Origin of the sequence: Paraburkholderia sejongensis (genome assembly GCF_020880815.1) — a bacterium.
Lineage (GTDB): Bacteria > Pseudomonadota > Gammaproteobacteria > Burkholderiales > Burkholderiaceae > Paraburkholderia > Paraburkholderia sejongensis.
This window is the reverse complement of the sequence record NZ_JAJITD010000006.1, coordinates 342,831-400,373: the sequence shown is the minus strand read 5'-3', so window position 1 is coordinate 400,373 and position 57,543 is coordinate 342,831. Positions and strand designations below refer to the sequence as shown.

The window sequence follows — 57,543 nt, the reverse complement described above, 5'->3', positions numbered from 1 at the left end:
TCGCGGCGCTCGTCACCGGCTTGGTCATCGACGCGATCCGGAACAGCGTGTCGCGCTCCATCGGCAATTGCGCGGCTTCGTCGCGCAGACCCAGCGGTTCGAAATAACCGATCTCGCCGCGCCGCCATACCAGCGACACCACGCCCGCCACTTCGCCGCGCTCCACATAGCCTTGCATTGCATTGGTCAATGCGGCCAGCCGGCTCGCGGCAAATCCTGCAATCTGCATATCGGTCCCATGTCAATGAAAGGAAAAGCGCAAACCCGGTGAGCATCCGCTTCAGATGTCATTAAGCAGAATTCACCCATCGGCAGAGTACACGACGATATTCCCCATTGGCTGAACCGCAATGCCGGTATTCAGGTTTTCTGGCGTTTTTCCAATGCGCACAGCGCGGCATCCAGACGTTTGATCCGGGTTGCCTGCGCCGGCACGATAACCGCATCGGAAACCAGCTCGATACGGTTGCGCCAGTAAGACAGCGGAATTCGGTCCTGCGCCGAAATATGGGAAATGACCTGCTCCAGATGACGGATGTCTCTTTCTAGTTGCTGATGATTCATTGCTTTCCCCGGATTCTATTGAATTAATTGCAAAGCAAAAATCGAAAAGCATGAGCCGGCGCGGCGGCCTTCATGGGCCATCTCGGCACCGCTCGTGGAAGCGGAAAAAGCTTCCTGGTGGTCTCCTGCGCTAAAAGCAAACCGGCAAAATCTGCGTGCCGGGGTTAAATCGCCAACGGTTTAAAAAGAATACCGCCGCCAAACCCGGCGTTCCGTTAGCTGGCGCACCGACTTCGCTCAATGCTAAAAACCGACCAGGAGTATTCGTCCGCGGGTCCGTAGACGGAATACGGTTCGCCCGAACCGGCACGGGACCGGATTAATCAATCCGCATGTTAAGCGGATCGGCGGACCGACATTACACGCATAAGTTTATGACAGCCATGTGCGGATCCGGATAGCACGAGCGTGCCAATTGAACGAATGGAGCGCGGATTGCGCGTTTTGGCTGCCAATATGAGTCGAATCAGAAACATTGGAACTCGAATTGCGGCGAAAAAAAGGGCGGCTTTTTTAATTCGCGGCAATAAAAAAGCGCCGGCATCGCACCGGCGCTGCTATGAAGCCATAGCTTATCTCCGCGTTACCTCGCGGCCGCGCGGCATGCGTAGATCAGGCTCAGCGTGCCGCCGTCGGTGGACTGGCGCACGACGTCGTACGCGCCGTTGCAGTTCGCGCTGGCCTGCTCCGAACACGAGCTCGAACCGGCTGGGCATTGCACCAGCACGGTCGGTCGGCCGTCCGACAGGAACAGCGGCGCGCTGCTGCTGCAAGCGCCGAGCGCGAGCACCGCGCCGGCGGACAGCAGCAGGCTCGAGCGGCGCGCGAAGAAGGAAAGACTGCGTTTCATGGAAAGCCCCGGTCACGTCTTGTTGTTCGATTGCGCGATTGTGCCACGCGGCCCCGGCGCTGCGTCAGCCGGCCGAGGCAGCCGTGACGCCCCGATGCTCAAACGTCGATACCGTGCGCGGCGATCTTCTTATAGAGCGTCGCGCGGCCCATGCCGATCTGTTTCGCAGTGTCAATTACGCGGCCGCCGTTCGCGCGCAACGCGTCGCTGAGGAAGCGCTTTTCGAAAGCGGCCATCGCGGCGTTCCATGTGACGGGGCCGGCGGGGTCGGCGCAAGTGGCGGCGGCCGTGCCGGTTACAGCCGAGCCCTGCGCGAGTGCCCCGGCTTGCGGCGAACCCCGCGCGCCGCCGCGCGCGTCATGCGCGTCATGTGACGCGGCACCGCCGGACTGCCCCGAACCGATAAACGGCGCGAGCATCCGCGCATCGATGTACTCGCTGTCCGACAGCATCACCGCCCGCTCCAGCGTGTTGCGCAGCTCGCGCACATTGCCCGGCCAGTGGTACGCGCATAGTAGCCGCAACGCGTCGTCGTGCAATTCGAAGTGCGCGCCGCCGCGGGACTGCGCGGCGAGATCCTCGAGCATCGCGTAGGCGAGCGCCTCGATGTCGGACGCGCGCTCGCGCAGCGCCGGTGCGTGGATCGTCAGCACGTTGAGCCGGTAGAACAGATCCGGCCGGAAGCGCCCGGCCGCGACCCGCGCCGGCAGATCGGCCGACGTCGCCGCGATGATCCGCACGTCCGCGCGCACGATCCGGTTCGAGCCGAGCGGCTCGAACTCCTTGTCCTGCAGCACGCGCAGCAGCTTGCCCTGCAACGCCAGCGGCATGTCGCCGATTTCGTCGAGAAACAGCGTGCCGCCGTTCGCCAGCTCGAACTTGCCGACCCGGCCTTTGCGATCCGCGCCGGTGTACGCGCCGGGCGCGGCGCCGAAGAACTCGACTTCGAGCAGCGTGTCGGGGATCGCGGCGACGTTCACGCTCACCAGCGGCTGATGCGCGCGCGCCGAGCCGCCGTGGATCGCGTGCGCGAGCAGCTCCTTGCCGGTGCCGGTTTCGCCGAGCAGCAGCACCGGCGCTTCGAGCTGCGCCGCGCGCCGCGCCTGGCGCTTTACTTCGAGACTCGCGGCGCTGGTGCCGACGAAACTGCCGAATGTGTAGCGCGCGCGCCGCGCCTGCGCGAGCGACTGGCGTGTCGCGATCAACTCCTGCTGCAGTCGCGAGTACTGCGAAAAGAGCGGCGTCAGTGCTTTCAGTTCGTCGTAGAGCGCGAAGCCGACCGCGCCGACCGTCACGCCGGCATCGTCCTTCAGCGGCAGACGCGTGACGACCAGCGGCTCGCGATCCGTCTCCATGATGTCGAGCAGAATCGGCTTGCCGGTTCGGACCACCTCGCGCATCAGGCTGTTCGGGATTACCGCCTCGCAGTCGCGGCCAATCGCCTGCTGCGGATCCGCGAAGCCGAAACGCGCCGCGTAGCGCTTGTTGATCCAGACCACGCGCGCATCGGCATCGACGATGAAGGTGCCTTCGCTGAAGTTCTCGAAGGTGCGAAACAGCGAATCCATCGCGCGGCGCAATACGTCGTCATAGTTGGCGGGCAGGCCCGCCCAGTCGGTCATCATTCTGTCGCTGTCTCCGCCTATCGTTCTGAATGCCTGAGTCTCCATCGGTGGACGAATTTATCTCTAAATTGAGACAGGCAATAGGCCTTAGTGATCAAGACTTACCCTGGGTTTTGGCTTATCTTCAGCGTAATCAAGTCCCGCGTTGGAGACGTTTGGGTACAATCGGCCGCGCTGTTTTCAGGCACCGGCTGCGCTCCACGCTTACGCCATCGTGCTGTGCAAGCACAGCGCCCGGCGTGGCATGGAACCTGCATTCTGTCCGCGCCGCGCCGTCGCAGCACCAGGACGGCACATATATGTAGAACAACCAGGTTTTGGAGACTCAATGTCCTTTCTCATCGTCGTCGCCGCTCTGGCGTTTCTGATGTTCGCCGCGTATCGCGGCTACAGCGTGATCCTGTTCGCGCCGATCGCGGCGCTCGCCGCCGTCCTGCTCACCGAACCCGCCGCGGTCGCGCCGGTGTTCACGAGCATCTTCATGGACAAGATGGTCGGCTTCGTGAAGCTGTACTTCCCGGTGTTTCTGCTCGGCGCGGTGTTCGGTAAGGTGATCGAACTATCGGGCTTCTCGGAGTCGATCGTCGCGGCCGCGATCCGCTATATCGGCCGCTCGCGCGCGAATGCGGTGATCGTCGCGGTGTGCGCGCTGCTCACCTACGGCGGCGTGTCGCTGTTCGTGGTGGTGTTCGCGGTCTATCCGTTCGCGGCCGAGCTGTATCGCCAGAGCAATATTCCGAAGCGGCTGATGCCCGGCGCCATTGCGCTCGGCGCGTTCTCGTTCACGATGGACTCGCTGCCCGGCACCCCGCAGATCCAGAACATCATTCCGACCACCTTCTTCAAGACGACTTCGTGGGCCGCGCCGACGCTCGGCGTGATCGGCTCGCTGTTCATCATCGTGGTCGGCCTGTCGTATCTGGAATGGCGCCGCCGCGCGGCGATGGCGAGCGGCGAAGGCTACGGCACCGACCTCGTCAACGAACCGGAACGCGTCGAAGCGAAGGAGCTGCCGCATCCGCTGCTGGCGGTCGCGCCGCTGATCGTGGTCGGCGTCGCGAACTTCCTGCTGACGCGCTGGATTCCCACCTGGTACGGTCCGACTTTCACTATTACGCCGGATCTGCTGCCGGGGCTGCATGCGCCGATCGAAACCACCGTGAAGACCGTGGTCGCGATCTGGGCGGTGCAAGGCGCGCTGCTGCTCGGCATCGTGATGGTCGTCGTCACCGCATTCCGGCGCGTGAGCCAGCGCTTCGCGGTCGGCACCAAGGCGGCGGTCGCGGGCGCGCTGCTCGCATCGCTCAATACCGCATCGGAATACGGCTTCGGCGGCGTGATCGCGGCATTGCCGGGCTTTCTGGTCGTCAGCAACGCGCTGAAGAGCATTCCGAATCCGCTCGTCAACGCGGCCGTGTCGGTCAGCACGCTCGCGGGCATTACCGGCTCGGCGTCGGGCGGCATGAGCATCGCGCTCGCGGCGATGTCGGATCTGTTCATCAAGGGCGCGCAAGCCGCGGAGATTCCGCTCGAAGTGCTGCACCGGGTCGTCGCGATGGCGAGCGGCGGGATGGATACGCTGCCGCACAACGGCGCGGTCATCACGCTGCTGGCGGTGACGGGGCTCACGCACCGGCAGTCGTATCGCGACATCTTCGCGGTGACCGTGATCAAGACGTTGGCGGTGTTCTTCGTGATCGCGGTGTACTACGCGACGGGGCTGGTTTAATGACGCCGACGCGCCCATTTCACTCGCTTTGATCTGATAGATCGGCATTAGTCCCACCTCGACAACGCGCGCGCCGCGCACGAGGATAGGAACTGTCAGCGCCCAATCGTTGCAGGGCCGGCTGACCCGAGTAACAACGGCGTTTAATGGCCCGCCCCCTGGACGGGCCATTTTTTTGGTTCGCCGGTGGTGCGTTTGTGCCTCAAAACCGCGCGCGTAAGCGTGCGCGGACCGAACGCGTCTACCCCGGCTAGAGGTCAACAGCGTGACAGACGGCCGTCGGCAACAGGTGATCGGGGGCACGAAAAATGCATCCGAAACCGCGGGCAGTCGCGTTACACTGAGCATTAGCGCCGCATGAACCGCGCGGGGAGGGCAGCCGCAACAGACAGCCCGCCGCACTATCCGTACAATTGGTCGGTCAACCACGTAACAAGGACAACTTCGATGCGCATTACCGGGTCCTCCGGGTCAATGGCCCTGCTCTCCGAATACGACGACGCAACGGCGCGCGAACTGCGCACGCTGCGCCTCGAATCGACCGAAGACGGCAAAGGCATCCTGCTGATCGAGGTCGATGAGCGCAAGCCGGGCATCCATCGCGAAGTACGTTACGAAATCACGCCCGCCGAACTGATCGCCGCGATCCGCGCGCACGGCGCGGAGTTGCCCGGCGAGCAGCACAATCATCGCCAGTGAAATCGAACTCGCGGCGCCACGCGAAAGCGTGAGCGCCGCGCGCATGACCGGCCAGTCCCGATTCTTCCCTGCTGCCGCGCCGCCGACGCGCGGCATTGTTCGTTCTGGCCGCGTCGGCGCATAGCGCTTGCCGGTTGTTTGTTCCGTCTGCGTCGCCAATCCGCGCTTTTTTCGCGGGATTCGGTACGCGCTGACTTGCCGGCTAAAAGGCCGCGCGGTGCTACGCAACGGGCCGCTTTTCGAGCCGTTTTGCACGTCTCGAAAATGCGTCCATAATCCTTGCATTCCCCTTTGCACTCCTTACCGCACCGTGCCCGCAAGGGCCGCGGATGTAAACCGATGCTACATGACCTCGTCGAGCAATATGGACCGGCGCTCGTCTTCGTCAACGTACTGGCTGCCGCGCTCGGGCTGCCGGTGCCGGCCATGCCGTCGCTCGTGCTGTTCGGCGCGATGGCCGCGATGCACCCCGGCTCAGTCGGCACCCAGTTGATGCCGGTGCTGGTGCTGGCGATCTTCGCGACCCTGCTCGGCGACAGCGCGTGGTATCTCGCCGGCCGCATCTACGGCGGTAATACGCTGAAAACGATCTGCCGGCTGTCGCTGTCGCGCGACACCTGCGTGAAGAAAACCGAACGCTTTTTCGGCCGCTGGGGCGTGCGCGTGCTGGCGGTCGCGAAGTTCGTGCCGGGGCTGTCGATCGTGTCGATCCCGATGGCCGGCGCGATGGGCACCCGCTACCGCACCTTCCTCACCTACGACGGCCTGGGCGCCGCGCTGTGGTCCGGCACCGGGCTGATCGTCGGCGCGCTGTTCGCGCGGCAGATCGACATGCTGTTCGCGATCGCCGGCCGGCTCGGCCGGACCGCGGCGGTGGTGGTGGTCGGATTGCTGTTGCTGTACGCGGTGTACCGGTGGATCCGGCGCCGTCAGTTGATCGCGAAGCTCGCGTCCGCGCGTATCGAAATCGACGAACTCGCGACGCTTTATAAAGCCGGCCAGCCGCCGATCGTGTTCGACATCCGTTCGGAGGAAAAGCGCAAGCTCGATCCGTTCGTGATTCCGGGCGCGCAATTCGCCGACGAACGGCAGCTCGAAGGCATCGTTGCCGCCTATCCGCCCGATCAGAAGCTGGTGATCTACTGCTCGTGCCCGAACGAGATTTCGGCCGCGTGGATGGCCAAGCAGTTGAGCGAGGCCGGCTTCTCCGACGTGTTGCCGCTGCGCGGCGGCATGGAGGCGTGGCGCGATTCCGGCAAGCCGGTCGACGCGCTGCCGGATCAGCCGGCGCCGGAAGTCGCGGTCGAGCACGTTGCGCCGAAGGCGGTTTAGCGCGGCAGCGGCAGCGGCGCGGGCCGTGGTGGCTCGGGCGGCTTCGGCGCAGCTTGAGCGGCTTCGGCCTGCTCGAGCAGTTGCGGCGGCTTGGGCGGCCTGGCCTCCGGGCGCCCGACGGCAAACAAAGCAATTCAAAGCACGCGGTGTCGCTCCCCTAACAGCGCCCGCGCGCCGTATCGCCTCCCGTTCAATCGTGCAATGAACATCGAAGGAGCGGTTCAATGCTTTCGACTCAGGACGTTTCGACTCAAGAAGTGGAAGGACAGCAGGGAGTCGTCGCCGACGCGCCGTTTTCGTCGCTATCGACGCGCATGCATCAGATGTTTCCCGCGCTCACCTGCGCGGAAATCGACCGGCTGCGCCGCTTCGGCGAGATCGGGCACTGGCGCTCCGGCGAGCTGCTGTTCGAGACCGGCCACACCGGGCCCGGCATGTTCGTGCTGCTCGAAGGCCGCGTGAAGGTCTATCAGCGCGACGGCATCGGCCGCGAGGTGTTGATCGGCGAACACGGCGCCGGCCATTTTCTGGCCGAAGTCGGGCAGTTGTCCGGACGCCCGGCGCTCGTCAACGGGATGGCGATCGGCGCGGTCCAGGCGCTGCTGATTCCGCCCGACCGGCTGCGCGCGCTGATCGTCGCCGAAGCCGAACTCGGCGAGCGCATCATGCGCGCGCTGATTCTGCGGCGCGTGTCGCTGATCGAAAAAGGCGCGGGCGGCCCGATCCTGATCGGCAACAGCTTCGACGCGCGGCTCGTGATGCTGCAAGGCTTCCTGTCGCGCAACGGCCATCCGCATTCGGTGATCGACGAACGCGACGCCGACGCGCTGCGGCTGATCCAGCAATTCGGCGCGCAGCCCGAGGACATGCCGCTCGTCGTCTGCCCGGACGGCTCGGTGCTGCGTCATCCGAGCATGCCGGAACTCGCGACCAGCCTCGGCCTGCTGCCCGATCTCGACGACGCCTATGTGTACGACGTCGCGATCGTCGGCGCGGGACCGGCCGGCCTCGCCGCCGCGGTGTATGCGGCGTCCGAAGGTCTATCGGTGATCGTGCTCGACAGCCGCGCGCCCGGCGGCCAGGCGGGCGCCAGCTCGCGGATCGAAAACTACCTCGGCTTTCCGACCGGCATCTCCGGCCAGGCGCTGGCCGGCCGCGCGTTCGTGCAGGCGCAGAAATTCGGCGCGCACGTCGCGATTCCGGTCCACGTGAAGTCGCTGCAATGCGCGCAGTCGCCGTACCGGCTCGAACTGAAATGCGGCGGCCATATCTCCGCGCGCGCGATCGTGATCGCGAGCGGCGCGGTGTACCGGCGCCCGGCGCTCGACGGGCTCGAGCGCTTCGATGGCCGCGGCGTCTACTACTGGGCATCGCCGGTCGAAGCGAAGCTGTGCAAACGCCAGGATGTCGTGCTGGTGGGCGGCGGCAATTCGGCCGGCCAGGCGATCGTCTATCTGGCGACGCACGCGGCCAAGGTCCACGTTCTGATCCGCCGCAGCGGTTTCGAGGCGACGATGTCGCGTTATCTGATCGACCGCATCCGCTCGCTGCCTAACGTGTTCGTGCATCCGCATTCGGAGATCGGCCGGCTCGATGCCGACGCGGATGGCCTCGCGTCGGTCGCGTTGAAACAGCCGCTGCCCGATGGCGTCGATCACTTCGACACGCGCCACCTGTTCTTGTTTACCGGCGCGGATCCGAACACCGAATGGCTGCGCACCTGCGGCGTGCAGCTCGACCCGAAGGGCTTCGTGCTGACCGGCATCGGCGCGGTCGGCTCGGCGACGGCCTGCGATCTGGCGACCACCGTCGAAGGCGTATACGCGATCGGCGATGCACGCGCCGGCTCGACCAAGCGGGTCGCCGCGGCGGTGGGGGAAGGCGCGGCCGTGGTCGCACAGATTCATCAGTTGCTGGCGGCAACGAATGGGGAGGCGGTCGCGCTGGGCGCGTGATTTTCAGTGCAACGCCGCCCACGCGAGCGACAGCGAAAACACTCCCAGCACGATCGACGCACCGCGTTGCACCTTCGACGGCTCCAGCCAGCCGAGCCGGCCGCTGCCGAGCGCCGCGCCGAACGCGATCCACCCGAACGCGATCGGCGCCGCGAGAGCCACGAAAATCAGCATCGAGAACAGATACGCGGGCCACTCCATGAACGCGACGGCCGGGAAAATCGTGCCGCCGAACAGCAGCGCTTTCGGATTGAGCAGCGTTGCGACGAACAGCGTGCGCAGATTGCCGGCGCGCTGGGTCGAACCGGGCAGCGCAACCGCCGCGCGCCACATCTGGACCGCGAGCCACGCGATATACAACGCCGCCGCGATCCGCAGCAGCGACGGCAACCACGGCCACGCATCGGCGACCCGCGCGAAGAAACGTCCCCACGCGGAAATCGCGATCAGGTAGCCGGTCAGTTCGGCGCCGATCAGCGGCAGCGCGCGCCGCAAACCGTAGCGCAAACCGGCCGACGCGAGCAGCGTGTTGGTCGGGCCGGGTGTCACCAGCACGACGCCGACGCCGGCGGCCAGCAACGCAATCTGAGTCGCGGAGAGCATGAAAAAAAGCGCACAGTGAGTTACACAGTGCGCTTTTGTATCACAAGCGGCGCGAGGAGCGCGCCGCCGCGGACCCGCGTATCAGTGGTCCAGTTTCGCGCGCAACTCGCGCGCGGCCTCCAGCAGTCCTTCGTAACCCGAGCGCGCGTGTTCCGGCAGATCGGGATCGCCGACCAGCGCGCCGAGTGTTTCGATCAGGCTGTACACAATGCCCTTCGCAGCGCCCGATGCAATCCCGCCCGACGACACCTGTTGATTGACGTGACTGAGCGCTGCGTCGAGTTGTTCGATTTCCGGGCGATCGCCGGAGGGCGGCTTGGGGGAAACGTCTTGCGTCATAGCGAACATCGCTCCTGTGAATGCATCGGTGCAACCACCGTGTCACGTTGTTATATACCGATCGCGCGCCGCCGTCCAATCGCCCCGGCGCGCATTCGAGACGCCTTCGATGCTCATCGATCACGGGGTCCAGCGATACATCAGGATCTTCGCGCGCGCGTCGTCCTCGACCAGCACCACGTACTCGCCGTTATCGCGCTGCACCGCGCTGATGCCGAGATACACGTCGACCCAGCCGCTGGTGCCGCCGACGCTCGCGCCCGGCGTCATGTAGCCGACCGCACTGCCGTTGCGCGCGTCGTAGACGTCGATTTTGTTGGTGTACAGCTCGGCGACGAAGATGTAGTTGCCCGCGACCGCGACGCCGACGGTCGTGGTTTGCGGATCGCTTTGCGTATTCCACGGCAGCGCGATCGCGTACCCCTGGGTCGGTGTGCCGGTGCTCCAGTTGTCGTAGCGCGCGAGCACCGGACCCGCCTCCTTCCAGTGCGTCGCGTCCCATGGAATCGCGCTGGTGAAGCCGGACAGGTACATGGTGTCGGTCGCCGCCACGTAGACCAGTCGCGCGAGCCGTGTGAACGGCGCCGGCATCGCGAACATCTTCGAACTCGCGTACGTATAGATCGGATTGCCAACTGAATCGAGGCCCTGCAACGGCATCTCGCGGATGCCGCTCAACGGCGTCGCGAGCCATACGTTGCCCGGTTCGTCGACCCACCAGAAACCGTTGCCGACGGTTGCTCCGGTCGACGGATTGCTGCTGATCTCGCTCGCATCGACCGTGCCGTTGCTATTGCTGGCGCGCCACAGCCATTCGCCGTAGGTCGGCTGCGCTGCCGGCCATGCGCCCGGCAGCGGATTTTGCGCGAGTAGCCCGGACGGAATCGCGATCTCGCCTTGCGCGCTGTCGAAGCGATAGACGTTCAGGTAGTGCGCGCCCGGATCGAGCGTGTACAGAAAGCGCTGGCCGTTGAAGCGGCGCACCATCGGTTCGCCGCGTACGCCGCGCGGCTGGTGAAACGTGGGGTCGTCCGGATAGTTGAAGCGGTCTAGCGTGAACGCCGCATACGACCATTCGTGGCCGGCCGGCTGGTTGTAGTCGAGCGTGAAGCGTTTCGAGCCGGTATAGACGGAGGCCGGCGAGGCCGGATCGAACGCGGCGCTATCGACGAACGTGAGGCCGTACAGCCGCCAGTTGAGCACGCGCGTGCCGTACACGTAGCTCTCCAGCACCGCGCCCTGCCCGACCGATGCCGAACCGATCCCGCGCGGCCCTTCGCCGTTCTGCGCGACGTACAGATTGCCGGCCTGATCGACGCCGATGCCGGTGATGCCGTTAAAGCGCACGTCGCCCGTCACGCCGCGCACCGCGTGGAACAGGCCGTTGCGCGTGCCGAGCGAAGTGCCGGCCTGCAACTGGCCATTCGCATTCCTGTTGAACACCAGAATCTGCTGCGATACGCCGTTATCGGCGACCAGCAGTTGTCCGGACGGCGTCACCGCGAGGTCGGCCGGTACCGTGCCCGCGGGCAGCGTGAGCGGTCCGGCGAGCGCGCTGCCGTCGGCCGCGTAGTGCAGGATGCCGAGGTTGCCGGACGCGACGCCGCTGATGATCCACAGCGTTGCATCCGTATCGATCGCGATGCGGCCCGGCGAATTCACGCTCCACGAACGCAGCGGCGTCATCGACTGCGCGTCGTAGACGACGATGCGATTACCGTAGGTGTCCGCCACGTAGAGTTCGGTGTCGGTGGCGGCCAGGCCGCGAATGCCCGCGTCGGTGCCGGCCGCCACGGTCTGCACCGCGACGAAGCTGTTCTTCGTCGCGTTCGCGCTGTTGCCGATGCCGCCGCTGAACGGCGCGCCGTTCGCCGGATTGGCCAGCGTGCGGCGCGTGATGCCGTACCAGGTCTGGTTGGCCGGCGGATAGTCGGCGCCGCTCAGCGCGTTGTTCTCGTTGCCGATCGACATCGCCGCATACAGGTAGCTGCGATTGACCGCGACCGCGTCGCCGCCGGCCGCGCCCCAGCCGTGCGTCGAGCCGGCCACCGCGAGTTTGTCGCCGGCCCGGTACGCGGCGATTTCGCTGCCGCTTTCGTCCCACGGCGCATTGGTATAAACGGTGCCGTCGGCGCCGACGCTAATGGCCTGAATATCCTGCTGCATCCATTTGCCGTCGCCAAATCCGAAACTATTACCGATCCACGACGTCGTGTAATTCAATTGGGATTGGGCGGCTGCATTCGGCGCAATCAGACTGTGAATTAGCAGCACGGTCATGCCCAGGCGGGAGAATAGCTTCACGGCGGTCGTTCCTTGCATGCAGGCGCGGCGTCGGCACGCATGCCGCCACTCGGCGTACATCGAAGTTGGCGTTTTATCCTCTCATATAAAAATAATAAATTTATCGATAAAAAATCGTATTGAAGCCGCTTTGGCTAAATTAATCCCGCTCGCATAGCATTACGTTTCTCGCCAGAACTTGGCGATTATGGTCGCCGGTAAAATCGGCTCCCGGAAAATCTCACCGCTGGTAAATCCGGTTGCTATTTCCGCTCCTGTAAATACTCACCATTGAGCGATTCGCGCGAGCCACGCGTGCCGCTCCAGAACGCGGCACGCAACGGCGCTGGTCACTGCAACGCCATCGCCAGCACGCGCGCCACATGGATCGCGTCGACGCCCGCTCCGTCGTGGATCTGGTGCCGGCAACTGGTGCCGTCGGCGACCATCAACGTACCGGCGTCGAGCTTGCGCACCGCGGGCAGCAGGGACAACTCGGCCATCGCCTGCGAAGTCGCGTAGTGCTCGGCTTCGTAGCCGAAGCTGCCGGCCATCCCGCAACACGACGATTCGACCGTCGCTACGTTCAACTGAGGAATCCACTTCAGCACGGTCTGCACCGGCGTAAATGCGTCGAACGCTTTCTGATGGCAATGTCCGTGCACGAGCGCTTGCTGCATCGGCAGCGGTTTCAACGCCAGTTGCAAGCGTCCGGCCTGTTGCTCACGCACCAGAAACTCCTCGAACAGAAACGCGTGCTGAGAAAGCCGGCGCGCTTCGTCGCCGAAACCGTATTGCAGAAATTCATCGCGCAACGACAGCAGACACGACGGTTCGAGTCCGACCACCGGCACCCCGCGTTCGACATACGGTTTGAACAGATCGAGCAGGCGTCGCGCTTCCTGCTTCGCGTGATCGACCATGCCGGCCGCGAGAAACGTGCGGCCGCAACACACCGGCCGTTCGCCGCCGCGTGCGTTGAAATGCACGGTGTAGCCGGCGGCTTCGAGCACCTGCTGCGCGGCGCGCGCGTTGTCGGGTTCGAAGTGGTTGTTGAAGGTGTCGACGAACAGCAGCACTTCCTTGAGTGCGGTAGTTTGCGTGTCGGGTGGCACCGTGCTTCGTTCTGTCTTCGCGGCGGCCAACGCATCGGCCAGAAACGCTTTCCTGAAGCGCGGCAAACTACGCTGCTGCGCGAATCCCATCGACCGCTTGAACCACGCCGATAACACCGGCACGTTGTCCGCCAGCGCGAACAGCGCCGGCATCCGGCTCGCCGCGCCCGCATAGCGCGGCATGAACGCGACCAGCCTGTCGCGCAAGCGCACTCCATGCGTTTTGACGCGCGCCGCCCGCGCCTCGATCTTGAACTTCGCCATATCAACGCCGGTCGGGCAATCGCGCTTGCAGCCCTTGCACGATACGCACAGATCGAGCGTGTCCTTCACGTCGTCGCTCGCCAGAGCGCCCGCGCCAAGCTGCCCCGAAATCGCGAGCCGCAGCGTATTCGCACGGCCGCGCGTCAGATGCTGCTCGTCCTTCGTCACCCGATAGCTCGGGCACATCGTGCCCGCGTCGAACTTGCGGCAATGGCCGTTGTTGTTGCACATCTCGACTGCTTTCGCGAGGCCGCCGCTCAGATCGCCGCCGGTGCCCGGCGCGCTTTCCGCGCCGCTCAACGGATCGCGTTCGACGTTCCACGCGGACCAGTCGAGCGCGGTGTCGATGCGCTGCTCGCGATAGCCGGGCGGAAAGCGGAAGTTGCGCGCGTCGTCCATCTTCGGCGGCCGCACGATCTTGTCGGGATTGAAGCGATTGTCCGGATCGAACAACGCCTTGATTTCGCCGAACGCCTCGTTCAGCCGCGGCCCGTATTGCCACGCGACCCATTCGCCGCGGCACAGACCGTCGCCATGCTCGCCCGAATACGCGCCCTTGTACTCGCGCACCAGCTCCGCCGCTTCTTCGGCGATGGCGCGCATCTTCATCGCGCCGTCGCGGCGCATGTCGAGAATCGGCCGCACGTGCAGCGTGCCGACGCTCGCATGCGCGTACCACGTGCCCTCGGTGCCGTGGCGATGAAACACCTCGGTCAGCCGGTTCGTATATTCGTCCAGATGTTCGAGCGGCACCGCGCAATCTTCGATGAACGACACCGGCTTGCCGTCGCCCTTCATGCTCATCATGATGTTGAGCCCGGCTTTGCGCACTTCCCACAGCGCTTTTTGCGCGCTCGCGTCGGGCATCTCGACCACCGAATCCGGCAACCCGAGTTCACCCATCAGTTCGGTCAGCCGTTTGAGCGACACCAGTTGCGCGTCGCGATCCTCGCCCGCGAACTCGAGCAGCAGGATTGCTTGCGGTTTGCCGACCAGCGCCTTTTCGATCACCGGCCGGAACGCCGGATTGCTCAGCGCGAGATCGATCATCGTGCGATCGACCAGTTCGACCGCGACCGGCTTCAGTTCGACGATGTGCCGCGTGAGCGCCATCGCTTGCCGGAAGGTCGGGAAGTTGACCACGCCGAGTGTCTTGTGCGCGGGCAGCGGCGCGAGCTTCAGCGTGATCTGCCGGCTGAACGCAAGCGTGCCTTCGGAGCCGACCAGCAGATGCGCGAGGTTCGCGCTGCCGTCGTCGGTGTAGGCGCGCGGATTCTGGCAGTCGAACAGATCGAGGTTGTAGCCGGCGACGCGGCGCAGCACCTTCGGCACCTGTCTGACGATCTCGTCGCGCTCGCGCTGCGCGATTCGCGTGACGCCCGCAACGATCTGCTTCAGGCGCTCGCCTTGCGGCGGCTCGCGCAGCGACGCGAAGCGCGCCTCGCTGCCGTCGGCGAGAATCGCGTCGATCGCGTCGACGTTGTGGACCATGTTGCCGTACTCGATCGAGCGCGAGCCGCACGAGTTGTTGCCAGCCATCCCGCCGATCGTGCATTGCGCGGCCGTCGATACGTCGACCGGAAACCACAGTCCATGCGGCTTCAACCATGCGTTCAGATGATCGAGCACGACGCCGGGCTCAACCGTGACCGTGCGCGCATCGGCATCGAACGCGACGATGTTGTTCAGCCATTTGCTGGTGTCGATCACCAGCGCTTCGCCGACCGTCTGCCCGCATTGACTGGTGCCCGCGCCGCGCGCGAGCAGCGGCACTTTCTCGCTGCGGGCGACTTCCAGCGCGCTGCGCAGATCGTCCTGATCGCGCGGCACCACGACACCGATCGGCGTGATCTGGTAGATCGACGCATCGGTCGCGTACCGGCCACGGCTCGCGAGATCGAACAGCACGTCGCCGCGCAGCGCTTTGCGCAGTTGCTGCGCGAGCGGGCTCGTCATGCGCGCGGCGGACGGCACCAGATGGATCGGCTTGACGAGCAAACCGGAGGTGGGATTCGTCATATCGTCGGCCTGTCGGAAGCCGCCGGCACTGCGCGGCTCGGGGTGGCTCAGGGTGGTTAGTACAACGTCACACTGACCGGCGCGAGCCCTTCGATCTGCCCGCTGGCCGTGCCCGCGTCGCGCGGGAAAAACATTCCGGTGTACGAACCGGCGGTCACGACCATTTCCGGCGTCACGGCAATACCGCGCGAGGTGGCGTGATTGACCAGCCACGGCAGCAGCCTGCGCGGATCGCCGGCAGGATTCGCGGGCGCCGTTTCGACGACGTCTTGTCCATCAAAGCTGAAACGCAACGACGGCGCGACGAACGGAAAGTCGTCGCGATACGGCGTGAATTCGCCGACGATCAGCGCGCCATGATTCTGCAGATCCGCGAGTTGCGCGAGTTTGTCGACGTCGGGCCACGCCGCGTAGCGGCTCGCGACAATCTCGATGGTCGCGCCGATCGAACCGATCGCCGCGAGCACTTCGTCGTCGCTGTACGGCGTACTCGCCGCTTCGAAGCGCCGGGCGAAACGGAACGCGACTTCGAGTTCGAGGCCAAGCGGCTTGAAGCCGTCACGCGCGATTCGCGCGCCGCCCGGATGCAGATCGCTCGCGGGCAACGGCGCGCCCTGAATCGGGCCGCTCGCGGACTTCGCGCCGATCTTCCAGCCGCCGATGCGGGCGTTACACGCGTCGTTGCACGCGCGCAGAATCTCGTGCTGGATCGCGTAGGCCGCGTCGGCATCGGCCGGAATCTGCGCGGGCGGCAACGTATCGAGCGTCGCGCGGCTAGCGCGGGCCTCGGCCAGACGCTGGCCCAGCGATGACGTGATCGACGCATTCATTTCGACACCTCCAGCGGGGCCGACACGTGCGCGTTGCCCTTGTCCTTATCCGACGCAGTCAGTTCAAAGCGGCTTTCCGGCTGCATCCGGAACGCGAGCACCACGCCGATCCCCATCAACAGCATGCTGCCGACGAACGGCAAATCCCAGTTGCCCGAATAGTCGATCAGGAAACCGCCGACCACCGGCGAGATGATCGCGGCCAGCGCCGAGCCGGTGTTCATCATTCCGCTCGCGGTGCCGGAGAAATCCGGCGCGATGTCCATCGGGATCGCCCACATCGGGCCAATCGTCATTTCAGCGAAGAAGAAGCCCCCCGCGAGACATGCGATCGACAGATACAGGTTGTGCGTGAACATCAACGGAATCAGCGACAGCAGACAGAACAGCATGCACACCGACACCATCCAGCTGCGCGCGCGCTTCAGGCTGCCGGTGCGTTTGAAAATCGCATCGGTGACGAGGCCGCCGAGCGTGTCGCCGAGCACGCCGGCGAAGAACACGACCGACGCGAAGATCGCCGACTTCTGCAATTGCAGATGATGATTGTGCAGGAAGTACAGCGGAATCCAGCTCAGAAACAGCCACAACGTCCAGCCGTAGCAGAAGTAGACGATCGTGACCGGCGCCATCCGGCGAAACAGCTTGCCCCATGGCAGGCCGGTCAGCTTCGGCTTCGGCGCGGGCAGCATCGCGAGTTCTTCGGCGGTGATGCGCGGATGATCTTTCGGATGCTCGGTGAAGGTGAACGCCCACACGACGACCCACAACAGACTCAGCGCGCCGCAGATAAAGAACGATTCGCGCCAGCCCCAGTTCGCCATCACCAGCACGATCAACGCGGGCGCGACCGCATTGCCGACTCGCGACGCCGCGTGCGTGATGCCCTGCGCGAAGCCGCGCTTTTCTTTCGCGACCCAGCGCGACATCGCCGAGGTCGCGGCCGGGAACGTCGCGCCTTCACCGAAACCGAGCACGAGACGCGCGACGAGCAGCGAAACGAGACCGCCGGCGAGACCGGTGAAGATCGTCGCGAGACCCCAGATCGCGCCGCACAACAGCAGCGTGCGCTTCGCGCCGAAGCGGTCGCTGACCCAACCGCCGATCACCTGAAACAGCAGATACGGATACGCGAAGGCCGAGAACACGAGGCCGACCTGCGTGTGCGTGAGATTGAATTCCTTGCCGAAACCGGCGGCCGCGGTGCTGACGTTGACGCGGTCGAGATAGGTGATGAAGTACATGATGCAGAGCATCACTAGAACGATACTGGTCGCACTGGTTAATCGAAACCGCTTCATCGTCTCTCTCCATGGCGTGTGTCGACGGCACGGCTGAAGTGACGCGCCTCGTCGTCGCCCGGCGCCGGCGACGGCCGGCGCGGACGCATTGCATGTTGTTTAGGACCACGTTCTATGCGCGGTTCGATGAGGGAAGCGTTCCCTGGTGCTGCGGGCTGCTGCGAGATATTGAAGTGCTGTGCTGAATGAACTAGCGACGCCCGGCGCGTTTCTTTGCGCGCTCAGGCCGCCGCCTTCAATCCCGGCATCGCGGGTGCCTGGCTCAACCACTCCATGGCGGCCGACATGCCGCTGTCTTTCAGCGCCACGCCGGCCAGCCGCAGACCCATCTCGCAGCCGGCGAGCGTCGCGAGCAGCATCAGGTCGTTGCAGTCGCCGAGATGGCCGATGCGGAACATGCGGCCTTTCATCTTGCCGAGGCCCGTGCCGAGCGACATGTCGAAGCGCTCGTAGATCAGCTTGCGCACCGCGTCGGCATCGACGCCGTCGGGCATCATCACGCCGGTCAGCACCGGGCTATAGACCGCGGGATCGGCGCATTGAATGTCGAGGCCCCACGCGCGCACCGCGCGACGCGTCGCTTCGGCGAGCCGCTCGTGACGCGCGAACACGTTGTCGAGCCCTTCGCCGAGGATCATCTCGATCGCCTCGTGCAGCCCGTACAGCAGATTCGTGTTCGGCGTGTACGGCCAGTAGCCGGTTTTGTTCATCTCGACGATTTCCGCCCAGTCCCAGAAACTGCGCGGTAGCTTCGCATGTTGGCTGGCAGCCAGCGCTTTCGGCGAGATCGCGTTGAAGCTGATGCCGGGCGGCAGCATCAAACCCTTTTGCGAACCCGACACGGTCACGTCGACGCCCCATTCGTCGTGACGGTAATCGGCGCACGCGAGGCCCGAGATCGTGTCGACCAGCAGCAGCGCCGGGTGGCCAGCGGCATCGATCGCGCGGCGCACCGCGGCGATATCGGACGTGACGCCGGTGGAGGTTTCGTTGTGCACGACGCAGACCGCCTTGATCGCATGCTGCGTGTCGGCGCGCAGGCGCTCCTCGATCATTTGCGGCTGCACACCGCGCCGCCAGCCTTCGATACCTGGCAGCCCCAGGAATTCCGCTTTCAGACCGAGCTTGTCGGCCATCTTTTTCCACAGCGTCGCGAAGTGGCCGGTCTCGAACATCAGCACATGGTCGCCGGGGCTCAACGTGTTCGACAGCGCTGCTTCCCATGCGCCGGTGCCGGACGCCGGATAGATCACGACCGGCTGTTGAGTCTTGAAGATCTTCTTGATGCCGTCGAGCACGGTGAGGCCGAGTTCGCCGAACTCGGGGCCACGGTGGTCGATGGTCGGATAGCTCATCGCGCGGAGGATGCGATCGGGCACCGGACTCGGGCCGGGGATCTGCAGGAAGTGACGGCCGGCGGGATGGAAATCGAGCTTCAGCATTGAACTCCTCCGATTGAATTTTGCATTCAAAAAACTATATCAGACGAAGTTCGGCGCTCCCAAGTTGAAATTCGGCCGCGCGGACCGGTGTTTACCCGCGTATTCCCGCTGATTAACTAATGGTGGTGGTTCCGCTAAAATCCCACATCATGTGTGGTCGAGGATTTTTGTATGCAAAATTCGGATATCGAAGCGGGTCTTACCGCGGCTCCGCTGATGCCGAAGGTCGAGCGTCAGCGTCTGCATGACACGGTGGTGGAGCACATTCGGCGCTTTATCGTCGAAGGAGTGCTGGAGCCCGGCAAGAAGCTGAACGAGCGTGAGCTGTGCGAAACGTTGGGCATTTCGCGCACGCCGTTGCGCGAAGCGCTGAAGGTGCTGGCCGCCGAAGGGCTGATAGAGATTTCGCCGAACCGTGGCGCGTCGGTGTCGAAGATGACCGAAGCCGAACTGCGCGAGACCTTCGAATTGATGAGCGGGCTCGAAGCGTTTTCCGGCGAGCTGGCCGCCGAGCGGATGACGGCCGCGGAACTCGCGGAGATCAAGGCACTGCATTACGCGATGCTCGCGTGCCGTGCGCAAAATGATTTGCCCGGGTACTACAGCCGCAATCAGGCGATACACGACAAGATCAATGAAGCGGCGAGAAATTCAGCACTCCGGCAGACTTATGTGTCGGTGAATCGGAGATTGCAGGCGCTGCGGTTTCGGTCGAATTATCAGACGCCAAAGTGGGATCGGGCGATTCACGATCACGATGAGATGCTGAAGGCGCTCGAGGCTCGGGATGGCAAGAAGCTCAGCGCGATCTTGCGGCAGCATCTGCTTGATAAGCGGGATGCGGTTTTGCAGGTGCAGTCGCAGGAGGCTGTCGTTGGCGCGGGGGAGTTGAAGGCGTGAGTGCAGTGGGGAAGTTGTCCACGGAAAATGTTCGTAAGGGTGTGGACAACTTTCGCACAGGGTGCCTAAGTAATTGATGTGGGGGAGGTTTTGGGGGGTGGGTGAGTGGTAGGCAAGGTGGGGCATTGGGACGTCGGGAGGGGTGTGAGCGGGGGTGGCCGGTCCACTCGCAATATCGGACCATTACTCCACGCCCCGCGTCGATGCCGCCGATTTCCTCGGAATCTCACTGTGCCCAAGCTAAGTTGTGCAGCATCTCCCTGATCACAGTTACCGCGTGAGACTGCCTACAAACTGCTTGATCTCGTCCAGAACGGTTTGCTGATCGCCCGCGAAGGGCCAGTGATCGGCGCCGTCGAGTTCGACGAATCGCGCCTGCGTAATGTGGCTGGCGAGATGCCGGGCGGCGCCGATGCGAACGGCGCGGTCGTGGTGGCGATGCAGCACCAAGGTCGGCACCGAAATTCGGCCCAAGAGATGCCGCACATCCATGTCGCGCAACGCCTCGAGGACTCCCTTGATCGCTCCCGGGCTCGACGCGGCGCGAAGCAGGCCTGCCCACCACGCTCTCGCCTGAGGGTCGCCGGACAGGCTCGGCGCGAATGTCTCGATGCCTGCAGGGCCGCCCCAGTCCGCGACGAGCTGCTGCAGCCACACATCATACTGACTCGCTTGAAGTGCGTGAGGATAGTCGCGCGTTGCGGTTCCCTTCGCCAACGAGGCGAACAGAATGAGTCCGGCAACTCGGTTGGGCTGATCAACGGCAAACTTGATGCATGCAGGCCCACCCTCCGACGCGCCGAACAACACGACCCTTTCGCTGCCCGCGGCGTCCAGCACGGTGCCGATGTCCTGCGCAGTCGCGTCGACGTTGGGATTGAACCCTACCCGGTCGGAAAGCCCGACGCCACGACGATCGAGCAGGATGAGACGGCCCATCCCGGCGAGAGAAGACAGGAACGCCCGGCACCGGGGCTGCTCCCAGACCCGTTCGACGTGAGACACGAAACCGGGCAGCACCAGAACATCAATGCGGCCGGCGCCGTAAGTCTGAAATGCGAGATGGACGCCGCCACTGCTGACGTAGCGCGTCGACGGCGGGTCTTCGATGGGCAACGTTGCACCGGCAGCAAGCAGCGCGCGGGTCTCGGATTCGGGGACCGCATTCAGCTCGTCACGGAGGCGCTGCGTCAGAGCCTCAAGGTGCCGCTGGGCCGTGGCCCGGTCTCCCGCGAGCAGAAGGTTGCGGATGAGGTGCCGGCCGTACACTTCACTGAACGGATCGAGCTCAACAAGACGGCCGGCGTGCGCGGCCGCGGCCGCGTAGTCGCCCGCCGCATTCTTGTCGTGCACCACTCGTTCGAGTGCTTGAATCACGCGGCCTCGCAAGGCCTCCCGGCGAAAAAAAGCCCACTCGTCAAACAGCGGGCAGTCGCCCGGCGAAAAACCCTCGAGAAAGTCGCCGGGATAATGACGGCAAGCCCGCTCGAACTCGCCGCAGTCGCAGGCTTGCTCAAACACTTCGGAATCCACCTGCAGCGTGATCGCTGCCGACCATCTAACGGTGCTCCTATCTATGTCAAGAGCGTCGTCGCCGAGCGCGTGCTGGAGGCGATGCAGCAGACGCCGTAGCCGCGCCCGTACAACCTCTTCATCGCCTTCCGGCCACAACATGGTGGCAAGGACGTCGCGCCCGACAGAGCCCTCCGCTTCGGCCAGGTAGACCAACAGAGCAAGGCCCTTGCGCAAGGGCAGCCGGCACAGCCGGTGATCCCGACGAATCTCCGGAAATCCAAGCGTCCGTACGCTGAACAGAGCCATGGCGAGTGACCCTCAATGATGGCGTCCAAGGGACGCTCAGGGGACGCACCGATCCTACCATTCGCTACCAATGAGGGTCGCGGGACTTACTGCGACGGATCAAACTGGAGGATTGCCATGAAGAAACCTGGTGAACATGCGATCGTGATCGGCGCCAGCATGAGCGGGCTGCTGGCTGCCCGCGTACTGTCGGATTTCTATACCATCGTCACCGTGCTCGAACGCGACACGTTTCCAGACGCAGACGCGCCGCGCAAGGGTGTGCCACAAGGCCGTCATACCCACGGGCTCCTTGCGCGCGGCAGCGTGATCCTCGAGGAATTTTTCCCCGGATATAGCAGCGAGGTCGTTGCGCAAAGCGGCGGCTTGGCCGGTGATGTCGCCAACGATGTGATCTGGATAGGCCACAACGTCCGGCTTGCTAACGGCGCGAGCGATCTGATCGGTCTGCTTGCAAGCCGTCCCGTGCTCGAAGGTCATCTACGCCGACGGCTCATGAGTTTGCCGAACGTGCGCGTCATCGAAAATTGCGCGGTGCGGGGTCTTGCGACCGATCCCGCTCACAGGAGCGTGACCGGTGTGCGGACGTATGCCCAGGGCAAGATAGAAGAGACCCTCAACGCGGAACTTGTCGTCGATGCGACTGGCCGTGGCTCGTCCAGTGCGGCGTGGCTGGAAGAGTTGGGCTACCAACCTCCCGCCAGGGAAAAGGTCGAGATCGATATCAGCTACATGACTCGTACTTATCGACGTCGATCTACTGATCTCCACGGCAAGCACGGTATCGTTGTCGCCGGTAGTGCGCCGAACTGGCGCAACGGCGTCATGCTCGCGCAGGAAAGCGACAGCTGGATCGTCAGTGCCGGCGGTTATCTTGGCGACGATGCGCCTGACAACGACGAAGGCTTTCTCGCGTATCTTGCGACGTTGCCGACCATGGAGATTCACGACGTTGTCGCAAGGGCGGAGCCGCTAACCGATTACAGGCGCTACCGCTACGTCTCCAACCTGCGTCTGCGGTATGAGAAGCTCGCGCGTTTCCCCGAAAATTACCTGGTTTTCGGTGATGCCATCTGCAGCTTCAATCCTGTCTATGGGCAAGGCATGACGGTCGCGGCAGAGGAAGCGCTCGCGCTACAGCGGTGCCTGCGCACGGGTTCGAACGATCTTGCGCGTCGATTCTTCGGAGCAGCCGCGAAGATCGTCGATATTCCATGGGACATCGCGGTTGGCAACGACCTGCGCCATCCACGAGTCAAGGGCGCCCGCCCGCTAATGCTGCGTTTCATCAACTGGTACATCGGCAAGCTTCACCTTGCCGCGAAACGCGACAGCACGCTGGCGACAGCGTTTCTGGAGGTCGTGAACCTCATGATGCCGCCGTCGTCGCTGCTCAGCCCCGCAGTCGCCTGGCGCGTCTGGCAGGGCAACCGAAGGCCTGTGCTACCGGTTCCCTCGCCTGCAATCGAAGCAGCGAGGCGGAACAGCGCATCATCATGACCAGGCGTCACCGTGTTGACCGGCGCAGGCTACCTGCGCTCGCCACCATGACGTTCACGAAATTTGCCGCTTTCGAAACCGACTGTCGTGAACGCGGATGCAAGCGGCAGCCGAAGCACCTGTTGCAGCCGCATGCCGAATCACCGGGCGAACGGCCCGGTACGGATCGATGAGCCCAAGACAGCAACGGACACCAAGCGACAGTCCAGTTCGCAGCGAATCGCCAGTGCCTGCGGTTCGCTGACCCAGTATTGCTGCCGCGCCGCGTCGTACTGAACGTAGCGGCGCGAGACCTGTCCCCCCAACCACTCGAGCACTGCGATCCGATCGGTCCCGGTCCTCTTCGCGAGTTGTTGCGCGGACAGCGGAGTGTTAGCCAGTGCTTCATACAGCCGGAACGCGTCCACTTCGGCCGATGTTGTTGCCAATCTCGATGCCTCGCATCGATGCACCAGTGCCCCGATGTATCCAAAGATCTTGCCCTGATAGTGAGTCACGTTAGCCTCCATTGATTCCTGGTGACAGTGCATTCCGTTCTGGTAGTAATCTGCGCATAAGCGGCGATCCGAGGATTGCCGTTTGACGGAATCAGCGTGCTTCCGGAAGGTTGTATTGAGCGTTGGAGAGATCGTGGGAAACGTCGAGATTACTGACGCTTCGTGCGGACCACTGAGCATTCGCCTCCTTGGCGAACTCGAACTGACGCGTGGTGGCGCGCGGGTTCCGTTGCCCGCTTCGCGCCGCACGCGCGCGTTGCTGGGCTATCTCGTGCTGACCGGCGCCCCGGTATCGAGATCGGCCTTGTGCGACATGCTGTGGGAGGGTCCCGACGATCCTCGCGCCGCCCTTCGCTGGAGTCTGTCCAAGTTGCGCCCTCTGCTCGACGACGCATGGCACGAGCGCATCGTGGCGAGCCGCACGCACGTCGCGTTCGAAGCCGCCGGCGCGTTTATCGATGCAATCAGGCTTGAGGCGCTGCTCCGGCGCGGAGCGGAGCGGACACCTGTTGCCGAGCTGCAGGAAGCAGCGCAATTGCTGCGTGGAGACCTTCTTGCCGGGCTCGAGCTTCCCGGTTGCTACCGCTTCTACAACTGGTGTGTTGGCCAGCGCGAACGATTCGGCCGGATTCGCGGCACGGTCCTGAGAGCTTTGATCCGGGCGCTGGCGCCAGACGTGTCGCGTGCGTTGCAGTACGGGCATGAGCTGGTCGACGCGAATCCGCTCGATGAGTCGGGCCACGCAGCGTTAGTCGCACTGCTGGAAGCCGCGGACCGTCATGCGGATGCGCAGGAGCATCATCACTATGCGCGCGAGCTGCTCCAACGCGAGGTCGGGGCACGCGCCTGTGCGAGCCTCGACGAAGCGGTTCGGCGCATGCGAGACGATACACGCCGAAGTCGCGCGGATCACACCGGCGATCGTGTGCAGCGCGATGTAAGCCGCATGCCTGAAGAAGGTCTCCGGACGGCCGTGCAAAGCTGGCCTGCGAGCACGGGCGAGGATCAGGTCTTACCTCTGCCCCTGGTCGGGCGCGAAGCGGAACGCGCACGGCTCAGAGATCTGTTGGCGCCGTCGTCAGACGCCGGAACGCTGACGCTGTTGACGGGCGAGCCGGGCATTGGCAAGACGCGCCTGCTCGAGTATTTCAGCCAATGCGCGTCGAGCGCGGCGTGTCGCGTGCTTCGCGCTCGATGCTATGAAGCCGAGGCGATCCGTCCATACGGCATCTGGATAGATGCATTGCGCGACCTCGCGAGCGACGCAGTGCCGCCTGTCGACGAAGCCCTCGCGCCGCTCGTGCATGCGACTGGCAACAGCACCTCCGACCTTCAGCGCGACGAAGGTGGCCGCGAGCGGCTTTTCGAAGCGGTTCTCGCGCTGCTCGGCCGTCTGTCGGCCGAACAGCGACTGGCTTTTGTCCTCGACGACCTGCAGTGGCTCGACGAAGCATCGGCAGCGCTGCTGCACTTCGTACTGCGACACCTCGCACCGGACTTGCCGGTTGTCTTCGTCGCGGCCGCGCGTCCCGCCGAAATGGAAGACAACCGGTATGCAGCAACGTTGCTGCAGTCGCTCGCGCGCGAGTCAAAGGTGACGCACGTCGGGTTGGGACCGCTTTCGGCTGACGATGTGGCAGCACTTCTCGGCGCAGCCAGATGCGATCTGCCACTCGCGCAGGCGACCAAAGGCAGCGGCGGCAATCCACTCTATGTGCTCGAACTAGCGCGCGCAAACCGCGCGCATCCGCAAGCATCGACGCTCACTGTCGAGGCCCTGATTGCGGATCGGCTGACACCGATCAATGCGCGTACGCGCGATCTTTTGTCGTTCGCCGCTTCTATCGGACGCGGCTTTGCGCCCGAGCGGTTGGCGCAACTGCTCGACCGGCCGCTCGCTGAAGTGCTATCGAGCCTGGCCGACCTGCAACGTCGAGGCCTCATGACCGCAGCCTCGCAAACCGAGTTCGATTTCACCCATGATCTGGTGCGAGAGACCGTCTACCGGATGCTGTCGCAGCCGCACCGGCGCGCGATTCACCGTCAGATCGCGCAGCAACTGTTGGCCTCGAGCACGCGCGACCCGCGACTGCACGGTGAAGTTGTTCATCACGCCACATTGGCGGGCGACTCGCGCATGACGGCACTGGCGTGCGTGGAGGCCAGCCACCACTGTCTGACAGTCTTCGCGCCCAGCGAAGCTCGCGCTGTCGCGGATCGCGGTCTGGTCCATGCCCGTTCACTGCCGCGGGGGCGCGAGCGGATTCGACTCGAGATCCAGCTGCTCACTGCACGTCTCGTCTCGTCGGCGAGTTCCGGCGACGCATGTCCAGCGTCGATGGAACATGAATTCGAGGACGCCATTCAGGAAGCCGAAGCGCTGTCGCTTCATGCCGACGTCGTGCAAGGCCTCCATAGCCTGTCGTGGCTCACACAACAGGCGAACGACGTCGAACGTACGCGTGACGTCACGATCCGCGCGGCAACTGCGGCGCGCAAAGCCGATGCGACGACCCGCTGCAAGCAACTCGCCAATACGGGCCGGTGTCTACTCGAACTGGAGCGCGACCTTCCGCGGGCACGCAGCGTTTTGCAGGAAGCGCAGAAGCTGGCGGAACTGCTGGACCTGCGCGTCGTGGAACTGATGTGGGGCGCAGCGCTGCTTGCGCGAGCCGACGGAGCACTGGACGCCGGATCCGCGCAGTTGAACGACGCGGTGCGGCAGGCGCGGGCGATCGGGGACCATTGGCGTGAGTATCAGTGTCTCGTCTGGCTCGCGACCGTCGATTTCGAGCGCGGCGCTTACTTGCAAGTCACTCAGTTGGCCGGCGCGATCGTCGTGGCCGCGCGACGCATGGGATACTCGGGCGCGCCTTATGCGGAAGTTCTCAGCGCGATTGCGTCGTTCCGTCTGACGGGAAGCGACGTGCGCGACGCTGGGTTCGAAGGGCTCGGCGCATTGCGCGAGGCGGACGACAAGCGGCATCTCTGTTATGTCCTCAGCGAGCTGGCGCTGACTTGTCTGGACCGTCAAGCAAGCGAGCGTGCAATTGTTCACGCGCGGGAAGCGCTCGAGGCAGCGGAAATCCTGAACTCACCGACCGGGAGAATCGTTGCGACATCAGTACTGGTCGAGGCAGCGCTCGTGGGAAGCGAGTTGGAATCCGCCGAGTCCCTTCTCGCCTCATTGCGTGAGTTGCTAGCCGGCGAGCCGATCTCGCCCAGGAGCCAGGCAGCATTACAACGGCTCCATAAGCGCTACCCCGCGACTACAACGATCGTTCAAACGCAAGCGGATTGAATTGCGGCCGATACGGTTTCTCTCGCCGAACGGAGCCTTGCCATGTCGCACGTCGTCGTTGAAAGGAGCTTTCCGACTCCACAGTCGGATGCGGATCTGTCCGTGGTGGAAGACCGCCTCGCACCGTGCAGCGAAATGTACGGCGTCGTCTGGAAGCGCAGTGTGGTTTCCGTCGATCGCAGACATATGATCTGCGAATACGATGCCCCGGACGCGGAAACCGTCCGCAAGGTGCAGCGGGAAGCCGGCGCTGCGTTCGATCACATCTGGTCGGGCGAGGTCATAGAACGTTGAAGCGGCATGCCTGCTTGCAATGACTGTGGCAAGAGCGGACGGACGCGGTCAGGCGTCAAAGCCCCCGCTTTGCAGAAGGCACGCCGGTATTTGTCTCCGCTAGTAGTTGGCTGTTTTCGCTATCCACGACACCTTGCCTCTGCTCGAAGTACTCCCCCGAATTGCGAAGAAGCCGTCTTTTTGCAAAGCGCTTTTATGGCGGGATGCATCCTTCTGTTTCGCAGCGTGCCGCTTCGTGGGTTTCCATTTCAAGCGGGGCAAACCTGGCGAGACGCGTAGGCGCCCGGCTCAAGGGCGCCACAACCCGCCGCATCAGCAGCCTCGCGTCCCGGGCGCGCAGCGCGACAAGTTCGGGTGTTAAACGTAATTGGCGACTCGAAATCGTTTAAGCAGGGCGTGGGGCATGAGGAAATACTTGGGACGCCAGCGCGAAAAAGATATAGGAATTTCAACTGCAGGTTTATCTGCGCGCTGCTATAGTTGCGCCCCGTTGCGCCTGGTGCGGGAAAAAGAAGATGGAAATAGTCTATTGCGACTTATGTAATTATCGCGCGCCGCGAACGATTCACGGGGACACCGAATGAATCGGGCTAATTCGATGTTCACGACGATGCGCGCGTGAAACTCGCAAGAATGCAGACTATCGAGGAGTTGATGTGAAAAAACAATTGGGCTCTATCGCTCTGCTCGTTGCCAGTTCGGCCGCATCGGCACAGTCGAGCGTCGTGCTGTATGGCCGCGTCGACGGCGGTATCGAATACCTGAATCACATTGCGAATGGTAACGGCGGCAGTTCGAGCCTCTGGAGTGCCGAGGGCGGCAACTGGGGCACGAGCATGTTCGGCCTCAAGGGTAGCGAGGATCTCGGTGGGGGCACAGCCGCGATATTCAATCTCGAAACCGGGCTACAGATCATGAACGGCACGTCAGGCGGCGGCCGGATGTTCTCGCGCCGCGCCTATGCCGGTATCAAGAATGAAACGTGGGGCCAATTGCAGGCCGGTCGCAATCTTTTCATCGATAGCGACGGCATCTGGGAATTCGATCCGTTCGTGCAGCAGGCCGTGTCGTCGGCTTCGCTCGTGCGCGGGCGCAGCTGGCAACAGACGAGCAACAACGTCGAATATCACAGCCCGGTGTGGAACGGCTTCGATCTGCAAGGGCAGTATGCGTTCGGCAACCAGGCGAGCGGCTTTAACAACGGCGCCGCCGGCGAGTTCGGGCGCTCGAACGGCATCATGCTCACGTATCACTCGCCGCTTTTCGACGTGCGCGGCATCTACGACGAACTGCGTGATTCGAACGGACGCCTCTCGAATATCTTCCAGGCTTCGCGCGAATACTTCGTAGGCGGCAACCTGCGCGTACAGAAGTTCAAGTTCCAGGCCGCGTACACGCATTACTTCGCGCCCGATACACCCGCCGGGCTCGCGGATCGCGCCGACCACTACTGGCTCGGCGCGACGTACCAGGCCACGCCGAAATGGGCCGTGACGGCTGCGGGTTTCTATATCCACGTAGGCGACGGCGCGGGGGACGTGGCGCACGATCCGGGCAGCCACGCGATGCTCTATGCGCTCGGTACTACCTACAACCTGAGCCAGCGCACGTTCCTCTACGGCACGGTCGCGTACGTGAACAACAGCAAGAACGGCACGTTCTCGGTGTTCGCCACGCCGCGCGATTCGAGCTCGCCGACGAGCCCGCTTGCGGGCCAATCGCAGACCGGCGCCTATGTCGGAATGATGCACATGTTCTAAAAGCCGCTGACTCGCGCGACTCACACCGGCTGCGCGAGTTGACGGCGATTCTGTTTTTCCAGTGAAGGAGTTTGCCCTATGGGGACCACTGCACCCGTGCCGAAGTCGCGCACGGCTTTGCGCATTTCTGCTGCGCTATTCATTCTGATCGGGCTTTTCACCGCGATTGGCGGTATCAAGCTCGTCAGCCTCGGCGGATCGCCTTATTACCTGATTGCGGGCGTCGTCGTTATCGTGACGGGCGCTTTGATGCTCGCCGCGCGACGTTCGGCGCTTTTCCTGTTCGCGGTGTTTCTGCTGGCGAGCACCGTCTGGGCGCTCGTCGAAGTCAAGCTCGACTGGTGGCAATTGCTGCCGCGCCTCGATGTCTGGTTCATCATGGGCTTGTGGCTGTTGCTGCCGTTCGTGCGTAATCGTCTCGGCGCACCCGACGATGAGAAGCGCAACGGCGGCGTCGCTCTCGGCGGAGCACTCATCGTCTCCGCGGCGGTCGGCGTGGTCAGCCTGTTCACCAATCCGCACGGCGTGACGGGCCAGCTCGAACGCACGGGCACCAGCGTGGCCACCGCCGCACCGAAGCAGGCTGACGGCGATTGGCAGGCATTCGGCCGCTCGCCGTCCGGCCAGCGCTATTCCCCGCTAACGCAAATCACGCCGGCAAACGCGGGCAAACTGGAACTCGCCTGGAGCTTCCGTACGGGTGACGTAGCCGGTCCGAACGATCCGAGCGAAACGACGTATGAGAATACGCCGCTCAAGATCGATAACACGCTTTACGTCTGCACGCCGCACAGCCGCGTGATCGCGCTCGACGCGACAACCGGCAAGCAGCTGTGGGATTTCGATCCGCAGATCCAGAGCCCGACGGGCACCTTCAAGAACTGGGAGCACATGACGTGCCGCGGCGTGTCCTACTACGACGCCGCAGCTTATGCGCAGAGCGCGGCAGCCGTGAGCGCCCCGGGTGGTAATGCCGCCGTGAAGGCGAGCACGACCGACCAACAGTGTCCGCGCCGAATTTATCTGCCGACCGCCGATGCGCGCCTCATCGCCATCAACGCCGATACCGGCAAGGTTTGCGAAGGCTTCGGCGATAAGGGCACGGTCAACCTGCTGACGAAGAACCTCGACGGTACAGTGATGCCGGGCGGCTACTATTCGACTTCGCCGCCTGCGATCACGCGAAACCTCGTGATCATCGGAGGCCATGTTACGGATAACTACTCAACGACGGAACCGTCGGGCGTCGTGCGCGCATTCGACGTGAGCGACGGTCATCTCGTATGGAACTGGGATTCCGGCAATCCTGACGCAACCGAACCATTGAAGCCGGGCCAGCACTACGTGCGCAACTCGCCGAACATGTGGTCGGTGATGAGTGTCGACGAAAAGAACGGCCTCGTTTATCTGCCGCTCGGCAACCAGATGCCCGATCAGTGGGGTGGCAACCGCACGCCGGCTTCGGAGAAATTCAGCGCCGGCGTCGTGGCATTGCACGTCGAAAACGGCAAGGTCGCATGGAATTATCAGTTCACGCACCATGACCTGTGGGACATGGACGTCGGTGGTCAACCGACGCTCATGGACATCAAGACGGCGGACGGTGTGAAACCCGCGTTGCTTGCGAGTACGAAGCAAGGCTCGATTTATGTGCTCAACCGTTTGACGGGCGAGCCGCTCGTGCCGATCGCGGAAGTACCGCGTCCGGCGACGACGATTCCGGACGACCATACTTCGCCGACCCAGCCGCTTTCGGCGATCAATTTCATGCCGGAACCGTTGACCGAAGCGTCGATGTGGGGCACGACGCCGTTCGACATGCTCTGGTGCCGCATCAAGTTCAAGTCGCTGCGCTACGAGGGGCCGTTTACGCCTCCTTCGGAGCAAGGTTCGATCGTCTATCCGGGCAATTTCGGCGTGTTCGACTGGGGCGGCATTTCCGTCGATCCGGTGCGCCAGATCGCACTGGTGAATCCTGACGCGATGGCCTTTTACGACACGTTGATCCCACGCGAAAAGGTCGGCAGCGGCAACGAGTCGACGAGCGAAACCGCGGGCATCCATCCGAATACGGGTGCGCCTTATGCCGTGGCGATGTCGCCGCTGCTCGCGCCGTGGGGCATTCCGTGCCAGGCGCCGCCGTGGGGCTACGTGGCGGCGGTCGACCTGACGACCAATCAGGTCATCTGGAAGCACAAGAACGGCACCGTTCGCGACAGCGCGCCGCTGCCGATTCCGTTGCCGCTTGGCGTGCCGTCGCTCGGCGGGATGGTCTCGACAGCCGGTGGCGTGACGTTCCTCGGCGGCACGCTCGACTACTACCTGCGCGCCTATGACGTGAGCAACGGAAAGCAGTTGTGGGAAGGCCGCCTGCCGGCCGGCGGCCAGGCCAATCCGATGACCTATATGGGCGCGGACGGTCGCCAATATGTGCTGATCGTCGCGGGCGGCCACGGTTCGCTTGGCACGAAGCAGGGCGACTACGTGATGTCTTACGCGTTGCCGAAGCAATAATCTGCCGATCGGCGATGACGTGCCTCTGGCACGTCACGCCTGCAAGCCGGTATGCGTCCTCGCGTGCCGGCTTTTTTTTCGCGCGTGTTGCGCCGGGCACCTGGTCAGCGAGCGACGTTTTTCCCTGCGTCTTGCACAAACTGTGTCGGCGGCAGAGAGTCCAACGCTAGAACTTTCCGACCAGGAAATTGTTAAGAGACGTCAACACCTCATTCGGCGCATCCTCGGGAAGCAGATGGCCGCCGGGCAACCCCTTTCCCGTCACGTTCGTTGCCCATCGGGACCAAGCGTCGATGGGCAATCCGCTTCTCGCCTGCTGTTCCCTCTCACTCCACAGTACCAAGACCGGACAGGTGAGTTTTCGGCCCGCCGCAAGATCGCTCGCATCGTGCTCCTGGTCCTCGAAAGCAGCGGCGCGATAGTCTTCGCACATGGCGTGGCGCACGTGCGGATCCCTGAACGCCGTTCGATAGGCGTCGAGGGCCAAGGGATCGATCCGCTCGAGACCGCCCGCCATCTTCGCCAGGGCAGTGTCGAGATAAGCGTCGGGATCAGCCGCAAGCATCCGCTCCGGCAGATCGCCCGGCTGCGCCAGAAAGAACCAGTGCCAGGCGTTCAGCGCAAAGGACTTGTCGACGCTAGCGAACGCATCCAGCGTGGGTATGACGGTCAGCGAAGCATACGCGCAGACGCGTTGCGGATGATCCAGCGCAAGCCGGTATCCCGCGCGAGCACCGCGGTCGTGCCCGACCACGGCAAATCGCTCGTGCCCGAGCCGATTCATCAACGCCACGAGCGCAGCGGCTACGCGACGTTTGGTCCATCTCGGCTGATCGTGGTGGGTCCGGCTGTCCCCGTATCCCGGCAGATCCGGCGCGATGACGGTATGCGACCTCGCGAGCGTTGGCGAAATCAATCGCCACGCAACATGAGTCTGCGGGTAGCCGTGCAGCAGCAGAACCGGCGGTCCGCTCCCGCCGATCCTGCCGCGAAACCAGACGTCACCCGCTTCGACGTCGAGCCTCGCGAAACCTGGAAAGAAGTCCTGCTCGACTTCATACGCCATGATTATCTCCTCGTAACACGTGACTTCATTGCTGAGAAGCCGACCTGACGAACTCAGCCAGATCGTGATTGAAACGCGCGGCTTCCTCGATGAACGGTGCGTGACCCGAGTCCGCGTACACCTTGCTCATGATGCGCGGATTCAGCTCAGCCGCTCGAGCCAGCGTCGTTCGCGTGTCGACTAGCGCGTCGTGACCACCGTAGATGAAGAGCAACGGAACGTGCGCCTTGCCGAGCCCTTCCGCGGCGAAGACCGTCATCGTCGGCACTTCCTTTTGCATGTCCCACGATGCCATGGCTGCGTTTGCGAGCAGCCGGTCGAACGTGTCGGCGTCAGGCCGATGGTTGAAACATAGGCCGACGAAGGTGCGCTCACCGTCGAGATGCGTCTTCAGGTCGGGTGAATTCATGTCCCGGTAAACCTCGGGATGATCGACGATCTGACCCGGCGCAAGCTCCACCACGCCGTCGACATACACAGCGCCCGCGATTGCACGATCGCCAAACTTCGCAAGGTAGTTCGATATCACCACACCGCCGAGCGACCAGCCGACCACGACGGGCTTGCGCGCGTGCGAGCCCGCGATCACCGCGGCGAGATCGTCCCCCCAACGGTTTCCGTCGTGATATGGCTCCGGGCCGGATGGCTTATCCGACAGTCCGTGGCCGCGCAGATCGTAAGTAATGATTCTGTATTGGCGTAATTCGGGACTCTGTACCTGCGGCTCCCAGTTAAGGCGGCTGCCGAGCAGCCCATGCACCAGAATAATCGGCGGGCCGTTGGGGCTACCGCTTTCCTGAACCGCCAGCTTCACTCCATTTGTCGATGTGACCGTATAGCTGGTCGGCGCTGCGATCGCGTCAGGTGTGCACGCGAACAGCGTCGCCGCAGAGAATGCGGAAATGAAAAACCGAGGGTACGTTCGTAAGCTCATTGCTTTTCCTGAGAGGGTCGGTGCACCTAGTCTCAACCCTGACACTGATGAGAGAGTCAAGCGAATTGTGATAGCCTGCTTTTCATGAAAGACACGCCTTCACAGGAACTGCTGACGATTGGACAGCTCTCGCGACTCACCGGCGCGAGCGTGCGATCGATCCGGCATTACGACGAACACGGCCTGCTCGCCTCGGAGCGCGCGAGCAATGGCTATCGCATGTTCCCCGATAAGGCAGTCACGCAGGTCAAGCAAATTCAGCGCATGATCGCGACCGGTTTCACTATCGACGATATTCGCGCCTTTCCGGACTGCATGCTTCTGATCGAAGGCGCACGCTCTTGCGATCAGATCACCGACGTCCAGCGCGTAAGGCTCGAAGCTATCGATCGTCAAATCGCGGACCTCGAAAAGCGTCGCGCGCGGCTCATCAAGACCTTGCATGAAGGTGCGGTGCCGCCCGTCGAATGATGCGGACCGCCGGAACCGAGATCGCCCTCAAACGGAAACATTGGACGCGGCTTTCTTGCTGCGAAAATCGGCACGCAGGCTGTCGTATTCCTCCTGACTGATCGGCGCTGCATCTCGCTGCCCGAGCGCGTTGACGGGCAGCCGGTAGGTTTCGCGCGCCGTCCATGCGCCTAGCGCCCCGATGCCGAAGACGGTCAGCGTGATCGTCCGCACGATCAACGCAATGCGCTGCGTGCCGGGCGGCACGGCGGCTGCGATGAACGCCGGCAAGATCGCGGTGATGGCCGTGCCGATGTTCTGGCCGATCGCCATGGCGGTAACCCAAATGCTCGACGGCGGCCTGCTGACCGTCGCGGAGCCTATCCTTGCAACTCAGGGCCGCAATAGTATTGAGCCGCTTGTTTCGCCGGTTTCCAGCCGGCGCTGTGCAACAGCCGCCTGTGTCAGAGGAAGTACTGCTCCAACCTTCGCTCTCAAGCCGCTGCGCAAGCGCTGGAACGTGGCCATTGCCCCTTCCCGGTAGCGCGCCGGATCGGCCACGAAGCGAAATACGCTGGGACGAGATATCGCAATCGAGCGAGCCGGACCAAGCAGAGACAGGTCGATCGGCTGGAGATCTCCACTGACCTGTCCAATGCTGGCGACCATTCCGAAGGGACGCACAGTACCGAGCGTCTCAATGAGCGTCTTGCCTCCGATACCGTCAATGGCGTAGTCGACTCCATGACCTTTTGTCAGTGCCTTTATCTCCGTGACCAGGTCTTGTTCGCGATAAAGAATCGCTTCGTCCAGGCCATGCTCTCTCGCCAGTTCCGCCTTGGCGGCCGAACCAACCGTGCCGATAACGCGAGCGCCTAGCGCTTTCGCCCATTGCGTCACGACGAGGCCAAGGCCGCCGGCAGCCGCATGGACCAATATCGTGTCGCCGGCTTTGACGGGATAGACATAAGAGCAAAGCATATGGGCCGTGATCCCGCGTAGCAGCAGGCTGGCCGCTGTGTCGTCGGCGATGTCGTCGGGAAGAGGAAGGACGCGGTGGGCCGCAATATTACGGACGCTGGCGTAACTGCCGACAGGTGGGCCAGCGTAGGCGACGCGCTGGCCTCGGTGCAGTGATTCGACGCCGGCGCCGACCGCGTCAATTACGCCGGCGGCCTCGACGCCCAGGACCGCGGGCACCTCCTGCAGGTGATAGACACCGGTACGGTGATAGATATCGACAAAATTCACGCCGATAGCCGTGTGGCGAATCCGAACCTCCCCGGCCGCCGGAGCGGGTAGCGTAACCTCGCGCAGTCTCAACGTCGAAGCATCGCCGTATTGCTCGATTGCGATCTGGGCCGCTTGAAGCGACGACGCATCGGACGCGGAACTGAAACTCATGCTGTTCTCCTGGTGATTGATCTGGCAAGCTCATGTTGCACTGGGCAATTTCACCGAACAATTCCAGATAAATCGTCAATGAGTGTGCAAAAAAACACAGCGAAGGTGCCGTTCGAAAGCCAGCGTCTGCAATGGGACGACATCCGGTATTTCCTCGAACTGGCGCGGGTCGGAAGCCTTTCCGGGGCGGCACGCAACCTGTCTGTCGAGCATTCCACTGTCGCCCGGCGGGTCGAAGCGCTGGAGCAGACACTGGAGGTCAAACTGTTTGACCGCTTGCCGAAGGGCTGGTCGCTCACGCTGGAAGGAGAAACATTGGCGCAGCAGGCGAGCCGTCTCGATGACGAAGCGCAGGCCTTCTCCCGAGCGGCCGTGGGCGTATCGTCCCTGAACGGTACCGTTCGCGTCTCTGCTCCGCCCGTGCTTGCCAGTCATCTGCTGGTGCCTCGTCTGGCTGGAATTCGATCCCAGTGGATGAACATCGACCTTGAAGTGATTGGGGAATCGCGTGACGCAAATCTGAGTCGGGGAGAGGCCGATCTGGCGATACGCATGTCAAGGCCAACCGCGCGAGGCCTGGTCGCCCGACGCATAGGCGAGATGGGGTATGGCCTCTATGCCGCCAACGGGTATGCCGATCGACCTCGGCCCGAATGGGAATTTCTGGGCTATGACGAGAATCTCAGTCAGGTGGCTCAGCAGCGTTGGCTCAATCAGATTGCGGGCGACCGTCGCTTCGTTTTCCGAAGCAACGATCTGGCCGCATTGCTCCATGCCGCCCGGGCAGGACTGGGGATCGCTGCACTTCCCCGCTTTCTTGCCGCGCATGATCCGGCTCTACGCCTGCTACCGGATCACCCTTGCTCGACGGTTCGGCAGTTGTGGCTCGTGATGCATCCGGACGTCAAACGCTCGCCCCGCGTGCGGCTGGTTGCCGATCTGCTTGTCAAGCTGGTCGGCACAACCCCGGAGTTATCGCTGAGAGAAATTTAACCGTGATCGCACGAGCGACAATTGCCGCTGGCATGGTTTCCGTCCACGGAAGAGATCGAGCGCCGCATCGTGTGACAGTCTGCTTTCGAGCGGTCGAAGGAGGCCGGTATTGTCTCCTCATGGGCCTCACACGGAAATCCGCGGACCGGCCTCATTAAAGGCTGCCTACGCAGTCCGACCGAGGCATTTTGCAAGCGCAGCCTCGACGCTCCAGGGCCGTGATCGACCCATGCGCCCCCTAAGAGACAACGACCTATGCCCAAAGCGGCCGCACAGCGTCGAAAACGCCGCCGTTATCAAGCATTTGAACCAGCCCTTCTGGATAGATCGTCTCCTTGGTGCTGCACAATTCGTCCCGACTCCACCATCGATGATCCGCCATCACGGCCCTTTCGTCGGCGGTCCAGCCGGCGCGCGAAATGGATTCCGTGTCGATGCCGACGACGAAATATTGCTCGATCGCGAGCACGTGCTCGCCGTCCGGCAATTGCAGGAGCACTTCGCGTTGTGCGACGGACTGTGATACCTGCGCCGTGCAAATCCCCGTTTCTTCACGAAGCTCGCGTATCGCTGCGTCCGCGAACGTCTCACCATGTTCGACACCGCCGCCCGGCGTTGCCCAATAGGCTTGCCCAGCGAGCGCGCCAGTCTTATGGACGAAACGGAATAACAACACGCGCCGCTTTGGAGTGGTGATCAGAAGCCTGGCCGAGGGCCGCTTTCGCATCGGATGCGCCGATTTCTCGTACAGCGACCATACATAGCCGCCGGCTTTGGAATCGGTGTACTGCCCAACGCGGATGAATCCGAGCGACTCATAATAGGCGCAGAGCCTGACGTTATGGACGGCGCAATCGAGTCGGATGAAACGCCGGTCCAGGGCGCTGAGTTTGTCGCCACACCAATCCAGCATGAAGTTGCCGAGTCCGCGTCCGTTGAAGCCTTTCCGCACGCAAAGCCCATGCACATACCCGCCTACCGGTTCTTGAGGACCCCAGTGCTTTTCATCATCGAGATCGAGCACAAAAGTACCGACCGGATCACCATCTAACTCGACGACGTACACCGTTCTTTGAAAGACATTGTTTCTCACCCACCGCTCGGAAAATCCGTCTCCTTCTTTTCCCCAGGCGTAGTCACGGTGAGTCAGCTTTGTCTCATGCGCATCGTTACGAATGCGTGTGAGTATCGGTACGTCGTTCGCCGATGCACGGCGGATTCTTAGGGAGGCCATCGCCCATATTCCTGCCGAAATGACTTAAAGAGAACCCGCGCCCAGGTGTTCAACTCGAACCGGTAACTGCAAAGCGTTCAAAGTCTGCAGCGAACGCCGACAGTGGTTCCCCTCGTTTTGATCACGTGAGATTCAAACCGCCGTCCGAGAGCAGAATTTCTCCTGTTAGATAGTCCGATGCGACCAACATGGCAACAGCCTGAGCAATATCCTCTGGACTTGCGGCCCGCCGCATCGGTGAACGCTCTTTCCAAAGTTGCTGAGCTTGCGTCCACTCTGCGGTGAGAGGTGTATCGACCAATCCAGGCGCAACAGCATTAACGCGGATATCAGGAGCAAGTGAAAGTGCAAGCAGGCGCGTCACATGGTTTAGCGCCGCCTTGGTTGCCGCGTAAGGGATGGATGCACCTTTAGGTCTTACTCCGGCATGCGAACTAACGTTGACGACGCACCCCGGCTTTCCACGCGCGGCAGCTTCACGCAGCGCCGATTGCGCTTCGGTCACGAGACGAAACGGTGCGACAACATTGACTTCATGCAACTCCTGCCAGACGTCCGGCGTGGCCGCCGCCAGATCGTTATGGGGGATCACTCGACTGATGCCGGCGTTATTGACGAGAACGTCGAGCCGGCCCCACACACCGATTGCCTCGCGGATCAGATTCACTCTCTGTGCGTCATCGGTCAGATCGGCTTGCACGTACGCGGCAGAGCCGAGATCTTGGGCTAACGCGAGCCCCGCAGCGACGGATGTGCGGGAATGGAGAACAACAGAGAATCCATCGTTTGAAAGCCGTCGCGCGATTGCAGCACCAATCCCGGAAGTCGAGCCGGTTATCAGAGCGACAGGCGCTGAAGTCTTCACAGGGACCATGCCGTCCTCTAAAGGCCATTTGTCGATTGGCGATTGTCGGCGATTCAGGGACCTGTGTCGAATATCTCAAAGTGACCGGTAAGTCGTCGATTGGAGAAACGTTACTCAAAGGCCGTATCGAGATCTGCCCAGTGAAAACGCCGGCGCCACGGCAGCTATTTGCGCGGACACGGCTACGAATGGCCCGCGGGTGGCTGGGTTGGCACGTACACGACGCCGCCGTTTCCATACCCCTCCGTGTACCAGGTCGCCCCACATTTGTAGTAAGGCACGCCGCTCACCAGGATTGGATCAACCTGGCAAGGCGGCATTGCCGCCGGCGGCGGGGGAGCCGGCATCGGCGCCGCCGTACTCACGGGCGGTGGCGTTGCCGCCGTCGCCACGGCCGCCGCGGTGCCGACCACCATCGCGCCCGCGACAAATCCGGCGGCCGCGTCGTTGTCCCAACTGGATCCGCCGCAGTTGTAGCAGTCGTTGACGGCTGCCTGTCGTTGCGACTGATTCTGGCTGGCGGCGGCCTGTCGTTGCGACTGGTTCTGACTGGCGGCGGCTTGCCGTTGCGACTGGTTTTGACTGGCGGCGGCTTGCCGTTGAGCCTGATTGGCGCTGGAGGTCTGCTGCGCCTCACTTCGCGACGCCTGTCGCTGCGCCTGGTTGGCGCCTGAGGTTTGTTGCGCCTGATTCATCGCGGACTGTCGCTGCGCCTGATTTTCGCCGGCCGCCTGCCTGCGCTGACCCGACGCGGCCTGCCCCGCGCCGGCGCCGTATGCACCGGCATTCGCGCCGCCGGCACGGCCCGACGAGAACGATCCGCCTGCCGCGGCTCCGCCGCGTGAAAAACCGCCGTCGCCGCCGCCGCGCTCACCGCCACCCCGGCCACGATCGCCTCGACCCGCCGCCCCGGCATCGAGCATGCTTGCGGCAAGAACGAGACTAGCCAGCATTACCGTACCAACGCGACTCCATGTAAGGGCTTTCATTTCGTGCCTCCTGTAGCCGGTGTCGACCTGCGTGAGTTGGAAGGCAGCGTGGGGACATCGGCGGCGAACGCGATTTTCTGCGCGCCGTCGGGGATCTTCACGACGAACGTGTCGTCGGCGAGCTTCGGCGCAAAGTTCCAGTTCGACAACTGCGCCCAGAACTGGGGCTGACCGGGTGCATTCTTGTACGTCAGGACGACGCGCACCGGGTAGGGCTCGTTGCCGTCCGCGATCCACACCTGAAAGTCCACCGTATCGGTGCGAGCAGCGATGTGATGCGTGGGCACGCCCTCGATATTCGTCTTTTCCACATAATCGACCTGCCGCACGCGTTCCTCGAATTCCGCGGGCAGCCGGCTCGTCAAAAGCATTGCCAACGGAAAGCGCAAACCGAGATCGCGAACGAAATGGACCAGCGTGACATCAACGTTACCTGGCTGCTGTTTGCTCGCGTATACGTTATTGGCGGCATCGACCACGGTGATGTCTTTGCCGTCGAAGACTGCAACGGTCCTGGTGCCGTCGCTACGTTCGCTTTCAACCCGCAGGCGGTCGGGCCGGCTTACCGTGATATTTCGCAGTTCACCGAATTCGATCTTCTGCCCGGAAGGTTGAACGGCGTCATAGCCGCTGCGCAAACTGACGCTGAACGCCTTCGCGTTAGCCAGGAACTCCGCCATTCGCATCAGGATCGCGTGAGCCTGCGTTTGAGACGCGGTTTGCTGCTGCGATGTTGAAGGCTGTTGCGGATAAGCCGGTTGAGCGCTCACCGAGAAGAGCGCGGCGATGAGTAAAGCAGACTTGAAGCGCCGCTGCATGCGAAGTTTTGTACTCATGAGCTACCCCTTTCGGCCGTTGTGCCTCACGGATATCCTCGCTTCGGGACTTGAATATAGTACTGCCCGGCCGGGAAAATTCCGTCACCCTTTAGGCCTATGGCGCTGCCGATTCGCGAGCGTTGCGTATATCACCGGCTAGCGCAACGTACAGCCGGCTGATCTTGTAGATTCATGCTGCATATGCTGGCCTGTCAACGTCGGTCCGGACCCGTTTACCACCATCTCCTCCATTAAAGATTTACGAATTCGGACCGTAATTAAATACGCAAGCAACAGAGATAGTTCGAACCGCCAATCGAACAGGAAGTCGGGGAGGAGGGGCGTGAAGTTCAAAGCGGCATGGCGCGCTAAAAAATGCAATTCAGCTCAAATTCGGGTGGATGTCGATGCCGATATCGAACCCGGCGTCTGCCCGCCCGCTCGTAACCAACTGTTCCTGACCTTTTTCCTGTCACGCTATGGCCGCGTCAAGACGGTTGCGCTCTCAGACCTCCTGATTGCGGCAGCGGCCGGGATCGGCACCGGCGCCCTCGCATATTGCGCGGCCCTCGAAGCAGCAAGCGCAGTCCGCCTCGCCCTCTCCATCACATCCGGCATCGCAACATTCGCGGCCGTCGCCCGCAAACTCGCCTCCGACCACGCCCGCCAACACGCGACGCTCACGCTCGCCCGCGGCCTCCTGAACGCGAATCGCGACTGCCTGAAAGTACTAGGGCGCGACGGCAACATGCTGCGCGTTTCCGAATATGGCGCCGCGCTGATGGAAGCGGAGTCGCCCGAGCAACTCGCCGGCGCCGACTGGCTCGGTTTCTGGCAAGGCGACGATCGCAGCGCCGCCGAAACCGCGTTGGCGACCGCACTGTCAGGCACCAGCGCTTCGTTCACCGGCAGTTGCCAAACCACCAAAGGTCGAACGAAGTGGTGGGACTCGACGCTCGCGCCAGTTCGCGACGCCAACGGTGAAGTGATCGCGCTGCTGTGCGCGTCGGAAGACGTCACCCGGCAAACCGAATTGCTGACCACCCTGCGCGAAAAAAGCGAACTGATGGGCGAGATGGAGTCGCATGTCCGGCTGGTGTTTTATTCGTACAGCGCGGACCTCACCACTTGCCTGTACGTGAGCACGGGAGTCGAGCAGGTGTTCGGCATCACGCCGTCGATGCTCGCGCAAAACTCTTCGGTCTGGCTCGAACTGGTGCACCCCGACGACAGCGAGCGTTTGCGCGCCGAAATGCGCCGCATCGTCGAAGAAGCGTCCGATGGCCGTTGCGAATACCGGATCCGCCGTCCCGACGGCTGTATTCGCTGGATCAGAAGCACCGCCTACCCGGTGCGCGACGAAGCCGGCAACGTCGCGCGGGTCGTCGGCGTCAGCGAAGACATTACCGTCGAACAGGAACGCCTCGTCGCGCTCGACCGGCTCGCTTATACCGATGGCCTGACGGGTCTCGCGAACCGAACTGCATTAGTTCAACGAATCAAGGCGCTGTGCCGGCAAAACGTCGCGTTCGGTCTGATGTTCATCGATCTCGACCGCTTCAAGGTTCTCAACGACACGCTCGGCCATACGGTCGCCGACCGTCTGTTGAAGGACATCGGCAAGGTCATTCACGAGGCGCTCCCCCCGGCCGCCTGCGTCGCGCGTCTCGGCGGCGATGAGTTCGCGGTGATCGTCAGCGGCGAAAGCGACAAGGCGTCATTGGCCACGCTCGCGCAGTCGCTTCTGAACATGTTCTCGAACGAAGTGCGGACCAACCACGCGGCGCCGTTCGTGACCGCGTCGATCGGCATTTCGCTGTTTCCTGAGCACGGCCGCGACCACGAAGCGCTGCTGACCAGCGCCGACATCGCGATGTACGCGGCAAAAAAAGCCGGCCGCAACGGCTTCCAGTTCGCCGACAAAGCAGCCAGCGACGTGCTCGAAGACTTCGAGCTGGAACGCAGTCTGCCGGCCGCGCTCGCGTCGAACCAGTTCGCGCTGCATTTCCAGGGCATACACGAGCCGGCATCGCTGGCCATGAAAAGCGTCGAGGCGCTGGTTCGATGGAATCATCCGACCCGCGGAATGGTCGGCCCCGCGAGCTTTATCCCGATCCTCGAAGAGAGCGGCTTCATCGTCGAAGTCGGCGCGTGGGTGATGGACGCGGCGCTCGCTCAGCTCGCCAGTTGGCGCGCGGCCGGCAGAAAGGGCCTGTGCGTGTCGGTGAACGTGTCCGCGCGCCAGCTCAAGGACGATTCGATCGTCGCGGTGGTGGACCGGGCACTGCGCAAGCATCAATTGCCACCGCGTTGCCTTGAAATCGAACTGACAGAAAGCGCGCTGATGGACGACCCGACGTTGGCGCAGCAAACGCTGATGTCGCTGAAGCGCCTCGGCGTGCGTATTGCAATCGACGACTTCGGCACCGGCTATTCGAGCCTGCGCTATCTCGCGGACTTCTCGCCGGACACGGTCAAGATCGACCGCTCCTTTACCGCGAAACTGTTGCGCGACGAAGCCACCGTGTCGATCGTCAGGGGCATCATCCAGATCTCGCACCAGCTCGGTATGAAGGTGACGGCCGAAGGCGTCGAAACGAATGCGCAACTGGACATCTTGCGCGACGCGCATTGCGACTACGTACAGGGGTTCTTCCTGACGAAGCCGATGGCGGCGGACCAACTCGTCGATGCATCCCGCTCGATCGTGATGCGGCAGTCGGAAAGCGCGGTGCCTTCGCTGAGCGTCGACGGGACTTGATGCGGGGCGCCGCGAGTGCCAGCCGGCATATCCGGCATCCGACGCGCGATCGCTAGCCGGCTCAACACCGGCCTTCCTCGCGTGCCGCGCCGCTAGCCGAGGCGCGCGGCAGCCAGCACTTCCCGTTTGGTTTGCAGAATATGCTGTTCGAGCAGCGTCGCGACTTCGTCGATCGCGCGCCGCTTGCACGCGTCGACGATCTGGTAGTGGTCGCGCTGCACGTCCTCTTTTTGCGTATCCAACGACATGCGCAGGTGCGGATAGCGATTGGTCGTGCTCAGGCAGTATTCCTCGATCATTTTCTTCAAGCGCTCGTTATTTGACGGCGCGCACAGCGCAAGATGGAACTGCCGGTTGCATTCGGCCCACTCCGCCGGCGAAGTGGCGACGTCGTAGGAAGCCAGAATGCGCTTCATCAACTCGAAGTCGGCCGTCACCATGTTCGGCACCGCGAGTTTCGCGGCGTAGCTTTCCAGCGCGGCGCGAATGTCGAGCAACTCGCAAATCTCGGTCGTCGACATCGCGATCACGACCGCTCCTCGATTGAGCTGATAGCTCACCAATCCTTCGGCCTCCAGCTGCCGAAGCGCTTCGCGCACGGGGATCCGGCTCGCGCCGAAACGCTCTGCCAGGTTTTCCTGACGCAGTTGCGTGCCCGGCGGGAGCGTGCCCCTGAGGATTTCATCGCGTAGCTGATCGCGGATGGATTGCGGCAGCGAACGCTGATCTGCCTTGGCCTGCACTGTCGTCATGAGGATGAGCCGGTCGTGCGTCGACCGACGAAAAAAGGTTGTCGTCAAAATTGTGGGCTGCTAGGATTGGATCCAATGACATCACATATGGATAAACCATAGCCGTCTTAGTATCCGATAGCCCATCACCGAAAGGTTTGCATAGCCATGCTCGAAGCACCCAAAAACGAACCAATCTTAGCGTATCGACCCGGCTCGCCAGAACACGCCGAGCTCGCCAGTGCGCTCGCCGGACAACGCGCACAGGTGGTGCAAATCCCTGTCGTGGCCGGCGGCAGGCGACTGAGCGGCGACGCCACCGCGCCGGTGATCTGCCCTCACGACCACGCTCACGTGCTTGCCCATGTGCACCAGGCGAGCAGCGCTGACGTGAGCGCCGGGATCCAGGCCGCCGTCGCGGCGCAACGCGAATGGTCGCAGTGGTCGTTCGAGGACCGCGCTGCGGTGTTTCTCAAAGCCGCCGATCTGCTGGCCGGGCCGTGGCGTCAGAAATTGAACGCCGCGACCATGCTCGGCCAGAGCAAGACCGCGTATCAGGCGGAAATCGATTCGGCATGCGAACTGATCGATTTTCTGCGCTGGAATGTCGCGTTCGCGCGGGATTTGCAGCGCAGCCAGCCGGTCTCGGCGCCCGGCATGCGCAACACGCTCGAGTACCGCCCGCTGGAAGGCTTCGTCTATGCAGTCACACCGTTCAACTTCACGGCGATCGGCGGCAACCTGGCTTGCGCGCCGGCGCTGATGGGCAACACGGTGTTGTGGAAACCCGCAGCAAGCGCGGCGCTGAGCAACTACTTCGTGTTCGAACTGCTGGAAGCGGCGGGCCTGCCGCCCGGCGTGATCAATTTCGTGCCGGGCGACTCGCACACGGTGTCGTCCGTCGCACTTGGTTCGGAGGCGTTCGCCGGACTGCATTTCACCGGCTCGACGGCCGTGTTCGATGCGCTGTGGCGTCAGACGGCCGAGCGTCTGCCGGCTTATCGCAGCTATCCGCGCCTCGTCGGCGAGACCGGCGGCAAGGATTTCGTGCTCGCGCATCCGTCGGCGGACGTTGCCGCGTTGAGCACCGCGCTGCTGCGAGGCGCGTTCGAATACCAAGGGCAGAAGTGCAGCGCCGCATCGCGCGCCTACGTGCCGGCGTCGCTCTGGCCGGCGCTCAAGGCCCGCCTCGTCGACGAACTCGCCACCGTGCGGATGGGCGATGTGCAGGACTTCGGCAATTTCGTCGGCGCGGTGATCGACCGCAAGGCGTACGACCGGATCGGCGGCTATCTCACCCAGGCGCGGCACGCGAGCGAAGCGTCGATCGTCGCCGGCGGCGGCGCGAACGACCGCACCGGCTACTTCATCGAGCCAACCGTGATCGAAGTCGACGATCCGAACTTCGTCACGATGCGCGAAGAGATCTTCGGGCCAGTGCTGTCGGTTTACGTCTATCCCGATGCGCAGTGGGCCGAGGTTCTGAAGCTGGTCGACTCCACTTCGCCGTATGCACTGACGGGCGCCGTGTTCGCGCAGGAGCGCGGCGCGCTCGTCGAAGCGAGCGCTGCCCTGCGCTTCGCAGCCGGCAACTTCTATCTCAACGACAAGCCGACCGGCGCGGTGGTCGGTCAGCAGCCGTTCGGCGGCGCACGCCGCAGCGGCACCAACGACAAAGCCGGCTCGGCGCTGAATCTGCTGCGCTGGGTGTCGCCGCGCACGATCAAGGAGACCTATGTGCCGGCCCATCACTACGCGTATCCGCATATGGACTGAACGTCTATAGCGCGACACGCGCACGGCTGCCGCGAACCGTGTTGCGGAGCGCACGGGTCCATCGCAGCTCGAAGAGCAATCAGAAGTATCTGCAACGGCGAGACGAACGCCGCGTGAGAACCACGCGGCGCGGGACGTCTCGCGCCATTTCACAAGAAGAGGAGCATCGAAAAATGAACATGGGCATCAAAGAGATCGCGTTGGCCACGAGTGCAGCGGTGATTGGATTGACCGGCGCGAATGCGTCCGCGCAGCAGGCTCAGGACGTTAAGATCGGCTTCGCCGCACCGCTGACCGGCGGTCAGGCTCACTACGGAGCGGACTTCAAGAGCGGCGTGACGCTGGCGATCGAGGATTTCAACGCGACCAAACCGGTGATCGGCGGCAAGCCGGTGCACTTCGTGCTCGACGCGGCCGACGACCAGGCCGATCCGCGCACCGGCACGACTGTGGCGCAGAAGCTCGTCGACGACGGCGTCGCCGCGGTGATCGGCCATTTCAACTCGGGCACCAGCATTCCGGCGGCGCCGATCTACGCGAAGGCCGGCATTCCCGAACTCGCGACTGCCACCGCGCCGGCCTACACCGCACAAGGGCTTCCGACCACCTTCCGTCTGGTCACGTCCGATTCGCAACAAGGCGGCGTGCTCGGCGAGTACGCGGTCAAGGACCTGAAGTTCAAGCGTTTCGCGATCGTCGACGACCGTACCGCATATGGCCAGGGGGTTGCGGAAGAATTCGCGAAGGCCGTCAAGGCAGCCGGCGGCACGATCGTCGCGCAGGAGTTCACGAACGACAAAGCCGTCGACTTCCGCGCGATCCTCACGCATATCAAGCAGTCGGACGCGGATGCGATCTTCTACGGCGGCGCCGATACGCAGGCGGCGCCGTTTCTCAAACAGATGCGCACGCTGGCGGTCAAGGGCACGCTGATCGGACCGGACATGATCCACTCGGAGGAGCTGTTGAAGATCGCCGGCCCGGCGGCCGAAGGCGCGCTCGCCTCTTCGGGCGGCAGTCCGCTCGACAAGATGCCGGGCGGCAAGTCCTATGTGGAGCGCTACAAAAAGCGCTTTGGCAACGAAGTCGAGCTGTATTCGCCGTACGCGTATGACGGCACAATGGCCGTGCTCAACGCGATGAAAAAAGCCGACTCGGTGGATCCGCACAAGTATTTGCCGGTGCTGAAGGCGACGCAGATGAAAGGCGTGACGACCAATGAGCTCGCGTACGACGATCGCGGCGATCTGAAATACGGTGGCGTGACGGTGTACAAGGTCACGAATGGCAAGTGGGCGGCGCTGCAAACCGTCGGCACGAAGTAACTCCGGCTACGATCCAGTCCAGGTGGGCCTAGTTGCCAGGCCACGGCGCGGGCGAGAGATTGCGACTCCTCTTTCGATCGTCGCGCGCCGATTTGGCGAGCCTCATGCGAGAGCATGAGGCTCGTTCTTTATTCGACACGCGCGATGTTGACGAACGGCGACAACCGGTACGGGCATCGCATATACATCATTACGGCCGCTTCCAGTGTGGCGCGTAAAGAACCGAAATCATACGGATAGCGAAATGACGCCGATGCGTAGAACGCGCCGGTTCAATCGCAGAAGCACAAAGCAAGACTCGTTTTTTATTAGAGGATGGTCTTCGGCAACACCAAGCTACGATTTGCCGAAATTTTCCCGGACCTATCAGCTGAGCACATGAACAAACGAGTCGTCCTCTGCTTCGCATTGACATCAATCCTGGCGCGCTGCGGTCGCGGCGGCAGCGGCGATAACGCTGCGGCGGCCGCGCCCGATAGTTTCGTCGGCATCTTCAAAGGGACGACCGGCGATTCCCGGACCTTCGTCTCGATGGTGCTCAACGACGGCACGTTCTACGACTTCTAGCGGCGTGCCGAGCACGAGCACCGTTTCGTCGACCGCTGCGTCGAGCACTGCTGCGACGACAACGACGACCACGAACGCCGTCGGCGGCGTAGTGACCGGTAAGGGCAGCGGTTCGGGCGGCAGCTTTGCGACGGCAAGTGCCTACGACTACCAGGTCACGACGACCGGCCTGAGCACCTGAGTTGCGGCCAGCACGCTGTCGGCCAGTTATTCGACGTATGCGTCGATGTCGGGGACCATCACGCACAACAGCGGCAGCGCATCGACTACGTTTGCATCGACTTACGACAGCACGCTGTCGGCCGCCGCGCCATCGCTGACCACCGTCGCCGGCATATATTCCGGCACCGTGGGCACCACCGCCGGCGGCACCGAAGACCTCTCGCTGATCATCCTGCCGGCCGGCACCGTGACCGGCGAAAGCGCGAGCGGCTGCTTCTTCTCGGGCACGGTCGCCACGCATGCGACCAACAACGCGTACGATCTGAGCATCACGTTCGCGGCGACCACCTGCGCGTACAACGGCATCGCGATGACCGGCATGGACTCTACGATTCAACCGCGTCGACGTTCTACGGCGCGACCTCGAAGACCGACAAGACCGCCGGCATCATGTTCGTAGTCAGGAAGACTTCGAGTTCGACGTCCTGATCATTAGGTACGCCGAAGGTCGGGAGAGTTGTCCACGCAAAATGTTCGCAAGCCTGTGGACAACCTTCGCACAGCCCACTTAAGTGCTTGATGCACCGGCATTTATTGTCGCCGGCGCAGACTTGGGCAGCATTGCGCCGCGCGCGGATGCGGGTGGAAAAAACGCACGCGAGCGTGACGTCGAAGTGCGATGCTCAGGACCGCTGAGTTGCGAACCGACCGCGAAACTTGTCCACCTAAAATGTTGGCAAGCCTGTGGACAACTTTCTCACAGCGACCCTAAGTGCTTGATGCGAGAGATTTATCGACTCGCGGCGCAGGCGTAGGCAGCGCCGGTCGCTACGGAGTCCGTGATAGCCGCGACCGGCAATTCGCAAGGACGCCGTACTACTCGCCACGTCCACGCGTCCAGTTGTCCACAAAATTTGGGCACAAGCTTGTGGACAACCTGCTCATAGGCCCGCCAAGTGCTTGATGCGACAGGCCTATCGTGCGCGGGTGCAGCAGCGGGCAGCGGCACGGCGAGGAATGGCATCGCGCGGCATGGCGTAGGGGACAGACCACCCCCCGCGCCGCCCGCCGCAACATCAACGCGCGGTCTCGCGGCGGCGCAGCGACTCCGGCAACCCGTACAACACGATCAGCGCACACAGCAGACTCATCGCGCCGATCACATACAGCGCCGGCGTCGTGCTGCCGGTCAGATCCTTCACGCGGCCCACCATCACCGGGCTGACGATCCCGCCCAGTTGCCCGAGCGTATTGATCAGCGCGATCCCGCCGGCCGCGCCCGCGCCGCTCAGCAGCTTCGGCGGCAGCGCCCAGAACGCCGGAATCGATGCGACCACGCCGGCGCCCATCACCGCGAGCGCGACCACCAGCAGCGTGGTCTGCTTGTCGAAGTAGCCGGCCGCGAAGAAGCCGAGCGCCGACATCAACAGCAACCCGAACACGAACTTGCGCCGCTCGCCGCTCGCGTCCGACAGCCGCCCGACCACCACCATCGCAATCGCGCCGCATACGTACGGCACAGCGGTCAGCAGACCGACCACGGTCGGATTCCTGGTGCCGGCCACGTGAATCAGATGCGGCGCCCAGAAGTTCAGTCCATACGACGCGACCTGGATCAGGAAGTACACGAGACACAGCACCAGAAAGCCCGGCGTGCGCAACGCGCCCGCCAGCGAGTGCCCGGTCTGCGGCGGCCGGCTCTGCTGCGCGATCTGCTGGGACAGCAAGGTTTTCTCGGCCGGCGACAGCCAGCCCGCATCCTCGATGCGGTCCTTCAACAGCTTCAGCACCAGCAGGCCGAGCACGACGCACGGCAGGCCGCCGAGCAGGAACAACCAGTGCCAGCCGGGCATGCCGAGCACGCCGTCCATATGGCCGATCACGAGTCCCGCCAGCGGCGCGCCGACCAGCCCCGAAAACGCCGACGCAAGAAACAGCATCGACGTGATGCGTCCGCGATACGCGTTCGGAAACCACAGCGTCAGGTAGTACAGCACGCCGGGCGCGAAGCCCGCTTCCATCGCGCCGATCACGAAGCGCAGTCCGTAGAACTGCCATTCGTTGCTGACGAACACCATCGCCGCGGTCGCGAGGCCCCACGAAATCATGATCCGCGCGATCCAGCGCCGCGCGCCGACCTTGTAGAGGAACAGATTGCTTGGGACTTCGAACAACACGTAGCCGATCACGAACAGACTCGCGCCGAGGCCATACGCGGTGTCGGACAGGCCCAGATCGCTTTGCAGCTGGAACTTCGCGAAGCTGATGTTGATGCGGTCGAAGAACGCAAACAGATAGCAGATCATGATCAGCGGCATGAGTCGCCACGCGACTTTGCGGATCACGGCGATCGCATCGTCCGCGCCGAGTTCGCGGCGGTCGCCCGCCATTACGCCCAGGTCACTCATGCTTGTCTCCAATGCCGGATTCGGCGGTGCCGTCCGGTCGTTTGATCGGTTGAACGAGGATTGCGGTCAGGGGGTTGTTGCGTGCTTTTATGCGGCTGACGCCTGCATTTGCAGCACGTAGTCGGGCACCGGATGTAGGTCACAATTGCGGCCCGCCTTCGCGAGTTGTCCCGGTACGTCGTGGCCCAGCAACGCGGGCAGACCGCGCGACAACGTCAGCAGCTTCGGCAGATCGATGCCGGTCGGGATGCCCATTTCGTCGCACAGATTGACGAGGTCTTCGGTGCAGATGTTGCCCGACGCGCCCGGCGCGAACGGGCAGCCGCCGAGACCGCCGAGCGCCGCGTCGAAGCGGCGCGCGCCGGCTTCGTAGGCGGCGAGCACGTTGGCCAGACCGAGGCCGCGCGTGTTGTGAAAGTGCAGCGTGAGCGCCGCGGCCGGCAGCCGTTCGAGCACGCGCGCGACGAGCCGCGCGACCTGGCGCGGGTTCGCCATGCCGGTCGTGTCGGCGAGCGTGATGCCTGCGATGCCCATCTCGCGATACGTATCGACGATACCGACCACCCGGTCCTCGTCGATGCGGCCTTCGAACGGGCAGCCGAACGCGGTCGCCACCGTCGCGTTGAGCAGCACGCCCGAGCCCTGCACGTGACGCACGATGTCGTCGAACGCCGCCAGCGACGACTCGCAACTCATCCGCATGTTCGCGCGGTTGTGGGTCTGACTCGCGGACATCACGAGGTTCAGTTCGTCGGCGCGCGCCGACAACGCGCGCTCGGCGCCCTTCAGATTCGGCACCAGCGCCACGTAGATCACGCCCGCGTGCCGCTCGATCTGCTGGAACACGGCCTCGCCGTCGCGCAGCGCCGGGATCGCTTTCGGCGACACGAACGAGCCCGCTTCGATGCGCGAGAAACCGCAGGTGGATAGCGCATCGATCAGCGCGATCTTGTCGGGCGTGTCGACCCACGTCGGTTCGATCTGCAAACCATCGCGCGGCGCGACTTCCTGCACGATCAGGCGGTCGTCATGTAGGGCTTGCGATGCGGCGGCGTTCATTGCACGGCTCCTTCGCGGCGCAGCCGCTCGATCTCATCGTCCGCGAAACCCAGTTCGCCGAGCACGCTGCCGGTGTGCTCGCCGAGCGCCGGCCCTTGCCAGCGCACTTCGCCCGGCGTGTCCGACAGCTTCGGCGCGATGCCCGGCATCTTCACCGACGCGCCGCCCGGCAATTGCGCGGGCAGCAACATCTCGCGCGCCTGGTAGTGCGGATCGGCGACGATATCGGCGACCGAATAGATGCGCCCCGCCGGCACTTCCGCGCGTTCGAGCGCGGCCAGCACGTCGTCGGTCGAGTGATGCGAGGTCCATGCGCTGATCGCCTGATCGAGCATCGCTACCTGCTTCACGCGGCCGTCGTTGTGCGCGAGCGCGGGATCGTCGGCGAGGTCGGGGCGGCCGATCACCTGCATCAGCCGTTTGAAGATCGGATCGCTATTGCCGGCGATCACCACGTAGCCATCGTCTTCGGTGCGGTATGTGTTCGACGGCGCGATGCCCGGCAGCGCGCCGCCGCTGCGCTCGCGCACGTGGCCGAGCAGGTCGTATTCCGGCACGAGGGTTTCCATCAGATTGAACACGCTCTCGACCAGCGATACGTCGACCACCTGGCCGTCGCCCTGGCCGGTCTTCACGCGCAGCAGCGACATCAGCGCGCCGATCACGCCGTGCAGCGACGCGAGCGAATCGCCGAGACTCACGCCGACGCGCGCCGGCGCCCCGTCCGCTTCGCCAGTCGTGTAGCGGATCCCGCCCATCGCTTCGCCGATCGCGCCGAAGCCCGGCCGGTCGCGATACGGACCGGACTGGCCGTAGCCGGAGATGCGCACCATTGTCAGTTTCGGATTCAGCGCATGCAGCACGTCCCAGCCGAGACCGAGTTTTTCGAGCGCGCCGGGGCGCAGATTTTCGATCACGACATCGGCGTCGGCGACGAGGCGCTTGACGACCTCGACCCCATCGGGCGATTTCAGATTCACGCAGACCGATTTCTTGTTGCGCGATTGCAGGTACCACCACAGCGACGTGCCTTCGTGGAGCTTGCGCCATTTGCGCAGCGGGTCGCCGGTGACGGGCGCTTCGATCTTGATCACGTCGGCGCCGAACTCGGCCATCAGGCGCGCGGCGAACGGCGCGGCGATGAGGGTTCCGATCTCGACGACGCGAATACCCTGAAGGGGTCCACCCATGTTGCTGTCTCCGGACTGGTTTCGTGTTGGAGACAGCTTAGAAGCGGTGCGGCGCTCGCGTCCAACCGCAATTCGTCAACGACCGTTCGCGAACGGCGAACGCTCAGCGGCGGACGTTTCCCGCGCCTCGACCGTGCGCAGATGATCGAACAGCAACCGGCTCACCGGCGACAGCGCATCGACATCGCGCACCACCAGCACCAGACTGCGCTCGGCCCAATCGTCTTCGAGCGGCACGCCGATGAGCCCAAGCGGACGGCCCATCAGCTGACACACCTTATCCGGCAGCACGCCGACGCCCATGCCGGCCTGCACCATCCGGCACACCGCGTCGAAACCCGGCACGTGAATGCGCAGCCGCAGCGGCTTGCCGGCCTGGCGCGCGGCGAGATGGCTACGCGCGTTGATCGAACTCGCGGAATGCAGACCGACGTGGTCGCCGTCGAGCGTCTCCGCGAAGCCGATGCTTTTGCGCGCCGCGAGCGGATGATCGTCGCGCATCACGATGACCAGCGAATCGCGCCGATAGTGCTCGACGTGCAGATCGCGCGTGTCGGCGTCGGCCGAACAGATGCCCAGATCGGCGAGGCTTTCGTCGATTGCCTTGACGACGCCGCCGCTCGGGCGCTCTTCCAGATCGACTTTCACGCGCTCGTGGCGCGCCTGGAACGCGCGCAAATCTTCGGGCAGGAATTCGACGATCGCCGACAGATTGGCCATCATCCGCACATAGCCGAGCACGCCGCTCGCATGGCCGGCCAGTTCGATACCGATGTTCTCGATATCGCGCAGCACCCGGCGCGCGTGATGCAGCAGCGTTTCGCCGGCCGGCGTCAGCGTCATCCCGCGCGCGTTGCGCTGGAACAGCGACGCGCCGACCGCCTGCTCGAGTTCGAGCAACCGCTTGCTGGCGGCCGAGACCGCGATCGCCTCACGCTCGGCGGCACGCGTGAGCGTGCCTTCCTCGAAGACCGCGAGGAAGAGTTGCAGCGTGGTGAGGTCGAGTTTGCGGAGGAGGTTTTTGATGACCATGGGGGGCCCGGAGGTTGGTCAGTGGTAATCATCCTCTAGCTGATGGCGCACAGCCAGCACGGTTACAGTCTGATTGCTCTCGATTTCAAACAACGCGACGTAGCCCGTGTGGCCAAACGGTATCAACAGTTCCCGCAGGAACGGCGTGTTTTGCTCGGCCTTACGGCAGGTAAACGGCGACGTGCGAAGCGTTGCGATCCCATCACGAATAGCTTGTAGCGCGCGTTCGGCCAGCGGCAAGTCCGTGTCGTCGCGTTCGATGATGAAGTCGTACAGGCGGTTGAGGTCCGCGGTGGCGGCATGGGTGAAGCGAACCCGATACGTCATCGCTTCTGCTTCGCCCGAGCCCGCGCTTTCGCCTCGTCAAGTCGCACCTGCAGGGCTGCGAGCACGTCGTCGGCCTCGACGTAATCGCCACTCTCTTTCGCCTCTGCCCGCGACGCGAGGCCTCGCGCGACAAACTCGCGCTGGTTCAAGCGCCGTGCAATGTTGTCGCGAATAGCCTGTTCCACGAAGTTCGAAAGGCTTTCGCCATCCTGCAACACGTCTTCGGCCGCGGCCCGCAACTCGGGCTCGACACGTACCGACGGGAAATTGGCGGTTTTCATCTGACACTCCTTGCATCGCATTTGCAATGCATTATCGTGCAATTGGGCCTGACGCGCAATTTGCTGTCCCCACCCCTCAATCCCGCCCGGCCGAGGCAAGAATCATCGTGCAGACATTCTCGCGATGATAATCGCGTTCACGAAACGGCTTGGCGTAACGCCGCTGCAGTATCGCGACCGCTCCCGCTCGCTCTGATTGCAGCGGGCGAAAAGTGCGAAAATCGGCGGTCTCCGAAGCCAACCCCACACAAGGACCGCCATGACCTCCTCATCTCCGACTCGCGCGATCGTCACCGGCCACACGCGCGGCATCGGCGCGGCACTCGCCGAACAACTGCTCGCGCGCAACGTCACGGTGCTGGGGCTGTCGCGCTCGCGGCATGCCGAGCTGAAGACGCGCTATCCGGCGCAGCTGGAAGAAATCGAACTGCAACTGGCCGAGCCCGCGCGCGTCGCGCAATGGCTCGCGACCGACGCACTGCGCCACTTCGTGCGCGGCGCGCAAACCGTGCTGCTGATCAACAACGCGGGGATGGTGCAGCCGATCGGCCCGATCGAAGGTCAGGACCCGGCGAACATCGCCGACGCGGTGAGCCTGAACGTCGCGACACCGCTGATGCTCGCGAGCGCGCTCGCCGCCGCCGCGGTCGACGCGACCGACCGGCGCATCGTCCATATCTCTAGCGGCGCGGCGCGCAATGCGTATCCGGGCTGGAGCATCTACTGCGCAACGAAGGCCGCGCTCGACCATCACGCACGCGCGGTCGCGCTCGACGCGAATCGCGCGTTGCGGATCTGCAGTCTCGCGCCGGGCGTGATCGATACCGACATGCAGGCGCAGATTCGCGGCAGCGGCGAAGATCAGTTCCCGATGCGCCAGCGCTTCGAAGACCTGAAGCGCAACGGTCAGCTGACGTCGCCGGAGCAATGCGCGGCCGCGCTGGTCGAGTACGCGCTGAGCGATGCGTTCGGCAATACCCCGGTCGCGGATATCCGCGAGATCGCGAAAGCGGCCTGAGCCGGCGTTCCGGGGGCGCGTTCGATGCTCCCGAAAATCCTCACCTTTGATACGGAGCGGCGGCGGATTGGCGTGAAATGCGCTTGCTGTGGCTCCTGAAAATGCTCACCTTTGGGGTACGCGGCGGGGCAAAGCGGCGGTTTCGCGGGTCTTTTCTGCGTCATGGCCGCAGGTCCCACGCTATTCTCGTGCGGTTCTCACGCAGTCTTCGCATAGCTCCCGAAAAGCCTCACCTTTGAGTAAAAGCATGCATTTGCGGGCTCGCTAGTGGCCTCGAAATGCGGCGGATCGCCTGGACATTCAATGACTTACGTTGCGCAGCCGGCACAACGAATGCGTGCGCGCGTGCTTTCGAACGTGCTGCTTATCCGCGTTCGCCAACATCGCATCAGGCCGATTCGCGCCCGGCAACTCCCGAATCTCCTCCCCTTTGAGCAAACCGGCAGCGAAGTGCGCGCCGCCGCGCGAAGGGCCGTGGGCGTTGGATCTGGTGGTGGGCGACATCTCAAGCGCCGATCGGTAATAGGCGGTTAGTTGCGAAGATTGCCGGCGTCAGCGGGTCCCGAAAACCCTCACCTTTAGCACGCCGGCCATCACCCACCAGCCGCCAGCGTCGCCGCATCGCATATCGAACCGGCCACTTGCATCGATACGACGCATCCAGCAAATAGCAACGAACGGCATGAAACCTGGGAATCCGATACGAGTTTCGCCGACAGCTCCCGAAACTCCTCACCTTTGCGATTGAAGTGCGCGCACAGGTACGCACGAACTCACCTCGCGGGCTCCCGAATCTTCTCACCTATCGGCTTCTCCGCTGCTTGAGATGCCTCGCTTCGGCACATCGCAAGCAGGTCGCAAACCCATCGGCAAGCACCTCGCGGGGCCGCCGTAAACCACGTATCGACGCTTTCGAACGCAACCGCCGCAGCACGCGGACCTGCCCGCGACCGTCCCATCCGCGCCGTGATCGCGTCATATAATCGTGGCCGGCGGTCGAACACTCGTCGCGAGGCGGCAGCGCCATGCGCCGCCTTTTTCCCGCTGGCCTCATGCGGCTCGAACGGCAGTTCCTGACAAATCGGCAAAGGAGTGAGAATGAAAACAAACGGCGCGAGCAAAATCATCGGCGCGATGTTCGCGGTAGCGATCGCGACTGGCGCGACCTATGCGAACGCACAGACGGGCGGTACGCCGAACGATGCATCGATGCAGCCCCCGCCTCCTGCGCCGGCCGTCGCGGCCGGCCCGCATAACAGCAACAGTAATAGCAACCGCAACAACCACCGTTCGGACAGCGCGCTGCTGCGCGACATCCGCCAGACCTTCACACGTACGCCGGGCCTGAATTTCGCGGCGATCCACGTCAACGTGCATCACGGCGCCGTCACGCTGACCGGCACCGTCCCGCAGCATTCGCAGATCAAGCGCGCCGGCGATGCCGCGCGCTCGGTGCGCGGCGTGCGCTCGGTGAAGAACAAGCTGACCGTCCGTGAGCGCCACGGCCGGCCGCAGTAAGTCGTTGCTGAGCAACAGACGGGTTGCATCGGCCGGATGGGCCGATGCAACCGTCTATCAAGACGGTGCGCGCCGCAGCTTTTCTCCGTGCACCCGTGAATAACGCCGTCTCCGCGTAACCGGAACGCCGCCGTGTCATGCGCCTCGCTTGCCTGTCCTCATTCTGGCCGGATGGGCCGCCGGCCTGCTTCTCGGCACTCTCTTAGCCTGCGCCTAACGCCTTTTCCCATGAGCCGCCAGCACCGGCGTCTCACGGCACCTCTCTTTTGTACGTTTTTCGACACCAGTACGCTCACAACGTACACGGAGAACAAAACGTACAAAACCCCCGCGGTGCAGACGAAGCGCAACTGTTTCTGGTCAAACTCGCGCTGCTCAACGCCCATGCGCCAGGCTCCCCGGAGCATTTCCGGCAGCACGTGCGGGCTGCGTTGAAGGATTAGCAGGCCCCGGGACGCGGCGACGAGCCCCCCGTCTTCGCAACCGTCACAAGCACGACGCGATCCCCTCCCCGATCCGTCGCACGCATCTATTGCTAACTTCGAGATCCACGCTGTCCGCGGCTTGCTTCGGCTCGTCACACGAACTCAGTCATCGCTCAGGCGAACGATGGGCGTGCGGCTGAGTTCGTTGTTGGTTTCGACCAGCAGCAGCAGTTGCCGGAGAAACGTCTCTCGTTCTTGCGCCGGCAGCGCCGCGATGGTCCTTTCGTGCGCGCGCGCCACCGGCGACTCCAGCCGCGCGAGCAGCGCATGCCCTACGCCCGTCAGCTCGGCGACTTTCTTGCGCCGGTCCGTGCGCGATACACGGCTGTGCACGAAGCGCCGCTGCGCCAGCCGCGAGATGACATCCGCCGTATTCGCGCGATCCAGTCCCACCGCGCGCGATAGCGCGACCTGCTCGGAAGGCCCCAGTTGTTCGAGCGCCGTAAGAATGCTGTATTGCACGGGAGTGATCCCCTCCGCCGCGCACTCTTCCATGAACAGCGCGACGTGGATTTGATGCAGCCGGCGGATCAGAAAGCCGGGGCGTTGACTGAGCGCCGTGTCGCGCCATGCGGGCCGCGAGTCCGTTTCAGTGGCTTCGGCGTTGCCGGAG

49 protein-coding genes (2 of these 49 running past the window's edge) are annotated in these 57,543 nt (G+C 63.4%); 19 read left to right on the top strand and 30 right to left on the bottom strand.

The features are described 5' to 3' along the window. From LJ656_RS14765 to LJ656_RS14750, 4 genes are all read right to left on the bottom strand, one after another. On the bottom strand, positions 1-229 hold the beginning of the coding sequence (locus LJ656_RS14765) for a serine hydrolase domain-containing protein (protein ID WP_230510148.1). Its footprint begins 971 nt before the window's first position; 229 of the gene's 1,200 nt are visible here — the first part of the coding sequence; its start codon is at positions 227-229; its stop codon lies off the left edge, out of view. A 131-nt stretch (positions 230-360) separates the two neighbouring features. Beyond that, positions 361-564: a hypothetical protein gene (locus LJ656_RS14760; RefSeq protein ID WP_230510147.1), complete on the bottom strand. Its 204-nt coding sequence runs from the start codon at positions 562-564 to the stop codon at positions 361-363. Between the two features lie 583 nt (positions 565-1,147). Continuing rightward, positions 1,148-1,414, bottom strand: a complete 267-nt coding sequence (locus tag LJ656_RS14755; RefSeq protein ID WP_230510146.1) for a hypothetical protein — start codon at positions 1,412-1,414, stop codon at positions 1,148-1,150. 98 nt (positions 1,415-1,512) lie between these two features. Beyond that, positions 1,513-3,039, bottom strand: coding sequence for a sigma-54 interaction domain-containing protein (locus tag LJ656_RS14750; RefSeq protein ID WP_230510145.1), 1,527 nt, complete (start codon positions 3,037-3,039; stop codon positions 1,513-1,515). Between the two features lie 328 nt (positions 3,040-3,367). Between LJ656_RS14750 and LJ656_RS14745 the strand changes: the two genes are divergently transcribed. The 4 genes from LJ656_RS14745 (at position 3,368) to LJ656_RS14730 (ending at position 8,754) form a co-directional block, all read left to right on the top strand. Further along, positions 3,368-4,768 carry a GntP family permease gene (locus LJ656_RS14745; RefSeq protein WP_230510144.1) on the top strand — a complete coding sequence of 467 codons (1,401 nt, stop codon included), beginning with the start codon at positions 3,368-3,370 and terminating at the stop codon, positions 4,766-4,768. A gap of 447 nt (positions 4,769-5,215) precedes the next feature. Next, the gene (locus tag LJ656_RS14740) at positions 5,216-5,467 is read left to right on the top strand and encodes a hypothetical protein (protein ID WP_075304831.1); all 252 of its coding nucleotides are present in this window, start codon (positions 5,216-5,218) and stop codon (positions 5,465-5,467) included. A gap of 339 nt (positions 5,468-5,806) precedes the next feature. Continuing rightward, the gene (locus LJ656_RS14735) at positions 5,807-6,799 is read left to right on the top strand and encodes a DedA family protein/thiosulfate sulfurtransferase GlpE (RefSeq protein WP_230510143.1); all 993 of its coding nucleotides are present in this window, start codon (positions 5,807-5,809) and stop codon (positions 6,797-6,799) included. Between the two features lie 224 nt (positions 6,800-7,023). After that, the gene (locus LJ656_RS14730) at positions 7,024-8,754 is read left to right on the top strand and encodes an FAD-dependent oxidoreductase (RefSeq protein ID WP_230510142.1); all 1,731 of its coding nucleotides are present in this window, start codon (positions 7,024-7,026) and stop codon (positions 8,752-8,754) included. 3 nt (positions 8,755-8,757) lie between these two features. Here LJ656_RS14730 and LJ656_RS14725 read toward each other — a convergent pair whose 3' ends face one another. The 7 genes from LJ656_RS14725 to LJ656_RS14695 form a co-directional block, all read right to left on the bottom strand. Beyond that, positions 8,758-9,357, bottom strand: a complete 600-nt coding sequence (locus LJ656_RS14725; protein WP_230510141.1) for a LysE family translocator — start codon at positions 9,355-9,357, stop codon at positions 8,758-8,760. 81 nt (positions 9,358-9,438) lie between these two features. Then, positions 9,439-9,696, bottom strand: coding sequence for a hypothetical protein (locus LJ656_RS14720; protein WP_075304827.1), 258 nt, complete (start codon positions 9,694-9,696; stop codon positions 9,439-9,441). Between the two features lie 120 nt (positions 9,697-9,816). Beyond that, complete coding sequence (locus tag LJ656_RS14715) at positions 9,817-12,000, bottom strand: NHL repeat-containing protein (protein ID WP_230510140.1); 2,184 nt, start codon at positions 11,998-12,000, stop codon at positions 9,817-9,819. 329 nt (positions 12,001-12,329) lie between these two features. After that, entirely contained in the window at positions 12,330-15,377 is a 3,048-nt protein-coding gene (locus LJ656_RS14710) for an FAD-binding and (Fe-S)-binding domain-containing protein (RefSeq protein WP_230510139.1), read from the bottom strand. Between the two features lie 56 nt (positions 15,378-15,433). After that, positions 15,434-16,207, bottom strand: coding sequence for a 2-keto-4-pentenoate hydratase (locus tag LJ656_RS14705; RefSeq protein ID WP_230510138.1), 774 nt, complete (start codon positions 16,205-16,207; stop codon positions 15,434-15,436). Then, positions 16,204-17,508 carry an MFS transporter gene (locus LJ656_RS14700; RefSeq protein ID WP_230510137.1) on the bottom strand — a complete coding sequence of 435 codons (1,305 nt, stop codon included), beginning with the start codon at positions 17,506-17,508 and terminating at the stop codon, positions 16,204-16,206. Before LJ656_RS14700 ends, LJ656_RS14705 begins: the two co-directional genes overlap by 4 nt. A 221-nt stretch (positions 17,509-17,729) precedes the next feature. Next, on the bottom strand, positions 17,730-18,950 hold the full coding sequence (locus LJ656_RS14695) for a pyridoxal-phosphate-dependent aminotransferase family protein (RefSeq protein ID WP_230510136.1): 1,221 nt from the start codon (positions 18,948-18,950) through the stop codon (positions 17,730-17,732). Between the two features lie 171 nt (positions 18,951-19,121). On the opposite strand from LJ656_RS14695, the gene LJ656_RS14690 reads away from it, so the two are divergent. Continuing rightward, the gene (locus tag LJ656_RS14690) at positions 19,122-19,850 is read left to right on the top strand and encodes a GntR family transcriptional regulator (RefSeq protein ID WP_230510135.1); all 729 of its coding nucleotides are present in this window, start codon (positions 19,122-19,124) and stop codon (positions 19,848-19,850) included. 270 nt (positions 19,851-20,120) lie between these two features. Here the strand turns inward: LJ656_RS14690 and LJ656_RS14685 are convergent, their stop codons facing one another. After that, positions 20,121-21,671 (bottom strand): bifunctional AfsR/SARP family transcriptional regulator/alpha/beta hydrolase, encoded by a 1,551-nt coding sequence (locus LJ656_RS14685; protein WP_230510134.1) that lies wholly within the window; start codon positions 21,669-21,671, stop codon positions 20,121-20,123. A 117-nt stretch (positions 21,672-21,788) separates the two neighbouring features. Between LJ656_RS14685 and LJ656_RS14680 the strand changes: the two genes are divergently transcribed. Beyond that, positions 21,789-23,171, top strand: a complete 1,383-nt coding sequence (locus LJ656_RS14680) for an FAD-dependent oxidoreductase (RefSeq protein WP_230510133.1) — start codon at positions 21,789-21,791, stop codon at positions 23,169-23,171. Positions 23,172-23,311: 140 nt separating this feature from the next. Here the strand turns inward: LJ656_RS14680 and LJ656_RS14675 are convergent, their stop codons facing one another. Further along, a complete protein-coding gene (locus tag LJ656_RS14675) occupies positions 23,312-23,668 on the bottom strand; it encodes a hypothetical protein (RefSeq protein WP_230510132.1) in 357 nt (118 codons plus the stop codon). Between the two features lie 133 nt (positions 23,669-23,801). Between LJ656_RS14675 and LJ656_RS14670 the strand changes: the two genes are divergently transcribed. From LJ656_RS14670 to LJ656_RS14655, 4 genes are all read left to right on the top strand, one after another. Then, complete coding sequence (locus LJ656_RS14670; protein WP_230510131.1) at positions 23,802-26,969, top strand: ATP-binding protein; 3,168 nt, start codon at positions 23,802-23,804, stop codon at positions 26,967-26,969. Between the two features lie 42 nt (positions 26,970-27,011). After that, positions 27,012-27,263 carry a nickel-binding protein gene (locus LJ656_RS14665; RefSeq protein ID WP_230510130.1) on the top strand — a complete coding sequence of 84 codons (252 nt, stop codon included), beginning with the start codon at positions 27,012-27,014 and terminating at the stop codon, positions 27,261-27,263. Between the two features lie 656 nt (positions 27,264-27,919). After that, positions 27,920-29,023, top strand: coding sequence for a porin (locus LJ656_RS14660; RefSeq protein WP_230510129.1), 1,104 nt, complete (start codon positions 27,920-27,922; stop codon positions 29,021-29,023). Between the two features lie 78 nt (positions 29,024-29,101). Beyond that, a complete protein-coding gene (locus LJ656_RS14655; protein ID WP_230510128.1) occupies positions 29,102-31,537 on the top strand; it encodes a glucose/quinate/shikimate family membrane-bound PQQ-dependent dehydrogenase in 2,436 nt (811 codons plus the stop codon). A 166-nt stretch (positions 31,538-31,703) separates the two neighbouring features. Here LJ656_RS14655 and LJ656_RS14650 read toward each other — a convergent pair whose 3' ends face one another. Together LJ656_RS14650 and LJ656_RS14645 are read right to left on the bottom strand one after the other, a co-directional pair. Next, positions 31,704-32,603 carry an alpha/beta fold hydrolase gene (locus LJ656_RS14650; RefSeq protein WP_230510127.1) on the bottom strand — a complete coding sequence of 300 codons (900 nt, stop codon included), beginning with the start codon at positions 32,601-32,603 and terminating at the stop codon, positions 31,704-31,706. Between the two features lie 25 nt (positions 32,604-32,628). Next, positions 32,629-33,537: an alpha/beta fold hydrolase gene (locus LJ656_RS14645; protein ID WP_230510126.1), complete on the bottom strand. Its 909-nt coding sequence runs from the start codon at positions 33,535-33,537 to the stop codon at positions 32,629-32,631. Between the two features lie 84 nt (positions 33,538-33,621). Here LJ656_RS14645 and LJ656_RS14640 point away from each other — a divergent pair, with 84 nt between their 5' ends. Further along, a complete protein-coding gene (locus LJ656_RS14640) occupies positions 33,622-34,008 on the top strand; it encodes a MerR family transcriptional regulator (protein WP_230510125.1) in 387 nt (128 codons plus the stop codon). Positions 34,009-34,035: 27 nt separating this feature from the next. On the opposite strand, the gene LJ656_RS14635 is transcribed toward LJ656_RS14640, so the two are convergent. Beyond that, positions 34,036-34,320 (bottom strand): hypothetical protein, encoded by a 285-nt coding sequence (locus LJ656_RS14635; protein WP_230510124.1) that lies wholly within the window; start codon positions 34,318-34,320, stop codon positions 34,036-34,038. Between the two features lie 60 nt (positions 34,321-34,380). Beyond that, the gene (locus LJ656_RS14630) at positions 34,381-35,391 is read right to left on the bottom strand and encodes a quinone oxidoreductase family protein (RefSeq protein WP_230510123.1); all 1,011 of its coding nucleotides are present in this window, start codon (positions 35,389-35,391) and stop codon (positions 34,381-34,383) included. Positions 35,392-35,469: 78 nt separating this feature from the next. Here LJ656_RS14630 and LJ656_RS14625 point away from each other — a divergent pair, with 78 nt between their 5' ends. Next, positions 35,470-36,384, top strand: a complete 915-nt coding sequence (locus LJ656_RS14625) for a LysR family transcriptional regulator (RefSeq protein WP_230510122.1) — start codon at positions 35,470-35,472, stop codon at positions 36,382-36,384. A 253-nt stretch (positions 36,385-36,637) separates the two neighbouring features. Here LJ656_RS14625 and LJ656_RS14620 read toward each other — a convergent pair whose 3' ends face one another. From LJ656_RS14620 to LJ656_RS14605, 4 genes are all read right to left on the bottom strand, one after another. Continuing rightward, on the bottom strand, positions 36,638-37,618 hold the full coding sequence (locus LJ656_RS14620; protein WP_230510121.1) for a bifunctional GNAT family N-acetyltransferase/NUDIX hydrolase: 981 nt from the start codon (positions 37,616-37,618) through the stop codon (positions 36,638-36,640). Positions 37,619-37,739: 121 nt separating this feature from the next. Then, the gene (locus LJ656_RS14615; protein WP_230510120.1) at positions 37,740-38,492 is read right to left on the bottom strand and encodes an SDR family NAD(P)-dependent oxidoreductase; all 753 of its coding nucleotides are present in this window, start codon (positions 38,490-38,492) and stop codon (positions 37,740-37,742) included. Positions 38,493-38,665: 173 nt separating this feature from the next. Then, positions 38,666-39,472, bottom strand: coding sequence for a hypothetical protein (locus tag LJ656_RS14610; protein ID WP_230510119.1), 807 nt, complete (start codon positions 39,470-39,472; stop codon positions 38,666-38,668). Continuing rightward, positions 39,469-40,308: a DUF2092 domain-containing protein gene (locus LJ656_RS14605; protein WP_230510118.1), complete on the bottom strand. Its 840-nt coding sequence runs from the start codon at positions 40,306-40,308 to the stop codon at positions 39,469-39,471. Before LJ656_RS14605 ends, LJ656_RS14610 begins: the two co-directional genes overlap by 4 nt. 379 nt (positions 40,309-40,687) lie before the next feature. Here LJ656_RS14605 and LJ656_RS14600 point away from each other — a divergent pair, with 379 nt between their 5' ends. Further along, entirely contained in the window at positions 40,688-43,051 is a 2,364-nt protein-coding gene (locus tag LJ656_RS14600) for a sensor domain-containing protein (RefSeq protein ID WP_230510117.1), read from the top strand. Positions 43,052-43,143: 92 nt separating this feature from the next. Here LJ656_RS14600 and LJ656_RS14595 read toward each other — a convergent pair whose 3' ends face one another. Beyond that, complete coding sequence (locus tag LJ656_RS14595) at positions 43,144-43,803, bottom strand: GntR family transcriptional regulator (protein WP_230510116.1); 660 nt, start codon at positions 43,801-43,803, stop codon at positions 43,144-43,146. A 147-nt stretch (positions 43,804-43,950) separates the two neighbouring features. Here LJ656_RS14595 and pruA point away from each other — a divergent pair, with 147 nt between their 5' ends. The 4 genes from pruA to LJ656_RS14575 all read left to right on the top strand — a co-directional run bounded on the left by pruA (position 43,951) and on the right by LJ656_RS14575 (position 47,631). After that, the gene (gene pruA, locus LJ656_RS14590; RefSeq protein ID WP_230510115.1) at positions 43,951-45,558 is read left to right on the top strand and encodes an L-glutamate gamma-semialdehyde dehydrogenase; all 1,608 of its coding nucleotides are present in this window, start codon (positions 43,951-43,953) and stop codon (positions 45,556-45,558) included. Between the two features lie 173 nt (positions 45,559-45,731). Continuing rightward, positions 45,732-46,883 carry a branched-chain amino acid ABC transporter substrate-binding protein gene (locus LJ656_RS14585; protein ID WP_230510114.1) on the top strand — a complete coding sequence of 384 codons (1,152 nt, stop codon included), beginning with the start codon at positions 45,732-45,734 and terminating at the stop codon, positions 46,881-46,883. Between the two features lie 378 nt (positions 46,884-47,261). After that, positions 47,262-47,450, top strand: coding sequence for a hypothetical protein (locus LJ656_RS14580; protein WP_230510113.1), 189 nt, complete (start codon positions 47,262-47,264; stop codon positions 47,448-47,450). A 4-nt stretch (positions 47,451-47,454) separates the two neighbouring features. Further along, positions 47,455-47,631 (top strand): hypothetical protein, encoded by a 177-nt coding sequence (locus LJ656_RS14575; protein ID WP_230510112.1) that lies wholly within the window; start codon positions 47,455-47,457, stop codon positions 47,629-47,631. 101 nt (positions 47,632-47,732) lie between these two features. On the opposite strand, the gene LJ656_RS14570 is transcribed toward LJ656_RS14575, so the two are convergent. The 7 genes from LJ656_RS14570 to LJ656_RS14540 form a co-directional block, all read right to left on the bottom strand. Then, the gene (locus LJ656_RS14570) at positions 47,733-47,993 is read right to left on the bottom strand and encodes a hypothetical protein (RefSeq protein WP_230510111.1); all 261 of its coding nucleotides are present in this window, start codon (positions 47,991-47,993) and stop codon (positions 47,733-47,735) included. A gap of 695 nt (positions 47,994-48,688) precedes the next feature. After that, the gene (locus LJ656_RS14565; protein ID WP_230510110.1) at positions 48,689-50,020 is read right to left on the bottom strand and encodes an MFS transporter; all 1,332 of its coding nucleotides are present in this window, start codon (positions 50,018-50,020) and stop codon (positions 48,689-48,691) included. A gap of 87 nt (positions 50,021-50,107) precedes the next feature. Next, positions 50,108-51,079, bottom strand: a complete 972-nt coding sequence (locus LJ656_RS14560; RefSeq protein ID WP_230510109.1) for a hydroxymethylglutaryl-CoA lyase — start codon at positions 51,077-51,079, stop codon at positions 50,108-50,110. After that, the gene (locus LJ656_RS14555) at positions 51,076-52,269 is read right to left on the bottom strand and encodes a CaiB/BaiF CoA transferase family protein (protein WP_230510108.1); all 1,194 of its coding nucleotides are present in this window, start codon (positions 52,267-52,269) and stop codon (positions 51,076-51,078) included. Before LJ656_RS14555 ends, LJ656_RS14560 begins: the two co-directional genes overlap by 4 nt. Positions 52,270-52,344: 75 nt before the next feature. Continuing rightward, positions 52,345-53,301, bottom strand: coding sequence for a LysR family transcriptional regulator (locus LJ656_RS14550; RefSeq protein ID WP_230510107.1), 957 nt, complete (start codon positions 53,299-53,301; stop codon positions 52,345-52,347). Between the two features lie 18 nt (positions 53,302-53,319). Further along, on the bottom strand, positions 53,320-53,628 hold the full coding sequence (locus LJ656_RS14545) for a type II toxin-antitoxin system RelE/ParE family toxin (protein WP_230510106.1): 309 nt from the start codon (positions 53,626-53,628) through the stop codon (positions 53,320-53,322). Beyond that, entirely contained in the window at positions 53,625-53,909 is a 285-nt protein-coding gene (locus LJ656_RS14540) for a YlcI/YnfO family protein (RefSeq protein WP_230510105.1), read from the bottom strand. The genes LJ656_RS14545 and LJ656_RS14540 overlap by 4 nt, the downstream gene beginning before the upstream one ends. 259 nt (positions 53,910-54,168) lie before the next feature. Here LJ656_RS14540 and LJ656_RS14535 point away from each other — a divergent pair, with 259 nt between their 5' ends. Both LJ656_RS14535 and LJ656_RS14530 read left to right on the top strand, forming a co-directional pair. Continuing rightward, complete coding sequence (locus tag LJ656_RS14535) at positions 54,169-54,927, top strand: SDR family oxidoreductase (RefSeq protein WP_230510104.1); 759 nt, start codon at positions 54,169-54,171, stop codon at positions 54,925-54,927. A gap of 1,098 nt (positions 54,928-56,025) precedes the next feature. Next, positions 56,026-56,445, top strand: a complete 420-nt coding sequence (locus tag LJ656_RS14530) for a BON domain-containing protein (RefSeq protein ID WP_230510103.1) — start codon at positions 56,026-56,028, stop codon at positions 56,443-56,445. A 587-nt stretch (positions 56,446-57,032) separates the two neighbouring features. On the opposite strand, the gene LJ656_RS14525 is transcribed toward LJ656_RS14530, so the two are convergent. After that, on the bottom strand, positions 57,033-57,543 hold the 3' portion of the coding sequence (locus LJ656_RS14525) for a MarR family winged helix-turn-helix transcriptional regulator (protein ID WP_230510102.1). 17 nt of this gene lie beyond the right edge of the window; only the last 511 of its 528 coding nucleotides appear in the window; the start codon falls outside the window, past its right edge; its stop codon occupies positions 57,033-57,035.

Excerpts from the sequence above, each read along its gene's own strand:
- LJ656_RS14760 (WP_230510147.1), bottom strand. The coding sequence starts at position 564 with ATGAATCATCAGCAACTAGAAAGAGACATCCGTCATCTGGAGCAGGTC.
- LJ656_RS14755 (WP_230510146.1), bottom strand. The coding sequence starts at position 1,414 with ATGAAACGCAGTCTTTCCTTCTTCGCGCGCCGCTCGAGCCTGCTGCTG.
- LJ656_RS14750 (WP_230510145.1), bottom strand. The coding sequence starts at position 3,039 with ATGATGACCGACTGGGCGGGCCTGCCCGCCAACTATGACGACGTATTG.
- LJ656_RS14745 (WP_230510144.1), top strand. The coding sequence starts at position 3,368 with ATGTCCTTTCTCATCGTCGTCGCCGCTCTGGCGTTTCTGATGTTCGCC.
- LJ656_RS14740 (WP_075304831.1), top strand. The coding sequence starts at position 5,216 with ATGCGCATTACCGGGTCCTCCGGGTCAATGGCCCTGCTCTCCGAATAC.
- LJ656_RS14735 (WP_230510143.1), top strand. The coding sequence starts at position 5,807 with ATGCTACATGACCTCGTCGAGCAATATGGACCGGCGCTCGTCTTCGTC.
- LJ656_RS14730 (WP_230510142.1), top strand. The coding sequence starts at position 7,024 with ATGCTTTCGACTCAGGACGTTTCGACTCAAGAAGTGGAAGGACAGCAG.
- LJ656_RS14725 (WP_230510141.1), bottom strand. The coding sequence starts at position 9,357 with ATGCTCTCCGCGACTCAGATTGCGTTGCTGGCCGCCGGCGTCGGCGTC.
- LJ656_RS14720 (WP_075304827.1), bottom strand. The coding sequence starts at position 9,696 with ATGACGCAAGACGTTTCCCCCAAGCCGCCCTCCGGCGATCGCCCGGAA.
- LJ656_RS14710 (WP_230510139.1), bottom strand. The coding sequence starts at position 15,377 with ATGACGAATCCCACCTCCGGTTTGCTCGTCAAGCCGATCCATCTGGTG.
- LJ656_RS14705 (WP_230510138.1), bottom strand. The coding sequence starts at position 16,207 with ATGAATGCGTCGATCACGTCATCGCTGGGCCAGCGTCTGGCCGAGGCC.
- LJ656_RS14700 (WP_230510137.1), bottom strand. The coding sequence starts at position 17,508 with ATGAAGCGGTTTCGATTAACCAGTGCGACCAGTATCGTTCTAGTGATG.
- LJ656_RS14695 (WP_230510136.1), bottom strand. The coding sequence starts at position 18,950 with ATGCTGAAGCTCGATTTCCATCCCGCCGGCCGTCACTTCCTGCAGATC.
- LJ656_RS14690 (WP_230510135.1), top strand. The coding sequence starts at position 19,122 with ATGCAAAATTCGGATATCGAAGCGGGTCTTACCGCGGCTCCGCTGATG.
- LJ656_RS14685 (WP_230510134.1), bottom strand. The coding sequence starts at position 21,671 with ATGGCTCTGTTCAGCGTACGGACGCTTGGATTTCCGGAGATTCGTCGG.
- LJ656_RS14680 (WP_230510133.1), top strand. The coding sequence starts at position 21,789 with ATGAAGAAACCTGGTGAACATGCGATCGTGATCGGCGCCAGCATGAGC.
- LJ656_RS14665 (WP_230510130.1), top strand. The coding sequence starts at position 27,012 with ATGTCGCACGTCGTCGTTGAAAGGAGCTTTCCGACTCCACAGTCGGAT.
- LJ656_RS14655 (WP_230510128.1), top strand. The coding sequence starts at position 29,102 with ATGGGGACCACTGCACCCGTGCCGAAGTCGCGCACGGCTTTGCGCATT.
- LJ656_RS14650 (WP_230510127.1), bottom strand. The coding sequence starts at position 32,603 with ATGGCGTATGAAGTCGAGCAGGACTTCTTTCCAGGTTTCGCGAGGCTC.
- LJ656_RS14645 (WP_230510126.1), bottom strand. The coding sequence starts at position 33,537 with ATGAGCTTACGAACGTACCCTCGGTTTTTCATTTCCGCATTCTCTGCG.
- LJ656_RS14640 (WP_230510125.1), top strand. The coding sequence starts at position 33,622 with ATGAAAGACACGCCTTCACAGGAACTGCTGACGATTGGACAGCTCTCG.
- LJ656_RS14635 (WP_230510124.1), bottom strand. The coding sequence starts at position 34,320 with ATGGCGATCGGCCAGAACATCGGCACGGCCATCACCGCGATCTTGCCG.
- LJ656_RS14630 (WP_230510123.1), bottom strand. The coding sequence starts at position 35,391 with ATGAGTTTCAGTTCCGCGTCCGATGCGTCGTCGCTTCAAGCGGCCCAG.
- LJ656_RS14625 (WP_230510122.1), top strand. The coding sequence starts at position 35,470 with ATGAGTGTGCAAAAAAACACAGCGAAGGTGCCGTTCGAAAGCCAGCGT.
- LJ656_RS14620 (WP_230510121.1), bottom strand. The coding sequence starts at position 37,618 with ATGGCCTCCCTAAGAATCCGCCGTGCATCGGCGAACGACGTACCGATA.
- LJ656_RS14615 (WP_230510120.1), bottom strand. The coding sequence starts at position 38,492 with ATGGTCCCTGTGAAGACTTCAGCGCCTGTCGCTCTGATAACCGGCTCG.
- LJ656_RS14610 (WP_230510119.1), bottom strand. The coding sequence starts at position 39,472 with ATGAAAGCCCTTACATGGAGTCGCGTTGGTACGGTAATGCTGGCTAGT.
- LJ656_RS14605 (WP_230510118.1), bottom strand. The coding sequence starts at position 40,308 with ATGAGTACAAAACTTCGCATGCAGCGGCGCTTCAAGTCTGCTTTACTC.
- LJ656_RS14595 (WP_230510116.1), bottom strand. The coding sequence starts at position 43,803 with ATGACGACAGTGCAGGCCAAGGCAGATCAGCGTTCGCTGCCGCAATCC.
- pruA (WP_230510115.1), top strand. The coding sequence starts at position 43,951 with ATGCTCGAAGCACCCAAAAACGAACCAATCTTAGCGTATCGACCCGGC.
- LJ656_RS14585 (WP_230510114.1), top strand. The coding sequence starts at position 45,732 with ATGAACATGGGCATCAAAGAGATCGCGTTGGCCACGAGTGCAGCGGTG.
- LJ656_RS14580 (WP_230510113.1), top strand. The coding sequence starts at position 47,262 with ATGAACAAACGAGTCGTCCTCTGCTTCGCATTGACATCAATCCTGGCG.
- LJ656_RS14570 (WP_230510111.1), bottom strand. The coding sequence starts at position 47,993 with ATGCCGGTCATCGCGATGCCGTTGTACGCGCAGGTGGTCGCCGCGAAC.
- LJ656_RS14565 (WP_230510110.1), bottom strand. The coding sequence starts at position 50,020 with ATGAGTGACCTGGGCGTAATGGCGGGCGACCGCCGCGAACTCGGCGCG.
- LJ656_RS14560 (WP_230510109.1), bottom strand. The coding sequence starts at position 51,079 with ATGAACGCCGCCGCATCGCAAGCCCTACATGACGACCGCCTGATCGTG.
- LJ656_RS14555 (WP_230510108.1), bottom strand. The coding sequence starts at position 52,269 with ATGGGTGGACCCCTTCAGGGTATTCGCGTCGTCGAGATCGGAACCCTC.
- LJ656_RS14550 (WP_230510107.1), bottom strand. The coding sequence starts at position 53,301 with ATGGTCATCAAAAACCTCCTCCGCAAACTCGACCTCACCACGCTGCAA.
- LJ656_RS14545 (WP_230510106.1), bottom strand. The coding sequence starts at position 53,628 with ATGACGTATCGGGTTCGCTTCACCCATGCCGCCACCGCGGACCTCAAC.
- LJ656_RS14540 (WP_230510105.1), bottom strand. The coding sequence starts at position 53,909 with ATGAAAACCGCCAATTTCCCGTCGGTACGTGTCGAGCCCGAGTTGCGG.
- LJ656_RS14535 (WP_230510104.1), top strand. The coding sequence starts at position 54,169 with ATGACCTCCTCATCTCCGACTCGCGCGATCGTCACCGGCCACACGCGC.
- LJ656_RS14530 (WP_230510103.1), top strand. The coding sequence starts at position 56,026 with ATGAAAACAAACGGCGCGAGCAAAATCATCGGCGCGATGTTCGCGGTA.